This window comes from Vibrio sp. JZG120, from assembly GCF_053890955.1.
In genome coordinates this window covers 403,699-461,369 of sequence record NZ_JBSRRK010000001.1, presented here as the reverse complement: position 1 = coordinate 461,369, position 57,671 = coordinate 403,699, and the positions used below count along the sequence as shown (strand labels likewise).

Below are 57,671 nucleotides of genomic sequence, written 5' to 3'. Positions count from 1 at the left end.
ATTAAGCTGATAAGGCTTACAAGTACGATTTGGTCTGCGTATCCTACTTACTTAGCCATTTATTTTCAACGAGATAGAAAAATCGCCCGAAATCAAAAAACACCAAAAAAATGGTAATTTTTACTATCAAAACATGCGATTTAACCACAATAAAAGCCAGTAACATCACCCACTCTGTCAAAATGGTAAAATCTTACTATCTAAAAAAATTTAATTTATGGACTGAAGTTAACAAAAATCGTAATAACGTGAGCTTGAGGTAAGCGCTCGGAAAGTCAGAAGCTGATGATATGCCCTCCTCAGCAACAAACAACAAATTGACTGTTACTGAGGAAGTTTAAATAAAAAGGTGAGCGCATTACGCACTCACAAAAGTAACTGCTCTGAAGCTTGCTAGGATTAAATTTGCTTCATCGCGAGTTAAAGAGGCGAGGTATTACCCATCGACCTCATGCAGAACACTATACTCAGAGTATAGAAACGAGCGTAAATATATAATATTTAAAAAGATTTTCAACGCGACACATTCACCACAGCATCTACCGAGCGGCCATCACAATCACGTCATACACACCTAAAAGCAACATTGGCCTAGTTATTATAGATATTCAGCCTTGTATTAAGACGATTCATTAATTCGAGTAACTTATCAATAAAGGCAATTATTTTGATAAATATCACAAAAAGTCCCAAATAAATAAAGCGAGCTAAACGCTCGCTTTATTTATGCGGCATCTTTAAAGGTTCTGTTCTCGCCAAAATATCGGTTATAGACAGCTCCTAAAGAGGCCGTACTTGCGTAACGATCATAGTTAAATGTTGCTTGAGCCTCTTCAGCAGAGGCAGACAGCTTGTTGGTACCATTCACATAAATCGTCACCGCCCCGTCTTTCAGTCCTGAAAGATCTAAGTCAATTGTCCATGAGTCTGAAAATACGGTTGCCATGCCTGTAGCCTCTGTACCATCAGCGTCGACTGCTTTGATATCTATATACTCACCATCTTCAAACCGTTCACTGCTACCACTTACTGTCACGCTTTCCACTCCAGTAACATCGTTGATAGCATCTAGATGTATTGTTGGTGTGATTGGCAAGGAGTAAGTCGTGTTCTGGCTACCTGTATTCCCTGATAAGTCTTGGTAGTCACGAACCAGCAACGCCACATTGAGCTCTGACGTGCTTGGTACCACCACATCACCAGTCCAAACGCTTGGGTCCGCGGTTGCCACTAATGAAGTGATCGTCGTACCACCTAACTCCGCCACAGCACCTTGCAATGCTTTATCGAATTCCAGCATTACCGTCACGCTTTGGCCGATGGCTTGGTGCTCAGGCGTAAACGCCACGTTAGTCAGCGTTGGCAGAGACTGCGCGAGTGTAAAGCTCTGGCTTTCACTCACTTCAATGCCCGCTGAGTTCGTCCCCGTTACCATCACGGTGTAAGTGCCATTGGTTTGGTGACTCATATCAATTACGTCACTGGTCCAAGTGCCACCGGCTTGTACTGTCGCACTGCTACTTTTCAATACCGTCGCGCTGCCTTGAGCCTTCACTTCAAGACGCAGGGACTGTCCGTCAAAACGTGTTGACGTGCCTTCGAATTGTAGCGTGGCTGCATGCGTTTCATCCACACTGCCCACAGGCGTAATAGCTAAGGTCGGCGTGATCGGCATGGAGTAAGCCGCGTTCTGGCTACCTGTATTCCCTGATAAGTCTTGGTAGTCACGAACAAGCAACTCAACATTGAGATCTGACGTGCTTGGTACTACCACATCACCAGTCCAAACGCTTGGGTCCGCGGTTGCCACTAATGAAGTGATCGTCGTGCCACCTAACTCCGCTGCGGCGGATTGCAGATCTTTATCGAATTCCAGCGTTACCGTCACGCTTTGGCCGATGGCTTGATGCTCAGGCGTAAACGTCACGTTAGTCAGTGTTGGCAAGGATTGCGCGAGAGTAAAGCTCTGGCTTTCACTCACTTCAATACCCGCTGAGTTCGTCCCTGTCACAATCACAGTATAAGTACCGTTGGTTTGGTGACTCATATCAATCGCGTCACTGGTCCAAATGCCACCGGCTTGTACTGTTGCACTGCTGCTTTTCAATACCGTCGCGCTGCCTTGGGCTTTCACTTCAAGACGCAGGGACTGACCGTCAAAACGTGTCGACGTGCCTTCGAATTGTAGCGTGGCGGCATGCGTTTCATCCACATTGCCCACTGGCGTGATGGCTAAGGTCGGCGTGATCGGCATGGAGTAAGCCGTATTCTTGCTACCGGTATTCCCTGATAAGTCTTGGAAGTCACGAACAAGCAACGCCACATTGAGCTCTGACGTGCTTGGTACCACCACATCACCAGTCCAAACGCTTGGGTCCGCGGTTGCCACTAATGAAGTGATCGTCGTGCCACCTAACTCCGCTGCGGCGGATTGCAGATCTTTATCGAATTCCAACGTCACCGTCACGCTTTGGCCGATAGATTGGTGCTCAGGCGTAAACGTCACGTTAGTCAGCGTTGGCAGAGACTGCGCGAGTGTAAAGCTCTGGCTTTCACTCACTTCAATGCCCGCAGAGTTCGTCCCCGTCACCATCACAGTATAAGTACCGTTGGTTTGGTGACTCATATCAATCGCGTCACTGATCCAAGTGCCACCGGCTTGTACTGTCGCGCTGCTGCTTTTCAATACCGTCGCGCTGCCTTGGGCTTTCACTTCAAGACGCAAGGACTGACCGTCAAAACGTGTCGACGTACCTTCGAATTGTAGCGTGGCGGATTGCATTTCATTCACACTGCCCACCGGCGTAATAGCTAAGGTCGGCGTGATCGGCATGGAGTAAGCCGTGTTCTGGCTACCGGTATTTCCTGATAAGTCTTGGTAGTCACGAACAAGCAACGCCACATTGAGCTCTGACGTACTTGGTACCACCACATCACCAGTCCAAACGCTTGGATCCCCGGTTGCCACTAATGAGGTGATCGTGGTACCACCTAACTCCGCAGCGGCAGATTGCAAATCTTTATCGAATTCCAGCGTCACCGTCACGCTTTGGCCGATGGCTTGATGCTCAGGAGTAAAGGTCACGTTAGTCAAGGTTGGCAGAGATTGCGCCAATGTAAAGCTCTGGCTTTCACTCACTTCAATGCCAGCTGAGTTCGTCCCTGTCACAATCACGGTGTAAGTGCCGTTGGTTTGGTGACTCATGTCCATTGCGTCACTGGTCCAAGTGCCACCAGCTTGTACCGTTGCACTGCTGCTTTTCAATACCGTCGCACTGCCTTGGGCTTTCACTTCAAGACGCAGGGACTGTCCGTCAAAACGTGTTGACGTACCTTCGAATTGTAACGTGGCGGCTTGCATTTCATTCACACTGCCCACTGGAGTGATGGCTAAGGTCGGCGTGATCGGTAATTCGTGAGCGGTGTTATCCTCCCCTATGTTACCAGTCAAATCTTTAAACTGACTAACAACCAAGTCGACACTTAACAGCGTGGTGCTCGGAACTTGTACATCACCAACCCAGACCTTTTTATCTGCCGTTGCGGACAGAGAACTGACGCGATTGCCGCCAAGCGTAGCGGTCGCCTCTTGGATCTCTTTATCAAACTCAAGCGATACATTCACGCTTTGACCCACACTCTGATGCTCGGGGTTAAATGTCACATTGGTTAGTTTTGGTAAGGTTCCTTCAACCGCGATACTTAAGCTGCTTCCTTTTCCAGGAATTGTGTTGGTACTTTGATAGCTATTGTCTTCTACCTGAATAGTGATATTTTTATCTTGTTTTTCTGGGCTGACATAGTTAACCGTCCACGTAATATTGTCTGAAGTCGACCAAGTATCTTGTTTTAACGTTCCTGTTGCACCGCTATCACTAGCGACAAGATGGACATCTGAGATATCAAAGTTCGTAACTTCTTCTGTAAAGTTAAACGCAAGCGTAATCTCTTTGCCTCCAAAAAGAGGGGCGCTTGAGGCGGTAGAGATACTTAGCCCGGGAACGGTTGCCGCTTCCACATGCGCGTCAATAGAACTTTCACTCTTGTTATCAACCTTGTCTTTTGCTGCCACCGTGATCGTATGATCGCCTTTAGGTAACAAATAGCTTATGACATAAGGCCCCGCTTCGGTTGTCGGCTCAGTAATCGCTTGAGGAGCCACAGTGCTGCCACCACTCACCGCTTTTGACGTGACGAGGTTTAAATTTTTATCTGTAATGTATGCGCTAATTTCTAGCTGATACTTATCGTTTGTCGGTATCTTAGAGATTTGATTAGCACTTAAGCCAGAAATACTTGGAACGTCATAATCAACAATAGACTCGATAACTTGTCCATCATAACTTTTGCCTAGTAATTCAAAGCTTGTATTCTCTCTTCCAACTGAGTCCGTCACCGTCACCTTAAGGGTATATGACCCTTGATTATCGACGGCAAAGTTCATCATTCCATTACCACTAGATGAGATAACATCACCTGAGTAACGCAAGGAATCACCGAGGCTTGGAATAAGCTCCACAGAATATTGTGAAGCTTTCACTCTTTCTCCTTCCACCGTAGATAGCGTAAACGGCTGGCTCGCCTTGGTTAAAAACAGTTTCCCACCCTGCAAACTCGTAATTCCATCGAAATCAACCGTGACTTTAGGAACACTAATATCAATGACTTTTCTGATATCAGAATACAGTCCGACGCTATCTGTCGCTTTGATGTCTACTGTGATTGAACCACGCCCCTCTAACTGAGATTTCGGTAGTTCAAAGTACGTAGATGAACCATTCCCATCCTCTACTCTTTCTTCTTGATAACTCGGGTTTAAAACCGAGTAGTTTACTTTTGCGAGGCTGCTACCAGTGTCCGTTATGTCGAAACGAAAACGAACATTATCTGGATTTGTTGGCGATTCAGTTACGATAATCTCATCGCCAACACTTGGAGGTGTATTGTCAACTTTAATATCAACGGTCGCTTCACCGACTCTCGACCACACATCCGTTGCGGTAATAATTGTCCTGATCGTTTTTCCATCAGCATCGCTAGGAAGTTCACTCGTAAATGTTGAACACTTGTAGGTTGGGTCATCTGCACACACTTCCAATTGCGCAAACTTCTCCGGATTATCTTTATAGTTGTAGGATTCCGTTCCAAATCTGGCCATCACATTGTCTAGCCTAGAGTTTTCATACAACTTAATTCTGAATTTAGCGACAAGCTGCTGGCCATTAATGGTTGTGTTTCCGACCGGATCAGTAATTTCAACGACTACCGAACCTTTAGGTAATTCAAGCAGTAGATCATGCTCTGGCGTCAAGTTTCCTGCTAAGTCAGATACGTTTTTGATTTTGTATTCTTGAGTTGTACTCAGACCATCAATAATATCGGCGTAGGATTCAGAGTACGTACACTTGATATTTCCAACACCTTTGGCACAGGTCGTTGGTGTATAAGCTTTGTTGCCAAGATTACGAACCAACTTTGGATACTTATCTGAACTTTCAGTATTCACGCCTGATAAAGCATCATTGAAAGAGAGCTCAAATGTGAGCATCTTCTTCTTCAAAGCTTCATCAAACCAAACATCACTTCCTTTAAAACTGTATGAGTTACCATCAACGACTGTTGGTGCATCAATATCCACCATCGAAAAATTGAACTTGTTGATCGTTTCACGCCCATTTGTACCCAAGGTTTTAGTGATCAAAGTGACAGGTGCTTTCGTCATGTTTTGCCCAACATTGACACTACAACTGTAAGGTTCTTGCGATACGTTGATAACACCAGAAGTTGGTTGCTCATTAGTTGGTGGTGCATCTAGAGAGTTGTACTCTTCACGAACCCAACACTCTAACGTTTTGGCTTTGACCGCACTTAATGTAGTAAAGGTGACATCAAGAACACCATCAGATAAGTAGTTTTGGAAGTCCAGCGGACTTGCAACCGAGAGAACCATGCCTTCACGCTGTACGCTAAAGGTTTGATTTACTTTTCCAACCTTTCTGTCTTTTTCGTCAAGGTAACGAACTTTGTTGTAAACCTTTATATCAAGTTCATAGTTACCATCTTTGGCAATTTGTGTAGAAAGCAGCGTTGCCGTCCAAGTGCCATCTGCGGTTTCTGAGAACGTAAAGTTAGTCCCGTTTTGCTCTCCAGAAAATCTATACGTTGAGTCAATTCGATCAACGCCACTATCATCAACAATATCAAGCGTAAGTACGATATTTCCATCTTGATAGATGGTGTTGTTTGTAATTGGCGTTCCATCCGTGTAACTCATCGCTAGCGTTACCTGCGGGATGGAATTGTACACTTTAACGGTAAAATCTTGCTCACCACTGGTTAAGGTTGTGTTGCCACGAACATCAGACCCTTTTAAACGAATCTTGTGTGTACCTGTGCCTAAATCACCAAGGCTCACTTTGAGATCTTCATTGATTTTTTTACCTGGAGAGCCAGGTAATGGCTCCAGATCGCTAAACGTCCAATACTCTAAGCTTTCTCGGTTTACACCATTAATTGAAATATCACCGTTGGCATTTAGGTCTAACGCCGTTAGGTCAAAGACATAGTTTCCTAAGTAGTAGTCATTCGCATTGAAACCACTTAACCCTAATGTTGGCCCATCACGATCAAGAATAACCTTGTGCGTGTTAGAACTAGACTCAAAACCATAAATATCGGTTGCTTTTACATACAATGACGTTGTTTTTTCATCTTCAGAAATGTCTATTTTATCTGTGTCACTCTTGATAAGAGACATGACAAACTCTTTAGATGAATCCGTTGGCACAATTGTCTTAATTGGCGAATCTTTACCACTTTGATACAGCGAGACTTGCTCAAGGTCTGAATCGTCTATTACGGATTTAAATCGCACATTGAACTCACGCCCTATGACATAGTTCTCTTTAGACAATGTGTCTTCAACCCAAGGCGTATTTAGGATGATTTCGGGGCCTTTGTTATCGACTTGGAAGGTGAATTTCCCTGTTGTACTGACATTGGCAGGGTAAGCGTTGTCCGTCGCAGTGACGTAAAATTCATTCCATTCATCGTAATCAAATGCTTTTGAAACCAGTTGGACTTTGACGTCAGGCTGTTCACCAACTAGGTATGGTACGTCACACGCCTCTGTTAGAGGGTCACAGCTTTCTAATGTCAGAGCCTGACCAGATCCGCGGCGCAGATCTATTTTTACGTTATTGCCAGAGCTTAACGTCCCCCAATCAATGACAGGTGTCCATTGGTTATTACCACCTAAACGGCTTTGAACCTGCTCGCTTTTTACAATAGGAGCTTCAGAGTCGATACGAATATTGAATCTCGGAGCGGTGCTAGTTAACTCTGAAACGGAGTTACCTAAGTTGTCCTCTGCTGCGGCAACAACTAACCAATCACCATCACCCGGGTAAATCGTCGCGCCTTGATTTGAACAAAGCTCCCCCGTACATAATTTGACTTTAAAGGCGTCTTTCGAGTTATTCGAAAAGTCCTCTGGTGTGTATGTGACTTTTTCACCCGTTTGCTGGTAGAAAACAAGACCTCTTGAAGAAAGCTTGTCACCCACAACATCTTCAACCTTGAAGGTCAATTCATGGGTATTTTTGGCATTTAAATAAATACCGTCTTCTACAGGTTTACCATCGACATCATTAGGTGGGAGGTAACTCGTTTTAGGGAAATCATTATCAATAAATACTGTTTCTATAAACGGAGCTTTGCCATCGTAACCATACGCATTGCCATGTGGGTCCATAGCACTGGTTTCCACAGCAAACTCTACAATATCTTTTAGTTCACTAGACTGAGAGTTAAGGGTAAAGAGGTACTCTTTTCGATAAGCATTGCTGTTGCCAGGGTTCTCTACAATGTTAATGTCCAGCGGTATTTCAATGTTTGGCTCACTGGCTTGATACCACATCGTGCTAAACTTCGGACCATAAGCGTCGGTTTCTACAATACCAGAAGGATCGTCTAGGATAATTTTAGAAACAACTTCACCAGCAATATAAAGCCTATTGCCAACCATCGTCTCTCGACCGCTTTCAATCGTTAATTTTGGCTGTGGAGGCAAGATATCGATACTGCTACCCTCTGTATCAAAAATGTTCTTACCATTTAAGTTAGGATTAGCCATCGAAATATCATCAGCATAGAGCTGCGCGATATTGGTCTCAATACCGTATTTGCTCGCCATGATTTCGTAATACGATTGCGCTAAATCCTTTCGATAAGTATCGGAACCGAATTGATAAGAATCGAGCATAACCTGACGTCCACCAACACCAATACCATTCGCTTTTCCATCAAAGCTCAAATCATCGTAAATAGCGGAGGCAAAATCTAATGAGTTATTTCTCGGCATTCCTTGAGCAATACTATCGATGGCTTCGACAAGAAATCGGTGTAGATAATCGTTTGATGGCTTTTCTGGAATCGCTTTAGTAGCAAGCATTTCGTTCGTTGCATAAGGCACAACCGTTGGATCAAACCCAAAGAATGAATTGTTGTTCGTACCTGATAACGCGTAGCGCACCTCATCAAGAATTTGAATCGCACGCTCAGAAGTTTTCTCTCCGGCAGTGACTTGATCCCACTGGAAATCAAACAAGCTAGTCTGATATGTCGATAGTTCAGTAATATAGTAAGTCTGAGAGCCATTGAGCTTAAAGTACACACCAATATTGGCCTTGTTTAAATCAACCGTTACTTTTTTGGTTCCTGGATCTCTTTTCCATTGATAGTAGTATGGCTCGCTGCCCTCGATACCAATTAAACGAACACGCATGAAGTCATAATTCACAACATCAGTTGTGGTTTCACAACTCGCGACGTCAAGAGCCATTGATTGATCACTTTCCAATTGTTGGATAGTGGTACAACTCGCAAGTGAAGTGAATTCACCACTTGGGCTCAACCCTTCAAGTTGAGCTCGCGCACCAATAAATGGTGTCACCACTTTTATGGTTGGTAGGTCAAAGCTACTTCTAAAATATACTTCTCTTGGAGTGCTTTCGTTATCAGACTCATCGACGGTTTGAATGACTAACTTTTGACTACTGTTTTCTGATACCGATTTAAAGCTGTCACCCAAAATATCTCTTACAAACGGAATGTAATAGATGACATCCTCTACTCGCCCATTGCTATCTAACAGCGTTTCGTGCGGAATTTTTGCGATGTAATCGTCATCTGATGCAGTTGTATCAATAACTTGCTGAAGTGAGTAGTTGTTATCGTTGTTTTGGCTTACGTAGTACTTGACGACGAGCTTAAGCTTATTAGCGTTGGAGCCTAAAACCGTATCGGTATTTACGTCTGATACTTTCACACGAACATAAGGGATTTTATTCTCTTTCAATAAATTAGCGTTGAAGTTACTAAAATCTATCCCTTTTAATGAGTTCTGAATCCCTATACTCGCGTAAGCATAGTCAATCTTTAGGAAATCGCGGCTTGCTTGAACATTGTCGGGCGTGTACGTATCTTGAGAGTAGATACCATCGTAAGTGGTTCGTTCACCATCTAAACCGACATTTACGTACGTCATTGACGCACCTTCAGGATAAGTAATCGTTTGTGCTGGCGCTTGATCGTCACGACTTACTGCATGCTGAGCGGTGCCCGTATTACCTTTGCTATCCTTCGCTCGAACCTCAAAGACCGTAGTAGATAGGAATTCATCAGTTGGGTAAGCCTTGCTAAACTCACAAGCATTTCCAGACTCTACAGTGACAGGAGAACATGTGACGTCCTCATGTAAGCCATCTTTAAATGAAATACTGACCGAACTGATCTCTTGCGAGCTTTCTTTTACAACCCCTTTCAGAACATACTCTTTAAGTTGGTTATTAATTGCACTCGCCGATGTAATATCGATAACAGGCGCATCGTTATCCCACTCAAAATCGATATGAAGACCCGAATGGCTGCCTGGAATTAACTCATTACCCAGTACATCCGCTGTATATAAGACTAATCGTGCTGCTGTTACGTTTGAGAGCCCTGTGGCAGTGCTCATATCCACACTATCGATCTCTTTGGTATTAATGTTAACTTTAACGTTGGTTTCTCGAAGGCCAACTTCAAAATCATCAAATTCAACCGAACAGAATGTGCTTCCAAAATCTTGTATGTCGTTACATTGAAATTCACCAGACCAAGAGCCATTAACCTGATACTGAATAAAGGCGGATACGTCTTCTACGCCGATATCATCTACAATCTTTAGATCAACTTTATCGGTGCCAGCGAGCACATCACTGTCCGTACGAGTAACTATTGGCGCATCTGTATCGATATCCGTACCATCTCGCGGCGGAATGACGCCATCAGTACTGCCATATGTACCTAGGTCATTAAGCTTCTTACTAAAGTCGACATAGTCTGCGGCATCAGTACCAGAGATATTGACACTTGGATCGTTTACCACGATCAGAACATGCTGAGATAAATCACGTGTATAAATGTCGCTATTTATCTTTTTCTGTCCAAAGCTGAGGGGAGTCACTGCTCCTGAAGTCTGGCTCACTTCAAGACCATCAAGAACACCATCTGCAATAACATCCCGATATTGGATGTCAGCGAAATGCATTGAAGTGTAGACGTTATCGCTGTTGCCGTATTTTTTTATAAGATCGTAAGAGTAAGACGAGTATGCAGTTAATAAAGCGCCGTATTGATGCCCAGCACTAGCAAAACTGCTTTGCCCACCTTTGGTTATATCAATAGGTTTGGTCTCATTTACGTCAAACCCATACATGCTATTGATACTATCCAAAGCGGTTGAAAAGGCACTCTCATCTGTGGATCCTTGAGAAATTTTGTACTTTGCCAAGCCTGCTGCCAAGTTCGACAGCGGAGTAAGCATTAACTTTTGCTCACTCCCCTCTTTAAAGTTCACAACACCTTCAAATTTAAGTGTCTTCGCATTGCTCACTGATACCGTTTCATTCGTAAACGGGTCGGTATAACTCCCCTCTTTTGCAACAACAAAAAGAGGCATTGAAGACGATTCAAACTCTAGCAGATAGTTTCCGAACGCATCAGACGTCGTGTTAGCCAACTTCCGGCCTAAGTTTCCATTTTTGAACTCGAAAACCTCAATCTTTGCGCCATTTACAGGGGCGTCAAAAACCATACCGGAAATGCTTCCTTTGCTTCTAGCTGGAGGTGTGTTGTCTCCTCCATCACCACCACCACATGCACTCAATAAAAGAGATGTAAGCGTAAGACCTAATGTTAATTTCAGCGTATTTTTAGCGAACATAGTAATTTGGCAAAATATATTTTGCCGAGATTATATTATTGTAAAATATTTTCTCAACGTGACAATAACACCATTTAAAAAGCCAAAAACACCAGACCAACCGTCACTTTTACTAAATTATTAAATTAAAATCATCACCTATAATTATTCACTTAGTTAAAACAGAGGAATTAGCCATACTTTAATGCTAGGTTTTATTTAAAATATTATACTCTACGCACAACTGTCAGCCTTGATAAACCACCAAAACTAATGACTATTTTGATAATAAAAAGGAGTGTGCGAACTCCTACCGCAACCCTTCTCACCATTGCCTTACTCATTTTTATTGGCGTATCTCTTTCTCACCACATCCTCACTCCCATGGATAGACTGCCTACCGTTAAGCCTTTGGAGTTCAAGAGTGAGGGAGTTCAAACGCCTTTTGAGGTGGGTACTCTTAGACAAAAAATCACCATAGGTGTGGTTGAGTACTCGTTTGTCGCTTCATTGTTAAAATCAGGGATAAGTCAAAAAGAGATTAATTTGCTATTGGCCCTTATTAAAAGTAACTTTAATATTATTGATTCAGTTAAGAGAGATGACCATTTTATCTTAAGAACTAAGTTAAATAGTAGAAAAGAAACCTATATTAGTTCTTTTTACTATTTAGGTAGTAAAACCGATTTATTTATTATCAATGATGGGCAAGGTAACATATTTGATGAACATGGCGTGTCAATAAAAAATAAACTCCGATTTTCCGTTCCCTTTGATAAAAGCTACAGAGTAAGCTCTGGCTATGACTTAAAACGAACACACCCAGTAACTAATATAACAACTCCGCACTTAGGCACTGACTATGCAACACCAGTAGGCACACCGATTCGTAGTATTGCTGATGGTATCGTTTTAAAGTCTCGTTACAACCGTTTTGCGGGCAACTACATTAATATCCGCCACACAAATGGTGCGGTATCACGGTACCTACACTTATCTCAACGCCACGTCCACGTTGGCGAGAAGATCAGCCGAGGACAAGTGATAGGAAAAACGGGTAACACAGGAAGAACAACAGGGCCGCATTTACATCTTGAACTGCACATCAATGGCATTCCGGTTGATTACGAGCGATACATTCAAAAGCACCCAAACACTGACGTTAATATAGAAATGCTGATTGCAGCGAGAAAAGAAAAAGCTGAATTAACAGCGGAATGGCAACGGTATAGGCAGTCAAACCGGCAATAAAATACTTCGGTTCGATCTTTCTTCATTTATCTGAAGCGAGTCCTCGTAACCCTCTGAGCACTTCAAGACCTGTCGCCACTTTCCAAGTTCAGGACAAAAAAGAGCCGCTATATGCGGCTCTTAATGATGCAAATCTTTGTTTACAGACCCATGAGTTAATATTTTTGTGGGCACAACTGAATGTAGCAAACTTGCTGGCACGTAACACGCTTAGACTTCAGAAAAAGCTATCATCCTCCTGTAAGAGCTTTAATGGTTCAGCATCCAACTGCTGTTGATCGCCTCTCCCTGCTCATCCAGTTTATGAATAATATAGTCAATAAATACTTTTACTTTCGCAGGCACAAACTTACGACTTGGATAGTATATATAGACACCTTGACCATCGGTTCTTTGAGGTTCAGAAACCAACATCAGTTTACCTTGCCGTACTAAGTCTCGAGCAAGATATTGGGGCATCAGTGCAATCCCTGCTCCTAAACTCGCTAAAGAGGCCATCGCATAACCATTGTCTACTGTCACTTGATGTGTAGGACTAAATTCTACTAATTGCCCATCTAAAGGCATCGTCAAGGTAAGTAAGCGCCCCGATTGTTTATAGCGGTACATTATCCATTTGTGCTGGTTAAGCGCTTCAACACTCTGAGGCCGACCAAACTTCTTTATGTACTCCGGACTGGCAAACATACCCATATCAATAGGACATAATCGCCTCGCAATCAGGTTGCTGTCATTTAGTCTCCCGCTTCGAATAGCAACGTCCATCCCACTCTCCAATATACTGGTGTATTCATCAGAAAAGCTAAGATCCAGCTTCACTTCAGGGTAACGTTCGCAAAACTCTGGAATCAGCGGAGTTATATAGTTTTGCCCGAACGATAAAGGAAGGCTGACACGAAGTGTACCAAACGGAGATGCAATACTTTGATGAAGCTGCTCTTCACGACTTTTGAGCAAGTTGATCACTTCTCTTGCCGTATCAAGGTAGTTAAACCCCGCTTCAGTGAGCTGGAGTTGACGTGTAGTACGGTGAACTAACCGAACACCCAAATCCTGTTCTAGGCGAGCAATCGCTTTACTAACAGTAGAAGGCGACTGCCCTAATTGATTCGCAACTGCTGTAAAGTTCCCTAAGTCCACAACAGATACAAACAACTTTATTAATGACAGCTTATCCATAACGCTCACAATTAATGAAAAATAATCACATCTAATATGACAGAAAAAGTATTTTTGTGTCATGCAAACTTTTCTAGTATTTCGGAAAAGCATACCTAGCTATGGATATTTCTACTGACCTCAGAGACGACAAATAAAGCCAACACCATTAACTCTACACTCAGAATGCTCGGGCTTACGGCATTTTCTCCAACCTTTATTCCATTGCATCTCATTAAGTGCAATGAAACATACTGAACCTGCTCTAACACGGTAAGAGGTTTTAATGACAAGAATTCAACTTAAACGCGAAGTGATCTGTTTTGCTGGCGATTCTGGAGATGGTATCCAATTACTTGGAGAACGCTTTTCAGACAACTCGTCGAAACAAGGAAACGATGTCATGACGTTACCTGATTATCCAGCTGAGATACGGGCTCCGGCAGGAACCACATCTGGAGTATCGGCTTTTCAGATGCAATTTGCCTCAACAGAGATTTATACTCCTGGCGACGATTTTTCAGTCTTAATCGCTCTGAATGCCGCTGCATTAAAAACCAAAATCTCACAACTCGTTGAAGGCGGTTTGGTGCTTATTGATCTCGATGGTTTTAATAAAAAAAACCTTGAGCTTGCTGGCTATGAATCTAACCCATTGAGCGATGGTAGCCTCGCAGATTATCGAGTGATTAGTGACAGTTTTACGCGTTTAACCGTTCAATCTCTTTCTGAGTTAAACATTGCGCCTAAAATAGTGAAGCGAAGCAAAAACTTTTTTATGCTTGGTATTGTTTTATGGATTTACAGCCGTCCGCTAGAACCGACCATTGAATGGCTAAATAATAAATTCGCTGACAATTCGCAAGTGAGAGAGGCAAACACTTTAGCTATAAAGTCGGGATTTAATTATGCTGAAACAACCGAAATATTCAGCGACTGTTTTCAGGTTGCTCCCGTAGCAGATAAAGCTGGCTTGTATCGTACTGTTTCAGGGAACGAAGCATTATCGCTTGGGTTAATATGCGCAGCAGAAAAACTCCAACGCCAGCTATTTTTGGGCTCGTACCCCATAACACCCGCCTCAGATATTCTACACACGCTATCAACCTATCAACACTTTGGGGTCACGACATTCCAAGCAGAAGATGAGATTGCAGCTGCTTGCTCAGCTTTAGGTGCATCTTATGCTGGAGGTTTAGGAGTCACATCAACGTCTGGCCCTGGATTATGTTTGAAAGCAGAGACCATTAACCTTGCCGTAATGGCGGAGTTGCCAATGGTTGTTATCAACGTACAACGTGGAGGCCCCTCAACTGGCCTACCGACTAAAACAGAGCAATCAGACTTGCTTTTGTCTTTGTATGGTAGAAATGGGGATTCACCACTCCCAGTGTTGGCTCCTGCTTCTCCCGCAGACTGCTTTGACATGGCAATCGAGGCCTGTCGAATTGCTACTACATTTATGACGCCAGTGATCTTATTGAGTGACGGCTACTTAGCAAACGGCTCCGAATCTTGGCTCGTGCCCAACCCTGATGAGATTAAGCTAACTGCCGAGGCAACAAAAGCAAACATAAGCCCGTTTTATCCCTATGCCCGTGATGACGTGTATTACAGCAGAGAGTGGGTCACGCCTGGTACAAAAGAGAAAATGCACCGCATTGGAGGATTGGAAAAGCAAGCGATTACAGGCAACCCTTCTCATGATCCTGAAAACCACCAGCGCATGACTGATGAAAGAGCAAAAAAAATAAATAACATCTGCCATTTCATCCCTAAACAAACGCTAACAGGCAGTACTCAAGACTCACTGCTAGTGCTAAGTTGGGGAGGCACGCAAGGTTCTGTGTCGACCGCAATTGAGCATCTGAGAAAGCAAGGCGCATCGGTTGCTCACGCCCATATTAAGTATCTAAACCCGTTTCCAATCAATTTGGAAGAGATCATTAGCCAATTCAAACATGTGCTTGTTTTTGAGTTGAATAACCAACAACTCATCAAAGTGATTCGCTCACAATATGCCATTTCTGCACGCTCCGTAACCCAAGTTAAGGGGTTACCATTCAAAGTTCACGAGGTCATTGAGTCTATTAACCACCACCTGAAGGATATTAAAAATGACGACTAAGGTACTCAACCGCAAAGATTTCGCATCTGATGTTGAAGTCAAATGGTGTCGAGGCTGTGGTGATTTTAACGTATTAAAAACGATGCAATCCGTTCTAGCACGATTAGGTCGAACTAAAGAGAACACCGTATTCATCTCAGGGATTGGCTGCTCATCTCGTTTTCCTTATTATCTCGATACTTATGGATTTCATACGATTCACGGCCGTGCCCCTGCCATCGCTACTGGTGTAAAAGCGAGCAATCCAGAGTTAGATGTTTGGGTTGTAACTGGCGATGGTGACGCACTGAGTATTGGCGGTAATCACTTTATTCACGCGATTCGACGCAACCAAGACATTAAAATTTTGCTTTTTAATAATGCTGTCTATGGACTGACCAAAGGCCAATTTTCCCCGACAAGCGAACAGGGCTTCATTTCTAAGTCGAGTCCTGAAGGTTCTCCCGATCAAGCGCTTAAACCTCTGGCATTAGCAGCATCCGCAGGTGCTACGTTCATAGCACGAACATCAGACAATGATCCTACACACATGACGATGGTGTTAGAGGCAGCCGCCGCGCATTCGGGCACTGCTGTGGTTGAAATCCTGCAAAACTGCGTCATTTTTAACGATAAAGTGCACGAACCTTACAACGGCCCAGCTAATAGAAGCGAACACCTACTTTATCTCTCAGATAATGAACCGTTATTGTTTGGTAAAACACACTCAAAAGCGTTGATCAATAGAGGGTTTGGTTTCGAGATTGTCGAATCAGAGGCCCCGAACCTTTTGCTCCACTCCAGTCAATGCGAGGAGTCATACTATGCTTATGCGCTTGCTAACTTGAGCTATCCAGACTTTCCCGTACCCGTGGGCGTTTTTCGTTCAGTGACTCGACCTACTTTTGATCAGGTCATTCGACATCAAGAACACCAAGCAACTCTAAAATATGGTCAAGGCGACTTAACCGAATTGCTCAAACAAAACAGTTATGAGCGTCTCTGCTAACAATTGAAAGAGCCAGCTATTGAGGTAACCTTCCCTGCAAAGATGAAACTAAAAGGTTTCCGATTCTAGTTGGCGACTTGCTGAATGATGAGTTGATAAGGAAGTGTGGTGGTTGCAGAGATCCATCACACTAAAAAGAGGCTCTATAATGAGCCTCTTCTGTTTTTTAAAATAGTGACATCGTCACTCTTCTGAATGGTTTCTATCGTATTCAGCGCTTGCCTTTTTCAGCCCTTCTAAATCGTCTGAACATAACAACCTCTTCAGACTGTCGATTTTCTTATCAGGCCAATCATATATCCTAAGGGCGAGCAATTCGTCTATCGTCTCGCGAGAAAAGCGATATTTGACATGCTTAGCTGGTGAGCCTGCAACCATGCTGTAAGGCTCAACATCTTTCGTCACCACGCTGTTTGCCGCAACGATTGCTCCTTCTCCGATAGTCACACCCGGCATTATCATGGATCGCATACCGAGCCAGGCGCCATCGCCAATGTGAGTATCTCCTTTCCCGACGTACGCTTCTTCAATAAAGTCCATAAATGGGTACAAGGAGAACCAATCAGCTCTATGTGTGCTATTTCCCCCCATAACAATCACAACTTCCGCTGCAATACAGACAAAGTCACCTATATGTAACTTATCAATCTTCCATTTTGGTTCCCAATCTCGGCTGAACTCATCGCCTTGTAGATATCTTACAACGGACTCCTCAAAACCGGCGTCCCAACAATCACTGTAATAACTATGTTTACCTTTAATCGTTATATTTGGGTTCGTAACAACTTCATGTAGCAAAGTCACCTTAGACCAATGCTTAGTTTTCATGAATACTCCTATAAATACTATCGAATAAAACAATGCAGATAGTATGTATCTAAATAAGCTCTAATAATTACGTAGTGCCTATTACCACTAAAATTTACTTCACCACCGAGCTAATAATATTGTAAGCAGCCTCTACTCTTTCTGCATTAGGGTAGTTTTTATTCGCTAGAATCACTATGCCTATTTTTTCAGAGGGTACATACGCGACATATGCCCCAAAGCCACCTGTTGAGCCCGTTTTGTTATACCAAACGTCACGACCGAGAGTACCGGATTCACTTGCTTGAACCGGTTTAGCGTTGAGAATTACGTCGCTGGAGTTACCCTTCAATAATTGCGAAAGTGAAACGGGGTAATCATACCCTTCCCACCCTACGGCTTGCGTAAACGTGTCTGTATCAAAATACTTAGTATGAGTTCGCTCTAGCGCATTTTCTATACCAGTATTAAGTTGCGCTTGACCCATATTTGCTTCGATATATTGAAGCATATCTAAGCTTGTTGATTTAATACCATAGGCTTGTGCATCAAGAATACCTGGATTAACTCTAACGGGTTTTCCCTCAGAACTATAACCAAAAGCATAGTTGTTAAGCTTATCCTTTGGTACATCGACAAACGTATTAGTCATACCGAGCTTAGGCAGGATGAGAGTCTCCATCATTTCCGTATAGTCTGACTTCATACTCAAGGCACCGATGTAGCCAAATAGACCAATACTAGGGTTTGAGTACTTCCTCTTAGTACCGGCTTCGTACTCCGGTTTCCACGTTTTGTAGTACTGCATCATTTCAGCGTCGTTCGTTACTTCGCTAGGGAATTGCAATGGTAGACCACCTGCAGTGTAGGTTGCGACATGAACTAGCTTGGTATTACCCAGGACACTATTTTCTAATTCTGGAATATAATCTTTGACCTTGTCATCCATGTTCAACTTACCTTTTTCTTGGGCGTACCCAGTCAAAGTAGCGGCAAAAGTTTTACTGATAGAGCCGAGTTCAAAAATTGTGTCGTTAGTGACTAAACTCCCCTTACTTTCGTCAGCGAAACCGTAATTGTAAAAATAACGCTTACCATCAATCGTTACTGCAACAGCCAACCCCGGAATATCGTATTCGTTCATTAATCCTTTAGCACATTCATCAACTACGCTCTTTAATTGACTGCTAACCGTTGACTCCGTTTTCGCAAACGTGACGAAAGAAGTGAGCGATAAAATAGCCACCAAGGCATTGTTTAATTTCATTGAACCCTCAATTTTTAATTTTCACTTATAATTAATTTCTAGTTTATTCCAAGACTTTTAGCTTTTTATATAAAAGTAATCCTGACTTGAAGAACTCCAATCGTTAACCCCCGATGAATAACACTGTATCTTCAAATTTTTAGTGCGATATAAACAGGTTTAAACCTGATCACCGTTGATAGGTAGGCCGATTAGATACGAATGTAAGTAACATCCGTTTGCAAAATGGGGAAATAGTGTACTCAATTACGCTTTCTCCATATCACGATAACGGTATACTAGGTAGATATACCTAATGTATACAGATCCACATCCTCACAACGCTTTAGAACCACTTTTCAACGTCTACAGAGAAAACGATGCCATTTTCACTACACTTCGAAACTGGAAAAGTCACCAGCCAACAGCTTTATTCCGAGATATACCAAGGGATATTAGAAGGCAGATTACGATCAAATGAGAGATTACCGTCGACTCGCATGTTGTCAAAAAAGTTAGGCATAGCAAGAAACACTGTCATTTCGGTGTATGAGCGACTTCAGTTCGAGGGGTGGATAGTAAAAAAGGCAGGGTCTGGCACGTACGTAAGTAATGCTCTAGAGCAAACGGTGAATCAAGATAAGAGACCAATAAAACACTACCAACTAGGGGTGTTTGGCACTAACGCAGCGAAGAAGCCAGAGATCATCGCACCAAAGAATCTAGACTATGACTTCACTTTAGGCGTTCCTGATCATCAGAGAATAGCAAAGCATATTTGGCGACACTCAAGACTGAGTAGGCTCAATGCATTAACTCCAGAGTTTGCACATGGTGGTGATTTGCAAGGACTAGCTTGTTTACGAGAGTCTATCTGCGAGTATGTAAGACATTCGAGAGGCGTAATCTGTGACCCTGAAGATATCATCATTACGCAAGGGTGCCAGCAGGCAATAATGACGACTCTCCTTACATTGCTCTCTCCGGGGGACCTCGTGTCGACGGAAGATCCAGGATATCCTGTTTTTCGAAATCAAGCTCGATTACTTGGCGCGCAAATAGGCACCGTGCCGATGGACGACCAAGGCGTTGTCGTTGAATCAATCCCTTCTAATACCAAAATTATTTATACAACGCCTAGTCATCAGTTCCCTTTAGGCTTTAGCTACTCCGTCGAAAGAAAGTTAGAACTGTTGAGGTGGGCAGAAGTTAATAACGCAATCATTATCGAAGATGATTATGATGCGGAATATCACTATCTCAATACCAGTAAGCAAGCTCTCAAATCACAAGACAAAAATGACTGCGTCATTATGATAGGCAGTTTCTCTAAAATACTATTTCCCGGCATACGCATTGGCTATATGATTCCACCAAAGTCTTTAATGGAGCCAATTTCAAATATGTTATGGCACTTAGGAAGAAGTACATCTGTAGTGTCTCAAATCCTACTTGACGAATTCATGCGTGACGGTCATTTCTCTCACCATTTACTCAATATGAATAAAATCTATAGCGAAAGGTATCATAAACTCACTCAATTAATTGACAACATAGATTGCTTACAACGTATTCCAAACCAAGGTGGATTGCATATAGCAGCTGAAGTATCGGGATGCGCGACACAAATGATGAATAAACTTGCTTCATCAAATGTAGCGGTTTATCCATCATCGCATTTTTCTATCAACAATCATTCTAATGCCCTCTTATTTGGGTTTGGCATTATCCCTACCCCAAAAATAGAAAAAGCATTTGATATTATTCAATCAGTATTAGATTAAACCGAGATAGTAGCAAGTATCTCATCCTAAAGCAGATATAAAATTGCCCCTTCAAAAATGTCATAAACCTAAAAAGCAATAAACTTATGAAGAGGCAATATCAAACTATCGTCTTGATAGGTATCAATTTATCGTCGTGTTATCACCAGCAGAGTCAGAGCAACTGCGAGCTTGGAACGCTTTTCAACTCAATAAGGGTTCACTACGAATTGTGTCGCTCTAACCCGCTTGTTTTGCTTCAGCCCCAACACTATATTTCTTCGACTATAAACGTACTAGGTTCAAAGTAAAGCGACGTATCACGCATTAATCTCCAGTAATTTACCATACCGCTTCATGATCACTTGGGATACAAATTATCGAAAAATACCAAACCATAAATTAATACACTGATAACGGCTCAAAAAAATAACGAAGTTGTAGCGCAATTATATCAACATCATTTTCATGTAAAAAATAACGAGCGCCTTGGACACCGATCTCCCAATTATCTGAGAGGTTGTAGCCAACTTCTGCACCAATATATCCATCAAAACCATCCACTTCCGTCGTTATCTTGCTGCCTTGATACGTACTTTCAATATCGGTATCCCAGAACAAGCCCCCCAAACTCAGTTTTGCGGACCATGAATTGTATTGCCAGAACTTATAACCGATGTCGAAGCCTATGCCCTTAACAAGGAGTGGTGCTATAGATGCGACACTAACGTGATAGTCTTCTGGTGAAGTAGTAGCACTACGCAATGTTGCACTACCTTCACCCATATCAATATAACGGATAGTTCCTGACCATTGCTCAGAAAAAGCATATCCAAACCCGATAGAACGGTAGAGCCCGGTGTTGTCAGTAGAGATTACGTTATCACCTTTAACAGCATCACGCTCATCTGCATGGCTTGACCCCATTTGAACATCAACATACCAACCCGCTTGACTACTAAAACTAAACACAGCAATTAGTGCTAGAGCACTGTTTCTTCCATAACGTTTCATGGCTCCTAACAAAATCAAAAGCATCAACACCATGCCACCCAATGATCCTGCTGAAGTATTTTCAACCTTTACATCTCTTACCAACTTAACTGTCACTATAACTTTCCCTGTGTCTTGCAGGCCTTGGCTATCTTGAATGATATATGTCAACACATCATTGCCTTCAAACCCTGAGGTAGGGGTATAGGTCACGCTCTGATCTGCATTCATGACCACCTGCCCATACTGCGCTTGGACTGAAACCAACTTCAATGTGTCGTTATCCGGATCGGTATCGTTAGCAAGGACATAAACCGTGACAGGGGTACGATCATCGGTGGTAATATTATCGTCCACCGCATTCGGATTCTGACTGTTTACCACATTCACCGTCACCTTCGCCGATCCCGTTCCACCATTACCATCCGTTACGCTATAAGTGATCAAAGCCTCCCCGTAGTACTGTGGTTGAGTGACATAACTTAGTTTGTTATCAACCACACTAACACTACCAATATCTACAGAAGCGCGACTTACCTTCAGCCCATCACCATCAGCATCGGTATCATTGCTCAATACATCGAGCGTCACCGTACCATTGAGACTAACAAACGCATTGTCGTCAATCGCTTGAGGGAGTGCATTATTGTTTACACGAGCGGCAACGACGCCAGGGTCAACGACACTGCCATTAGCCAATCCGTCATCATCGTTCGGACCACCGTCTTCAATGGTAAGTTGTACACACCAGTCACCTTCAGTCAGACCCTGTGACCATGAACTGTGCCCTGGTGGCGGACAATAACCAGCCTCGCCAGCACTAGAAGAAACTGTGTTTTGAGCATCCTCAATAAAGTCTATCCACCCCTGTTCAGCGTTATACTTTCGGTACACTGCATTTGCTGGAACAGGTAAACGCTGAGGCAAAACTAATTGATAGCTTTGGCCGGGCAGCGGCAAATTAGTTGCTACAAAATCAAAGATTCCCCCGATGCTCTTCATGTTGATATCTTTAGGAAGCTCCTCATCTAGCAATAAAGCTCCTCCTGTTGTGTTAGTCAGAATGGTTATTCCTTTGCGTAAACAGACACCTGGCTGCCCCTCAATGAGGAAGCGATCTTTTTCTGACACAACCTGTTGAATTACGTTACAGTCAGAAATTGCGTCAAGATAGTCAGGAATGCCATCACCATCACTATCATTATGACCTTCTTGATCATCCGGGATTAAGTCGCCATCACTATCTTCACTTCCGAGCTCCGCCAATGTTTGTACCACTTCTAAATAGACATTCCGTGTCACTGATAATGGTGGAGTGCCATTGTCAGTAACTGTCAATTGCAAATTGTAAATCGCTGAACTCAGTAATTGCGGAGAGAAAGTCAATGTTTCGCTGTACATCTGCCCCGCAATCGCTTGGTTAAGTACATCGCTATCACTAGTCCATCTGAAACTGTGTATATCTGACATATTTGCATCATTAACACTGCTTGTGATTGTGACCGGTTCAACACCATTTTCAATTTGGCTCCGCTGCTCCCCCGCCTGAGATACACTTACCGAGACCTTCGGAGCCACATTCTCTTCAAAGATTGTCAAGGTGTAACGACGCTTACTACCTAGATTAAGGGTGCTGTCCAAATCAATCACTAAGGTTTCAACGCCTTCACTTTGTCCATCATTAAGTAGTTCGAACGAAAGTGTGCCTTCGGTACCACTAGTTATCACCACTTCGCCAGAGGTGAGTGTGTGGTCATCACTGTCTGTGCTTCCTGAAACCGTGTAAGGTACGACTACTGGGTAACTCGGCGAAGGGCCGTTAAGGTGTATCGTTACGCTATGGTTGGTGCCTTCCGTGGTTTGCGCATCTTTGGAGATACTTATCAGTGGATACACTGTTACCGTTTGGCTAGCCTCAGCGACGTTTCCATCAGAGTCTTGAGTACGCCAATAGACCGTATTAGTTCCAGGTCGGAAGAAGGTCGTGCTGTCGACCAATGAAACAGGTAATAGCTTGCCTGTGCTATCTCGGGCCACGGCAGAGCCTAATGCAACTTTAGTAAAGAGCGAACTTGCGTTCACTTCGATATCTGAAGGTGCGGTTATTGTTGGTGCGTCCAATTTCGCACTTTTAATTGTCACGATTGCTTTCGCGGTGGCCTTTCCACCATTACCATCTTTCACACTGTATTGCACTGTCACTGTACCAATTGAGGTCGTTACCAATTGGATTTGACTGCCCACAATTGTTGCCGTTCCAGATGTAGGTTTAACCCATTCCAGTTGTAATGTGTCTAGATCAATATCGCTGTCGTTGCTGAGTACATCCAATAAGTAGCTACCATCGTTACTCTCGGTAAAGACATAGGTATCATTAACTGCCATTGGTTCATCATTGACGTTGATTACCGTGATGCTAAACGCTGCTAGAGAAGCGCTTAGCTCACCGTCAGAGACACTAATAACAATATTATTGGTGCTGCCAACATGCTCATTTTCCGGCGTACCACTTAGCAACCCAGTTGCTCTATTAAAGGTTGCCCATGATGGTTTATTGCGGATTGAAAAGCTCAAGCTACTACTATCAACATCCGATGCCTGCAGCGCAAAGCGATACGTACTGCCTTCGTTGACAGTAAGAGCAGGAGTGCCACTCATCACTGGCGCGTCATTGACATTGTTAACCACAATACTGAATCTATTGAGCATTGTGGTCGTGAGACCATCAGAAACCGAGATAACAATGCCTTGATATTTGCCAACATCACCATTATCTGGTGTACCACTGAGCGTGCCTGTTGATGCATCAAAGCTAGCCCAAGATGGCTTGTTCACGATACTGAAAGTAAAGGCTTGGCTGTCAACATCTGACACTTGTGGCGTGAACAGATAGGCGCTGTCTTCATTCACTTGTGTTGCTGGTGAGCCAGAGATAACAGGTGCATCATTCACGTTATTCACAGTAATCGAAAACGCTGACAATGAGGAAGAAATAGTACCATCGGATACGCTAATCACGATATCTGGATAAGTACCCACATCACTGTTACTTGGCGTGCCAGAAAGTGCTCCTGTTGTCTTGTCAAATGTAGCCCAAGGTGGCTTGTTAGCTATCAAGTAGGTCAGAGTATCCGCTGGGTCATCGTCCAATGCCGCGGGCACAAACTGATACACACTATCTTCATCCACTTGCGTCGATGGGGTACCCGTAATCACTGGCGAGTCATTAACGTTATTCACCGTGATGGTCACTAACGCCACTCCAGAGGTAAGTTCTCCGTCACTTACGCTGTAAGTGAAACTGTCCTGACCAAAGAAGTTACTGTTACCCGTATAAACCGCGTGATTGCCTGTGACGGTAACATTACCGTTGACTGGCGATGTTACAATTTGATAGCTCAAAGATGAGCCTTCTGCATCGTTACCATTTAAAGTAATGGTCAGCGGTATCTCTTCCTCTCCCGTAGCACTGACATCGGTCGCAGTTGGTGTATCGTTGACTGCATTCACCGTCAAATCGACACGAACCTCTGTCGAGTCGAGATCACCGTCGTTGACCTTGAACAAGAAGAAGTCGGAGCCATTGAAGTTCGCTTCTGGTGTATAGCGCCAACCATTATTGGTCAACTGCTCTAGCACGCCATGACTGACTTGCTCAGTGATAAGATACTGCAGAGTGTCATCATCGTTATCAATATCTGAACCAACCAACGTGATCACCAAACTATTGTCTTCATCAAGCGTTTGTGACTGTGCTTGCGCCATTGGTGCGTCGTTGACCGGTGTTACCGTCATGGTCACTGTTGCGACGTTAGATACAGCACCTGCTAAGTCTGCCACCGTATAGGTGAAGCTGTCTTCACCGAAGTAGTTTTCATTGGGGTTGTAAACAATCGCTCCAGACGCCGTCACGTTCACACTGCCATATGCTGGCGTATCGACGACTGTGACACTAGTGAGTTCAAAACTGTCTCCAGCATCGGCATCACTATCATTGCCTAATACGTTGACTTCAAAGGAGCCTCCCTCCAGTAGTTGTGCACTGTTATCAACAGCAACGGGGGCATCATTCACTGGCGTAATATTGAGTGTGACGGTTGCTGGCACGGAGACTGCCTGACCACTATCGGTTAACGTGTAGGTAAAGCTATGTTGACCATTAACGTTCGCTGTTGGCACAATCTTTAAGGTCCCATCGGCATTGACACTGACCGTGGCAAAACTGTATCCCCCCTCTCCTTGACCAAGATCTTGTAAGGTAATACTACTCGCGGTGAATGACCCATCTTCAATATCACTGTCGTTACTTAAAACATCGAGTGTCGATGTGACATCTTCATCAAAGGTAAAACTGTCTGCCGCCGCCACTGGTGAGTCATTGACGGAACCGATATTGACGCTGACCGTGGCCGCAAGAGAAACGCCGCCTTCACTGTCTGCGATCGTGTAAGTAAAACTGTCGCTACCATTTTCATTCGCATTCGGCGTATATACAAAAGTGCCTGCAGTTTGATCAATGGCGACTTGTCCTTTTTGAGGCAAACTAACTAACGCTAAATCACCCGTTGGGATGCCATCTTCAACATCCTTCGCTTGACTACGCGCGGTGACTGCTGCGCTTGCGGTATCTTCGTCAGTGTTAATGGTCAGCGCTTTCGCGACTGGCGCATCATTTATAGCCATGATAGTGACGGTCACTGTCGCGTCTTGTGACTCCTGTAACAGGGCATCTTTCACAGTATAGGTAAAGCTATCCGTACCTGTCTCATTACTATTTGGCGTATAGGTAACAACGCCGTTGCTGATCGACACCTGACCTTTAATTGGTTGCGTTTTAACCGTTGCAGAAGAAGCGACCATGTCATCATTAATATCGGAATCGTTGGCTAACAGATCAAATTGTTTCGCCGTATCTTCCTCAGTCGAGAAGCTATCATCAACTGCCGTTGGCGCGACATCGTAGCGTTTAGTCACCGTATCCGTCACTGCATCAGATGCATTGCCTGCGGCATCGGTTACCACCACGCTTACTGTCAACGTCCCCTCTTGCAAACCAGTGACGTCAATGCCCGTTACTTGCATGGTCTCCGAGGAGATTGTTTGACTAGCGCCGTCAATGGTCGTGGCACCGTCAGTCACGCGATAAGTGAACATCGCGTTCACTTCAGCTGCTGCGAAGGTAAAGCTCATCGCCTGTTCGTTGGTTTTGTTAATGCTCTCCTGATCAATGCTGATGCTATGTCCAGTCGGGATCCCCGTATCCACTGAGATCAACAACTGAGTCGCTGCAGTATTGAGGTTGCCAGCTGCATCGCTAAATTGCTCTGCTGCAACATTAATAGTTGCATCCTCAGTGCTTTCTTCTGCAGGTGTAAAGGTAGCCGTGTAACTGGCGCCACTGCCCGCAAAGTTAGAAAGAGTTCCGCCAGCAACGGTCACATCGGCTTCGGAAAAATCAGTTGCGGCTTCACTCAAGGTAAACGTGAGTGTTGCCGTTTCACCCGCTTTCAGCGCAGAACTGGAGCTAGTGATACTGACGGTTGGAAGCACAGTATCGACGCTGATGGAAAGTGGTGTTGCTGCGCTATTGCTGTTACCAGAGGCATCGGTAAATGTGCCTGTGGCAACATCAATGGTGCCGCTCGCCACACTCTCTTCCGTTGGTGTAAAGGTCGCCGTGTAACTGCTACCGCTGCCCGCAAAGTTGGACAAACTGCCGCCAGTGACGGTGACATCTGACTCAGCAAAGTCACTTGATGACTCACTTAAGGTGAACGTGATACTCGCCGTTTCGCCAGAGATCAAATCGAGGTCTGAACTGCTCAAAGAAACAGTTGGCTGCACGTTATCTAACGTAAATGTTTTGCTAGCTGCACTGGAGGTGTTGCCTGCAGCATCGCTCTGGCTAGCCGCGACCGTCAGGGTGCCGTTGTTAAACGCACTTACATCAAGCTCACTGCCGCTCAACGTCCAGTTGCCTGAGTTGTCGGCCGTCACCGTACGACTGGCATAATTGCTGTAGTCCGTGATGGTCACGGTCACGCTATTGCCTGCTTCCGCGCCGGAGCCAGCAATCAGCACGTCGTTGTCTTCTGCCGCATTGACGATGCCATCAGTTTCAATCGGCGTGGTGATGGTCACAGCTGATGGTGCGGCGTTATCCAGGGTAATGCTCTGGGTGACGGCGGTGGAAGTATTACCTGCTATATCTGCTTGGGTTGCAGACACCGTCAGGGTGCCATTGTTAAACGCACTTACATCAAGCTCGCTGCCGCTCAACGTCCAGTTGCCTGAGTTGTCGGCCGTCACCGTACGACTGACAAAGCTGTTATTGTCCGTGATGGTCACGGTCACGCTGTTGCCTGCTTCCGCGCCGGAGCCAGCAATCAACACATCGTTATCTTCCACTGCATTGACAATACCATCGGTTTCAATCGGCGTGGTGATGGTCACTGCTGATGGGCCAGCATTGTCCAGGGTAATGCTCTGTGTGGCTGCGGTGGAGATATTACCTGCTATATCAGCTTGGGTTGCAGACACAGTCAGGGTACCATTGTTCAGGCCACTGATATCCAGCTCGCTGCCGCTCAACGTCCAGTTGCCTGAGTTGTCGGCCATCACCGTACGACTGACAGAGCTGTTATTGTCTGTGATAGTCACGGTCACGCTGTTGCCTGCTTCCGCGCCGGAGCCAGCGATCAACACATCGTTGTCTTCTGCAGCGTTGACGATACTGTCAGTCTCAATCGGCGTGGTAATGCTCACTGCGGATGGTGCTATTGTATCAATGGTGACACTTAACGCGTTGGATGCCGAGCTAACATTATCATCGCTATCAGACGCTTTAGCACTTATTGCATGTGTAATACCAGACGCCAACTCATTGGTTGTTATCTGCCAGTTTCCTCCAGTAGCAGTGCCTGTGCCAATAACCGTTGCACCTCCACCGACTTGATCACTGTATAAAGTAACGATCGATCCACTCTCAGAAATCCCACTAAACGTTGGAGTAGTGTCACTGGTAATATTATCAGTATTTAATGATCCGGTATCCGAACTAGCATCTAAATCGGGTGTAGATGGCGCATTTGGCGTGGTATCGACTGTAGTAAAGTTAAATGTGGCATCATCGCTGATCCCGGCAAAGCTATTATTTTCGGTGTCAGCCACGGCACTGGATTCAATATGAATGGCGTAAGTCCGGTTTCCTATCAGATCACTGGTTGGGTTTAAATAAACTTTATCGTTGGTAACACTGATTCGGCCAGCGCCTGGTGATGTTGTTGTGCCATCGCTTTCGGTGGCAACATTAAATACTTCAAAGTCGCGACTGTCTGTAACATTACGAATGGTAATATTGCCGTTCTTCAGCTCAATATTCTCATCAAAGGCAATCTCGATGTTGTTGCTAACAGAAACATTGGTTGCATCATCAGTGGGGGTTGAGCTCGCACTGACAAAAGTAGGCGCGGTTGAGTCTGAAACCGCAGCGTCATCAATCTTGATACTTTTGATAAGATAACGAGAGTCAGCACCCGGACTTCGGGTAAACGCCATAGTCACTGTATCAACGTCCTGCCATGCAGAATCAGTAAAGTCTGTACCACGGGTCAGGGTAAACAAATCCTGTAACCCTGAGTTTGCTTCACCACCTTTTGGCAAGGTGACAGTTTCGGTCACTGTTTGAGTATTATTAGAGAAGCCAGTTAACACAAGTTGATACGTTTTATCTGAGTCTCGGGCCGACCCCTGCATAAAGGTAATTTCGTCGAAACTGAAGTTAGTACTTGATCTCTCAAAAAAGCGGAAGCCACGATTGTTGAACTCATTAATCATGGTATTTGAGAAAAAAACACCAGCTACAAACCCGAGGTCATTTAGGCCAGTAAACGGAGTGCTATCAGTGCTATTGCCGGCATCTAATACCATAGACACAGCACCTGTATTGGTAAGAGTGACCGAGGGCATACCCCCAGTGACGCCTGTCTCCACCTCACTAAAATTGGAACCTGAACCATTAGAGTAGTTAATCGTTTGCTGTGCGGCCCAGACTTCACCGGAAAAAAACGCTGAGGACACCCATGCTGTTGTAATTGCGATCGCTACCTGACGACGTAATCTCATTTTCCTCTCCTGAAGATGACGGCCTTATCAACATAGCCGGGTTATCATAATCAACTTAAATGTTTAATTTTTTTATAGGAAAGGATTAGCGAAAGTTTCAGCCAATTCTTTCTTGGTTGATTAGCTGCGTGGTGGGTATACTCCCGCAGTGGCAATTAACCAATTAATCGGCAATACCGGGCTCAAAATATTAAGTGGCGCTGAACCGCCTGTTTCAGTCACAGTTACAGTACCTCCTTCCGAGCCACCACCAGACACACTTAAGCCTTCGATCTCAGTCAAATCTGGTTGCTGAAACGTCGGTTTATAGAACCCAGGGGTAGAGTTTTGCGCTATATACGAATTACTATCGGGTACCTGTGTATTTGCAGCATTGGTAGCAACCTGCATCCTGCCTGTTACAGGTGCAGAAGTGCCAAGAGGGGTAAAAATTGCCGTATGTAAGTGTGCTGGCATTTGGGTTATATCAATAGTTACCAGTTCAGTACCCAATCTTTCTCCCTGATGATAATCCATCCCCCCAGGTCGTGTGCCTACACCAACTGGACTGCGGCCACGCAAATCAGGTAAACCAAAGGTAGTTCGGGCGTCACCTCCGTATAGAGTGCTAACTAGAGAGAAGAGTGCTGGATTATCTTCAATTGCCTGCATTTGCCCCGAGCACATTGCCCAATTTCTAATTGCAAAATTGCCGCCAAATGCGGTTAGTGTCCCAAGATACGGTTCTGTAGCCATACTGTTCTTCCTTTTAACGTATACACTTAAGTTAAAACCAACCCATAACGTAATCTTTACTCGCAGGCTGAAGCGTGCTGAAGCAATGACATCCCAGCGTCCAGCCCAGATGTGGAAATGTACTGTCGGGTCAGTTCCTCTTGAGTGAGTTTAGCCAGAGAAAGAGATTGGCAAGCGTTGCCATACATGGTCTGAAAGGCTTGCACCAGTGTTTGGTGCTCAACTTTTGTCTCCTTCAATACGAGCTCAACTGCCGCAGCGAAACTCTCTTTCAGTTGCCGTTGGCGTTCAGCCGTGCTGAGTTGGTTTTGGAGCATAGCCTCAAGTTGAGTCCGTAATGAGTACTTAAGCAGCTCATCCATTTCGGGTTCAGCAAAACCAAACTGTTGAGTTTGTTGCTGCACTTCTTCAACACCGACCGTCTCACGAGATTGAGGACGTTGCTGGTAGAATTCTATAGGTGAGCCCTTTTGCATAATTCATGAACCTCAATTGCCGCTGTAGCAGTAGTTAATGATGTAAACAAGCCTGTACTTGAGAAAAACATACGCCATAAGCTCGGCGTTATAATATCTGATCTCACGGATCCAATTTCATAAACCGTACTGACAAAATTGGGCAGCAAAATTGAGATAAAAACAGTTCCAATTCTGGAAATTCAGAGAGTAGTAAATAGTTAGGGTAATAGGCCTTTCGATAGGATTCTTCTAAAGCAAGCGCTTGCCAATCCCCTCGATAACAAGATCGTTTGACATGTGGCAGCCACGCAGTCTCCTTGATAGAGGTAAGCGCGGCATTCAAGTGTGGTGTAATATGAAATCCTTTTAACAGGCAGAAAAAGCCAATATCCATTGTATAAAGCCAACTATTTATAATATTGAAATTAAAATTATTTTTATCGGCAGTTATTTAGAAAGCGCCGATGTTTAATTTATAGACTAGAAAAACTTAACTCGCCAGAATAGAAATAAAAAAAACACTAAAAATAAAATTGTCAATTTATATCTTTAAAATTAAAGAATTTAATTGTTAAAGTTTAATATAAACCAATATAAGTTTAAGGTGTGCAATCTTTTAAAAGATATACATTTAAAGATATTTCAAAAAACTTATTAAGAAAAACATGAATTCACAACAATAATTATCAAAATTATTAATAACAAAAACACCACTAATACAACAATGAATTGAGGTAGTTTGAAGATTAAAATGCCCATTTCATTTTCGTATATAACATTTTAACTACTAGTATTATATGTAGTGAAATAAGATAAATTTATTCACTCAACATATCCAATCGATTCAGGTTTACTGGGAAAAGCTATACGTTACAACGGAGTGAAATATGGCAAATAGGGATGGAAGAATTCCACTCAACGTATTACGACTCAAAGAACTGAGAAAGAAATTAGGACTGAGCCAAGAAAGACTGGCGGAAGAATGCTTTCAACAGGGTTTTGTCGTATCTATTGCTTCCATAAAGCGAGCAGAGTCTGGGGCGAATGTGCTGTATCGTACCGCATCCAATCTCGCGGAATACTTTTCTGTCCCCGTAGAGGACCTCTTAATAGATCGCGCCTCAGAACCATTACTTACAAATGTGTCTTCATCACCACCATATTTTTTTATTTTTGCAATCGAAGCAAAGTGTGATTTGACCGTAAAGACTCTGCAAACATTACTTTTCAGCCAAAACACTACACCCATAATACAAAACCGGACGTTTGTTCTTACTTGGTCTATACAGGAATCGGACGAATATGTTTTTGAACGAATTCGACAACTAGCCCTTCAATTACAGGTTGCTCTTTCGGCTTCGATTCGGTCTTTTATCAATGTGAAATACAAGCATCGAGTCACTGAGCTATCGGAACATCCGAATGCGATAACCCCAATCAATGAAATCCTAGTTAAAATCCCTTGGGGAGAAATAGCTGCTTGTCCTTGCTTTATCTCGTCCAATTGTGCCAGACCAATAAAACCGTTTCTAACAGGAGAGCCAGACTTCAACAACTGGCATCTTGTATCCTTACACCAAAGCCATACTGACTGTTTTGTAGGGCGTAAACTTGAACTAGAAACATTGAATAGCGGAATCAAGCGATGGCAAAAACAAGAAGCAGGCCAAACGTATTGTATTACTGGTACCGCAGGGATAGGAAAGACCAGCCTACTCAACCAGGTCATTGCGTCTTTGAATCGATCCTCGTGTTTAACCACAGAGATTCAAATCCTGAATCATGGTAGTGCTGATCTCTTGTCCCCTCAAAATATATTCACTCGGGCAATTTGTTCATTTACTCGTGAAGATACCGATGATTCTATTCGTCAGCAAACTGTCGAGTCATCAATTCCCTCTTCTTTCCACCTCTGCCTTTATTGGTTAATGGGGGTAGCACTCAACGAATCAGAAAAGCAGTTGCTGAACTTAATGGAGTTCCAAACGCTGAAACAAACGATAGAGCAATCTATCCCTTTCTTAATTCAACAACGGCAGACCAGCAAACCGCATTTGATAATTGTTGAAGATGTCCATTGGGCCGACGAGGTAATGTTGGCATTTCTTGAGACACTGCTACCTCATATTACAAACACCAATATTTTGCTCTTTCTGACGTTTAGGCAGCAAAAACGACTTAGTTCCAAACAATCTTGGTTTACCAACGTGAATCTAATCGAACTTAGGGAGTTATCATCTGAAGAGTCTTACGAGTTAGCTTGCTCAATCACATGCCAACAGAATAAACATATCAATGACTGTATAAAGCTTGCGAAAGGCCATCCTTTATACTTGCGCCAAACACTGCTTTGCTCTCAGTTTGATAAAGACGTTCCGGAGTCATTGGAGCATTTAGTTTCGATACAATTAGCTCAACTTCCAGCCCAAGATCGCCAAGCACTCTGTACTGCCTCTGTGTTGGGGCAGTGCTTTCAACTGGAGCAACTGCGTGAAATCACTCGAATTCCCGGCTACGTACCAGATAAGTTAGTCGACGCTGGCTTAGTAAAACTCAATGGCGATCAATACCTTTTCCATCATGATTTGATTTGCAATGCTGTTTTCCGTCAAATAGACAAGTCACAGTGTTCAAAAATACACATGGCCTGTGCAAAATGGTATGAGAACCGAGATCGATTCTTATATGCCGTCCATATTAATCATGCCAAGGTCGAAGGTGTATTTACTGTTCTTGAACAGACCGCCAAACATTACCTGAGTAATTATCAGTTTGAAAAAGCACTGACTCTTATTGAGTACGCTATTAAAGAGTCACCTAAAGAACAGATGGCGTATGCACTAAATATGAAAGGAAACTGCCTGTATTCGATGGGACGCATCAAAGAGAGTATTGAAGTTCTTGAGCAAGCGATTCATCACACAGAAAATGATGCTGAACGTGTTCAATACTATTTAGACCTCATTAGCCCCTATCGCTTAACCGACAACTTTGTACAAGCGATGTCGATTTTAGACCAAGCCCAAACCCTGTGTGAAAAGCTGACGTTAAATAAATCTTTGTGTGAAATTCATTCGATGAGAGGTAATATGCTGTTCCCTACTGGGCAGCTAGACGAATGTGAGAAAGAACATTTGCTTGCATTAGATTACAGTCAACGAGCAAACTGTTTTCGCGCGAAAGCGAAATCGCTTGGCGGCCTCGGTGATTGTGCCTACGCACAAGGGAAAATGGCCCGCTCATACGAGCACTTAACCGAGTGTTTGCAGCTGTGTGAAGAGCATCAGTTACTTTCGATTGAAACTGCCAATCGCTACATGCTGGCAACAGTGATGATCTATCAACTGCAATCTGACGAAGCACTAAAACAGGCTCAGCATGCCTCGAATCTTGCCTATCTCACGGCAAACCGCCGAGCAGAAATTGTTTCCAGGCTTACGGCAGCATGGATCTTTCTCGACCGTAATGTCTTGGTGCAAGCTGAAAACGAAATCTCGACCGCTCTGCAACTTTCAAAACAGCTTAATGCTCATCGATTTGTCGCTTTTCTTTTGGAGTCCAATGCAAGATTGCACTGGTATCAGGGAAAAGAGGAGAAAGCCCTTTCGGACATCGACACGGCTCTAGAGCTTGTTCATATCAATAAGCTACACAATTTTATTGGTCCTTGGCTCGTATCTACCAAGGCACTTATTTGTGGCGATGAATCAACGGCCCTCTCCGCTTTGCGCACTGGTGAGGCTTGGCTAGAATCTACCTGTGTTGGTCATAACTATTTACGCTTTTACCAACAAGGAATCCAAGTAGCGTGGCAGTATAAGCAGCCTACGCTACTTCGAAAATATCGCGATAAGCTTGCTAACTTCACCCGAGAAGATCCGCATCCATGGGGTGATTTTTATATTGAACAAGCGAATCTGATGCTTGCCTTACTCGACCAGTCCAGCTCCGTCTCTGAGTTGTTAAACTTCAATCAGGCCGCGCGTAAGCATCAACTGAACCAGGCTCAAATAAGTGTTGATGAGCTCGACCATTGGCTCTTCACATCTACTCAACCATGAAATATTCAATAAACGAAGAAAGTCGACTAATTGCACTGTCAAATAATCTTGTTTGCTCGATTTACCTCGTCAAACACAGATATTCGAAACCATCGAATATCTGTGTTTTGACACAGTGTCATCGCTGATTAGATTTATGCTGGCGCATGATCACTTTGCTCCACCTTAAAGTTTTCGATGCTAGGAACATGCTCAGGTAAAAGTAGAGTAACGCGTTGATTTGCTACTTCAACCCATTTACCTGAACTATTTTTATATCGATAGAATGCCACGCCTGACTTCCAATCATCATTAAGTAGGATGTTGAGCGTTACGTTGTGAAGATCTGCTCCTAGAGGAGCAATGCCTAGGTAAGGCTGGTAGCCCTGCAACGTCACCATGATATGACAATCACGCATCGTGCATTGATAGTTGAAACTGCCATTGAGATCAGACACCACATTTAACGGTGGGTTAATGGCCTGAAAGATATGTCCTTTACCCACTATTGATTTGTCTTCGCTGGCCACGAGTAGATTAACATCGAAGTTCACTCCTCCAGGTAAGCCGTTACCAATTTGATAATGAGCAGTAAAAATTGCTTGTGATTCTTTTGATTCCATTTTCACTGTGTTCTCCAACTGAATTTATTGTCGTCAGTGACCCATTCAATGTAGATAACACGTCATTCAAGTTCAGTATCACTTTAGGCTCAGATCTACTTGACTACATAAATTATCTACGGTCACGCAGATGCCGCTCGTTCTTTTCATCAACCAGATATTATTGCTCTCTCGCTGATGCTTTTGGCGATTTGTACAGAACAACTGATACCAAACTGATATGGCGAACATATGCGTGCGAGTTAATATTTAAACAACTATTCAATACATAAGCCAAATGGAAAAAATAATGGAACAAGAATGGATGCAGGGAACTAAAGAAAACCAAGTGGTAGAACAGCACCCTAACCCTCAAATACAACGCCTCGCTGTACTTAACGCGTACTCAATCTCAATCAATAATGCCAAACTGTTTATTCAGAAAATGGATAAATGCGGTTTTCCTAAAGAGCGACTACTGACACCTCTTGAAAACACGGTTTCACCGGTTCCCGGTTTGAACCAATATCAAGTCGAGTCACTCATCTTCAATACTCGCTATCAACACCAACCCTTTGTCATTGTCATGTGCGAAAGTACGCAAGAAGTTCAGCAAGCCTATCTAACAGCAACTCGATTCAATCTCCCGATTCGTGTTCGCTCAGGAGGGCATGATCACGCAGGTGAATGCAGTGGTGACAACGTCATTTTGATTGACGTGAGCAGAATTAAGACCTTCCAATTGTGTGAAAATATTGCCACCATTGGTGCTGGCTATCGCTTCTATCAACTGACACCAAAACTTGCAGAGCATGATCGAATGATTGCACATGGAACCTGTGCCACAGTTGGGTTGACTGGCTATATTCAAGGCGGAGGATGGGGCCCTTGGACGCGAAAATACGGCATGTGTTGTGAGCACCTAGTGAGTGCAACCGTGGTATTGGGTGATGGTACGATCACAGAAGTCTCAGCAGAGTCCAACCCTCACCTATTTTGGGCACTAAGAGGCGGCGGAGGCATGAGTTATGGCATTGTTACCGAGCTACGCGTAAAAACATTCCCTTTACCCAAAGAGATCCACCGCTTCGAGCTTCAGTGGAACCTCTATCCAAAAATCAACGGTATGCTTCAGCCAATACCAACGCACCCTACCATAGATGTGCTAAAAAATTGGGAGCAGGCTATAAAAAGCCTTGATACGCCTAAACTTCTTGGCACCAACTTGCAAATTGATGCTCTGCCTGAATCATCTAACCACTGTGATCTCGAAACCATCAGCCATCACTGCACCATGTATGGCTACTGGGAAGGAACAGAACAAGATCTTCACCAATTTATAGCCGTTCAATTTGGCGCCTGCTCCCCTGATTTAGTTCAAGTCTATGAAGCACATGGCACTGATTTTGACGGGAAGAAATACGATCACTCCCTGATGAGCACATGGGGGCGCGATTCTTTGTGTCAAAGCGGTTCTCCTTTCCCTCCAGATTATGACGCCCCAGCACCTCACAAAATCACTTCGCGATTGGTGTCAGAGCGAGGTCTTAAAGCAGAAGGCTATACTGCACTTTTGCAAAGCTTAACTTCGCCTTTGATAAAGCCAGAAAACCGCGATCAAGGGCTATTTAGTTACGTAACCTTAGGTGCGATCACTGGTGGCTTTTATCATCACTCAGACGACCTTGAAGACATATCTTTCCCCTACCGCCAGTGTCAATATACAGTCCAATACCAAACTTGGTGGAATGAAGAGATAAAGCAAAAACTAGAACTACAAAATAACCCAGTACTTGTTGATGTAAACAGAGCCATGGACTGGATTGATAAAGCCAGAGAAGCTGATATACCGGGAACCTATGGTGCCTTCATCAGCTTTAAAGATCCGGCAATTCCGACAAGCGTTTATTTTGATCGAAGCTACCGCGACTTAATCGGTATAAAAGAAAAATACGCTAAGGATAAGTTTAATCATCTTAGAACTAATAAGACCATCATTTAACATCAATATGCATCTTAAAAAGCATATATTTACAGGCCGTCATTTGGACGCTCTATCACGTATAGAAAGTTAAAAAAGAGGAAAAATTATGACAACTAAGGGGGCATTTTACGTTAAAAATAATTCCAGCGATAAAATCACCGGGTATGTGAGATTTAAAGACTCTCCGGAAATGGAGGTCCGTTTCGACTTGAATACTGGGGACAAGTCTTGTGCATACTATGCAAAAGACGAAAATAAAGGCCCCGTCGCTGTGGAAATCTTTAATGATAATTTAAAAATATCTCCACCACTTAGCGGTTCTTGTGAGAAAACTTTATAGCCGCTTACCCGATTCATCACTTCGCCCGAGACTGTTAAACAACTTCTCGGGCAGTTTCATTTCTCGGTATTTGGATTGAAGACTCTCCCTATTTTCAATCATAATCTGAAATTGTTAACTTTATGTTCTCACTTTATATCACCACTGCAAGATAATCGAATCAATAAAAATCACTTTTAAAACCAACTTTAAATCTAGAGTAACCAAGATTGAAAAAATAAATATATTATTGATCTCTAAGATCAAAGAGTTTGACTTAATACATCACTTTTTATTTTAACTCTATCAACTGATACTAAACTGCTACTGACGTTTTTTGATTGAATGCTTAACTTAATAGCATGTGCTTATCTCAATGGCTAAAACCATTATTAAAGCGCAATTCTTCTATATCCACGTAATCTCTAAGCATTTGATTCAGAGAGTTTCTTGGATATGCATCATTCAAAATAAACAACGGAAAGCGTGGCTATGTGTACAGATGTGAATATCAATTATGGTTGCAACAACCAAACCTTATCCGCTAGAACCATGGAGTTTGCAGTTAACCTTCAGACCGAGATTTGGTTTCGAGCCCAACAAACTTACCAAATTACGACCTTTACTTCCGACGGAAAAGCCGACCGTGTTTTCAATGGTCAGCCGCCAAAACGTCACAGTAAAGAATGTGAGTTTCGAGCAAATTGGCAGGGAGAGTTGAGCTTCATCCACTGCAACGCCATTACCCACCCTCTTTTAACAGCTGATGGCATTAATGAATCTGGCCTTTCTGTTGGGTCACTGTACTTGCCCATTCTCAATCAAAATGTATCGACCTCTCACATCCCTGATGATGCCTTTGCATTAGGCAGCGGCCTGTTTGGTACTTTTATCTTGTCTACGTTTAATACTGTGGACGAGATGGTGACGTACTTCACTACTCACCCCGTTTACGTGTTTAACTCGACTATTTCAACTGGTGAAACAGAGAGTGAAAACATGACGTTGGACCAGCATTTCGTGATTCACGATGCAAATAATGACAGTGCAATCATTGAGTTTCTTAACGGTAATATGCATATCTATCGAGCATTTAAAGAAAGCGATATGTTCAGCAAAGAGGAAAATCAGCAAGCACGCTATCAATGTACCGAATATGACTTTGATGATTATAAAGTGGTTGTGGACCACTCCTACGTAGGAGTAATGACTAACTGCCCAAATTACCATTGGCATGTCAATCACCTCTCATATTTTTCCAATTTGCGCAACTACAACCCAGAACCGAACAATGAAGTAACCATGCAACGTCATGTCCAAGTGCCTGGCCCACTTCAATCAATCAATGGCGCTGGCTTGATGGGCCTACCCGCCGACCCAACACCGCCGTCTCGATTTGTACAAACCTATGTAATTAAGCAGTTAAGCGAACAACCAACTAACTTCGACGAAGCCTTCTCACTCGGACAAAAGCTACTTAATCGCGTTGATATACCTTTGGGCATCATGGCGAATGAGCTTGAGACATCCGATAACCCTGAAGTCTTTTTTAGTGATATCACCCAATGGAGCGTTATTAGACATAACAGTCATCAGTCACCCGCGTTCTATCTGCGTACTTACGGAGACATGACTTGGCGAGTAGCCAATGTCAAAGACTATATTGGATTAAATAGAGACTGTCAGATTTCAAGCGTTTTACAGCTCATGCCAGTTACAACATCATTACCGTTTGAACAAGTCGAATCTCGACCAACTATTAAAATCGCTTAGAGTTAATTTTGAAGCGCAAACAAATGAGAAGTAGAAAGCCCCGCTTTCTAAGCGGGGCTTTTAAAAGACAAACTGCTAAATTCACTATTCTTAATTTATCTGGAACTAAACAAGATAATCGCTATAAATCTAATAAAAAAGCCAGAGTAAGAAATTAATCTCACTCTGGCTCATAGCTGCATATAGTATAGTTTTATCTGCTATAGATATAACGTATGGTTGCTTTTACACTTGTTACATTCAGTCGATTTACTCTTTACCGAACACGTTGTTCTCTTGTTCTTGAACGCGGATGAATGTAGTACGCTTGGTTAGCTCTTTAAGCTTTGCTGCACCCACGTATGTACAAGTTGAGCGAACGCCACCAAGGATGTCTTGAATAGTGCCGTGAACGCTGCCACGGTATGGCAATAACACTGTTTTGCCTTCGGCCGCACGGTAGCCAGCGACACCACCTGAGTGCTTCTCCATCGCGCTCTTAGAAGACATGCCGTAGAATTTCATGAACTTCTCGCCGTCTTTCTCGATCACTTCGCCGCCTGACTCTTCGTGGCCCGCTAACATGCCGCCTAGCATAACAAAGTCCGCACCGCCGCCGAATGCTTTGGATACATCACCTGCGCATGAGCAACCACCGTCACCGATGATCATGCCACCAAGGCCGTGCGCTGCATCGCCACACTCGATGATTGCAGAAAGCTGCGGGTAACCAACACCCGTTTTTACACGAGTTGTACAAACTGAGCCAGGGCCAATGCCTACTTTCACGATGTCTGCACCAGCGAGAATCAACTCTTCACACATATCACCAGTAACCACGTTACCCGCAGAAATCACCTTGTCTGGGAACTCTGCTCGCACGCGTTCAACATACTCGACTAAATGCTCTGAGTAACCATTTGCAATGTCGATACAGATGAAAATAAATTCATCTGAAAGCGCCATAATATCTTTGGTTTTTTGGAAGTCTGCGTCAGATGTTCCCGTAGACACCATTACGTTATTCAGGGTTGCTTTATCAGCTGATTTAGCAAACTCAGCCCAATCTTCTACCGTGTAATGTTTGTGAACAGCAGTCATTACACCATGCTCAGCTAGCGCTTTAGCCATTGCAAAGCTACCAACCGAATCCATGTTTGCTGCGATTACAGGCACACCAGACCATTGACGACCACTATGCTTGAATGTAAAATCGCGGGTTAAATTTACTTGAGAACGGCTCTTAAGGGTAGAACGTTTCGGGCGAAACAGTACATCTTTAAAACCTAACTTAAGTTCTTGTTCGATACGCATTGTGTAATTCCTTGATTCATATGTATATGTGTCATCTCAGAGTGCGTAGTGATTTCGTTGGCAGACGAGTTCACTGTTCTTCGGACACAAAAAAACCGGAGCGTTGGCAGACGCTCCGGTTTTCAGCATTATAGGCTGTGATTTATTTCCTACAAGTCTGATATTTGAATTTTTTTTGTGATACCATCTTGATAATCGCATATCAAAAACACTCCTCAAGTCGTTATTTTTTCTCATTATTTATAATTATCAACAACTTAAGAAAACCTTTAAGTTAACCTATTGCGCAAACCTTTGCGTCATACCTTTAAAATGAAAACGCACAACCTCTCAAATCTGCCTAAAACTCAATCACCTAATACTAAGATGTGCTGCTAATTCGGAAAAAGTACTCAAAAAATCGCCCACTTTTTCATAGTAATGGGCGAGATCTAACTACGTCCTATCGATTTGTTGAGTAATAGCGGTACGAAGTGTGCCTATAACATCACTTGCCAAAAGACCAACTTGACCATGCTGACTCACGTTTATATCCGCAGCATGACTGTGGAGTACCACACCTAAACGTGCCGCAACGGAAATGGGTAACCCTTTAGCTAGCAACGCACCAATAACACCAGATAGCACATCTCCCATTCCGCCCGTCGCCATTCCGGCATTACCCGCTAGGCAGACGTACATTCTCGTTCCATCGTAAATAAGCGTTCCCGCACCTTTTAAAACCACCACACCGCCATAACGCTCTTGCAGTTGTCTTGCAGCAGAATATCGGTCACTTTCTATTTGTTGAGTGGTCACATTTAATAGTCGAGCTGCCTCTCCAGGATGCGGCGTGATCACTCGCTGGTTGTCGCACACCAAAGTGCCATCACATCGTTGGCTTAGCATCGCTAGAATATTGAGCCCATCAGCATCAACAACTTTAGGTTTCTGTTCTTGAGCCAGATATTGATAGGCTTGATAAGCCCACTCATCATCACCAAAACCTGGACCAAACACCAATACTTCAGCCCAGCGAATGCGTTTGGTTAAGTCGTTCTCAGTATCCCTGAGTAAGTCGGCGGTGATGCTTTGGCTCATTACTTCTGGGCAGCCAATCTGTAGTGGGATAAGGCTACTCGGGTGAGTAATTGCGGCAGTTAAACCCGCTCCGGATCTAACCGCAGCGGAGGAACATAAGCGAATCGCTCCTGACATACCTTGGTTACCACCGACACAAAGTAGTTTGCCATTGTCACCTTTGTGTGCTGTCGGGTTTGGCTTGGGCATTAACCTTGAAACAACCTGATGATCAATACCTAGTGCACTTTCTACTTCGATAGAATCAAACTCAACATTTACACCCAACCCACAAAAGTGGAGTTCACCAACTCGATCTCTCGCTTGTCCGGTGCACAAGCCTTGCTTAACACCAATGAAGGTTACAGTATGCTCAGCATGAATGGCATCGCCTAAAATAGCACCTGTATTTGCACACAACCCGGAAGGAATATCGACTGCAATCACTGGGGTGTGAATTTGATTGATTTGCTCAATGTAGCGACGGTACTCCGAACGAACCTCACCACTTAAACCAGTGCCTAACATGGCATCAATGATCACATCGGCTTCTAGCAATGCGGTATTCCACTCATCCCAATCATTGTTAACACCATCGATGGACTGCCAATCTTGATATGCGCGTAAAGCATCACCTTTGAGCGCAGTCACATCACCAAGTTGGAAAACCTGTACATTGAGTTGCGCTTGTTTAGCAAGCGAGGCAAATACGTATCCGTCACCACCATTATTCCCTTTGCCACAAATGACTAAGATATTTTTTGATTTGGGATACAAGTGTAAAAAACGCTCATATACAGCCATACCTGCGCGTTGCATTAGGCTATACATAGAAACACCAGCCATTTGCGCTGCCAGCGTTTCACCGTTTTTTACTTGTTCTGAGGTGTAGAGTTTTAGGGCGAGATTAAAGTCCATCTTCACGTTCTGCGCATTAGGAAACACAATTATAAGTATACAAAAAAGCCAAGGCGAACCTTGGCTTTTGAGAAATTTTTTTATCGCTACTGACTCTGAGACATCAATGCTTCAGCCGTCGCGTCTTGTATAGATAAAAACAACGAATTAATTTTTCCAGTCGGTGTACGCATGGGGTTCAGCGTAACGTTCTGGTACATAAACTCCGCTTGCTGAGTGACAGGACGTACGTTACGGCAGCGGAACAAGTAAGGACGCTGGCGCCACGTAATAAAGCTGCGGCAACCTAAATCATACACGGGCTTTGTTTTTAACTTAAACCATTCCTGCGGGATTTCAGGGAAGATATCAAAGATAGAACGACCAATTGCATCATGAGATTGCAAACCACTGTGATGAGTCATAAACCCATTCCACACTTGCACATTATAATCTCGGTCAATGACGACGAGCCCCATGTCGACGTTTTGTACCATGTCTACCATCCAATGGAATTGTTCAAACTCTGCTGGCATATTCAACATTAGAACTCCTCCATTAGATATGACAGTTTGTTATCGAGCAGCGGCAAAGATTCATCGACGAACATAAACAATAAATCACAACGGATTGACGTTCCCTCAATGTTGTAGCTCACCTCGAATGTCATGGTGCGGCTGAATGCGCCCGTCGTAGACTCAATGATCGAATCAATTGATATATGCTGACCAAGAAGCACTGGAGGGCTTTGGAAGAATCGCACTTCAGATTGTTCGCCCAAGCCATTTAAGAATGACCCCACCAAGATATTGGAAATATCCATGAGCAGCTCAAGCTCTTCCAGTTCGTCGCTATCAGCTGGCACTTTCATCAACTTCTTGAGATCCGATACGCTCGAATCGCTCAAAATCACCAGCGCTTCACCCGCAATACCTTCGCCACAAAAGCCCTGACAAACGCCCGATACGTTATCATGCGACGCTAAGTCACGGAGTGCCATGTGTAGTTCGCTCACTTCGAAGATATTAACGTTCGGAAGCGGTAATTGCACAAACACATCAAAATGACGCGCCAATGCATCTGCGGCTCGACCAATAGAGACGTTCGCCACTTCCATATAAATATCGCGACGACGTAAAATCGGTAACTCAATAGAAACAGGCGTGATAATTTGAGGACGAGGCTCTGGCTCAACCAACTCTTTAAGCGCATTCTTGAGTTCATCTTTGGCGATCGGTTTTTGAATAAACGCTTTTGCACCCAGTGCGAACACGCGCTCTTTCGCTTTAGGTTGGATATCCCCCGACACCACAACCACCGGAGTTGTATTCCCTAACCGCTGCATGTTTTCTAGTGTTTCAAAGCCATCCATTTCTGGCATGGTCAAATCAAGAAACATCAATTTAAACTCGTTCTTTTCGAGTTCTTCTAGCGCATTTTTTCCGTGGATAGCAAACGTAATATCGGCATTCAATGTGGCTGGTAGTGATCTCGCCATCTGTTTGCGTGCTAACGCTGAATCATCACAGATGAGTACGGGAAAAGACATTCAATCACCTTTTTATATTCCACAATCTGCGCCGGAGTCTAACAGATTGTTACAGCATGTAATACGAGAAAACGGACGAGTTTTTATTTCTTTTTTTATTCAATAAGCATACGCAATATGAATGGATGAGTGAACAAAATGGCGAAAAAGCAAACATCCCATTCGCTGTTTAGTGACATGAAACAAACATGGATAAAACGCCTCCATTAAAAATAAGCACAAAGTTGCATTTTAAATTAAAAATCCGTTTTTACTCCCACTCTATCTGCTCAGTATGAGTACTGGGTAAATCGGTATCGCGTAGCAATAAAAAAGCACCCTTTCATAGGGTGCCTTGAATAATGTATTCATCAATAAAATGTCACGTCTATGGCACACCGTGACCTTTAGAAGCCACCCATACGCGATACCATTGCTCTCGAGTCAATTCGATATTCAGCGCATTTACTGCCGTTTGCACACGCTCAATCTTACCAGAGCCAATGATTGGAATTGGGTTAGATGGCAAACGACGTACCCAAGCGTAAATCACTTGGTCAATGCTAGTCGCCCCCACTTCTTCGCGAATCGCTTCTAATTCGTTGCGAACACGAACGGCTTGCTCACTGTCACCACTGAAGATTGAGCCACCACCGAGGCAAGACCAAGCCATTGGGCGCGTACGCAACATTTGCATTTGATCAAGCGTTCCATCGTGTGCAACTTCAAAATTAAGCGGGTTGATTTCCACTTGGTTAGTCACAAGAGGCTTACCCAAACGAGATTGCAACAATTCGAACTGACGTGGAGTAAAGTTAGACACACCAAAGTGCTTCACTTTACCCACTTTGTGTAGCTCTGAGAATGCTTCAGCCACTTCATCGGCATCCATTAACACGTCAGGGCGATGGATTAAAAGCACATCGATTTCGTCCACATTCAAACGCTCAAGCGAGTTATTCACCGATTGGTAGATGTGAGCGGAACTCGTATCGTAGTGATTGATCTTACGCTCTGGTGTTTTATCTCCACACAGGTTGATATCACACTTTGTGACGATTTGAACCTGCTCTCGCACGCTCTTATCGAGAGCAAGTGCTTCACCAAACAACTTCTCACACTCGTAATTACCGTATATGTCTGCGTGATCGACCGTGGTAATGCCTAACTCAATATGTTGCTTGAGGAATGACAAGCGCTCTTGAGCAGTCATGCCCCAATCAACTGCACGCCAATATCCTTGAACCAGTTCTGAGAACTCAGGTCCTTTTGGTGCAGTTACAACTTTTGCAACCATGGTTTTTCTCCTTCAATTGATCTGCATTCATCGTAGTCTTGTTTTCACATCGGCTCAACGGGTAAACTTTGGCAATTCGAACTGGAGTACGAAATATGTCTTTTGCCCAACGCCTAGCCACCTTGATCGGAGAAGAAAGCATCAGCGGATTTGCACGGCGCGTTGATGTGTCTGAAGCTTTAATACGCAAATATTTAAAAGGCAGTGAACCGAGCCTAACGAAAGCAAATCAAATTGCGATGCGAGCCAACTGCTCTCTTGAATGGTTAGCGACCGGATGTGGTTATTTATATCGCCGCGCTGAAGTCGTAGATATGGATGCGTACAAACTTGCATTTCAACACGTTATGAATCAGCCGTTGCCAGATGAGGCAGAAGAACAGCACCGTAAGCTCATTGCTGGCTATCAATACCTGCGCGCGCACAAAAAATCGGATGGATTTTTGGACGAGTCTGCGATGGCGACCTTCCTATCTCTCCATAAAGAATCTAAAAACGAGTCACTTTAACATCGATAATTTCGCCATCGCTGTGCAATTCCACATTTAAAGACGGTGATGGCGACGAAAACTCGTCCGGTTTTACCCAAAATAAGCTTCGAATCATTTCTTGCGGATAGCGGTTTATCAACAAGATAACTTCTTTATCGACGAGCTCAGAAGATTTCTTTTCCAGCGCTTCAAAGACGTCATAGTTCTCTTGTCCGATAGTTATACTACGTAAAACCAACCCGTCTTTTCTTAAATTGAGGATTAAGTCATTGAGACTTTGCCATTGATATTCGGTCAAAAAAGAGAACTGAGCACTGTCCTTTCCCAAAACAACTTCACCATACAGATGCTGCTGATAGTACGAAAAATCGTCCAAACAAAATGTGCTGAAATACGTTGAAGCATCTTGCTGCTGCACGTCACAGCGATACCAGCCTCCCCTTGTTTCTATACGCTCTTTTAAATTGGAGTACGGCATTGCAGACAACGTGTCCTGCCACCAACTCGGCGTCGAAAATGCTGGAAACGTTACCGAAAAACAACATAAAGAAAACAGGACTCGAGGATAAAAGCGCATGAATTACTCTGGTTGATTAACATCGACCCCAGACATTACCGACTAGTAGAAATTGTTCAAGATAAAAATAGTGGCAAGTAGTGCGGAAAGTTGTAGAGCAGAAATTAAGAAGGCGCACATTTGCGTGCGCCTCTACCTCGTTACTCAATCGTGAGTGTGCGAATCGGAGATGTCTATTGATGCATCCCGAACATAAAACGAGGACTTACCGTAGGGTTTGAATCCATCCAAATTGTGTGTAAAACCTCACATCCCTCCTTCTGAAGCAGTCATGTTGCTTTACACCTAAAGCATGGTTCATTTTGCTCAAAAAACAAGTTTTTTATCCCAAATTATGAGAGCAATAGCACAGTCTTGGTGAATGAATGACATCGCGACACTTCGAACACTCAATAGTGAAAAGCTAAATTGCATCTTTATTGATTAGGTCTAGACTCTGCGAAGCGTATACTTTCTCGCGTCCCTTCCACCAGCAACAGGAGAACTTGTTAATGACCAAACGAGAGAGAATTGTGAAATCTGTGTTAGCGCACGTACCGAAAGATGCGATTAACCAGTTTGTCTCTCGAGGGTCCACACCATTTTCTGTCCTGATTATGGCCGCAATCGTTGGCACACTAGCTGGTTTTGTCGGCACTTACTTCGAACTTGCGGTTCATTTTGTTTCTGAAACCCGTACCGAATGGCTAAGAAGCGAAATCGGTAGCGTACTTCCTCTTTGGCTTGCTGCGGTGCTGATCAGCGCGTTGCTTGCTTTTATTGGTTACTTTCTTGTTCACCGCTTTGCTCCGGAGGCTGCGGGATCAGGCATCCCAGAAATAGAAGGCGCGATGGACAACATTCGTCCAGTGCGTTGGTGGCGAGTTCTACCTGTTAAATTCTTCGGCGGCATGGGTGCACTTGGCTCCGGAATGGTACTTGGTCGCGAAGGTCCGACAGTTCAAATGGGCGGCGCAGTTGGTCGAATGGTGACCGATATTTTCCGTGTGAAAGATGACGATACTCGTCATTCCCTACTCGCTTCAGGTGCCGCTGGTGGTTTGGCTGCCGCCTTTAATGCCCCACTCGCAGGCATTATGTTCGTTGTAGAGGAAATGCGACCTCAGTTTCGCTATTCTCTGATCTCAATTCGCGCGGTGATCATCTCTGCTATTATGGCCAACATTGTGTTTCGCGCCATCAACGGGCAAGACGCTGTCATCACAATGCCGCAATATCACTCTCCAGAGCTTCAGTCCCTTTGGTTATTTTTATTGCTTGGCGCATTGTTTGGCGTATTCGGAGTGATCTTCAATAAATTGATTACCGTGGCACAAGACAGTTTTGTCGCAATTCACAAAAACGATCGTAAACGCTATTTAATCGTGGGTTCACTACTTGGTGGCATTTTTGGTCTGCTTCTCTTATACGTGCCACAGCTAACTGGCGGTGGCATCGGCCTTATTCCTGATATTACCAATGGCAACTACTCGGTATCCGTTTTAGTTCTGCTTTTCTTTGGTCGCGTCATCACGACGTTGCTATGCTTTGGCTCTGGTGCGCCGGGCGGTATCTTTGCACCGATGCTTGCTCTGGGGACCTTGTTTGGCTATGCATTCGGAGCGAGTGCTGATGTGTTGCTTCCTACGCTTGATATCGAACCTGGCGTATTTGCTATTGCGGGCATGGGGGCCCTGTTTGCTGCAACGGTACGCGCACCGATCACGGGCATTTTGTTGGTGATTGAAATGACCAATAACTACTACTTAATTCTACCACTTATCATTACTTGTTTAGGTGCCGTGATTATTGCTCAGTTGTTTGGCGGACAACCGATTTACAGCCAGTTGCTACATCGTACAATCAAAAACGATAAGTTACGTCAGCAGGATCTTCCTGAAAACCAATCGACATAATTCTCGCTTTGTTATTATTTCGCTCCAAACTATCGAAGGGTTTGGAGCGATAAACTCTACATTTTTACATCTTTTCCAAAATATTCGATACCAAACTCACAAAAACACCATTCTCTGATATTTCCTCACCACCTTTCATGAGTAAGCACTCTCTAAACTTGCTAGTATTCGCTACTCAAATAGAGCATTTCATCCAAATCATCACGTTTCGTTTCATTCAGGCAAAAATCAAATGGAGTAGATTTGAACTGGAGAAGACTTGTGCAGTTTTATAGCGTTCCGCCGTCTCAAGCCGCGTTAGCGCTAGGTATGATAGGTTTAGGACAAGCTTGGGCACTCTATGTCCCTGAAATTGGTGAACCAATACGCCCATTTTTAGCGTCACTCGGCGCGCTTTTACTCGCCCCTGTGCTGATAAAATATGCCACGAATCCACGATTATTTATGGTCGACATTCGTCACCCATTGAGCGGTAGCTTAATGGCCCCCATGAGTATGGCGTTACTGATCCTTGCAGATTATCTTGCTTCTGTAGCGCCAATCATTGCTTATCCACTCTGGTTTATGGCACTTTTGCTGCATTTTACTATGATGGTACTGTTTTTTAGCTTTCAGCTAATGAACTTCAAAATGTCGAATATTGTACCTAGCTGGTTTCTCTATCCAGTGGGACTGATCAGCAGCTCATTAGCAGGCTCCCAATTGGGTCACAACCTATTCTCTGAAACCTTAGCGATGATGTGCATTGGCATTTATTTCTTTATGTTACCGCTGGTGCTCTATCGTTTGGTGTTTTTCGGATCTCTACCGAGACGAGCCAGGCCGACCCTCGCAATTATGGCCGCACCGGTAAACTTGTCATTGGCGGCATACTTGGTGAACTTTCCCCTGCCCGATCCGATACTGACTGGCGCATTAGCAGGGATTGCTATCACCATGACGTTATTGATCTACCTGTGTTACTTCCGCTTACTTCGATTGAAGTTTCAACCTTCTATCGCGGCGGTAACCTTTCCTTCCGTGATCAGTGCCATTGCGATGCACCGCTTAACCTCCTTTTTTGCCGAATCGCATCCACATTGGCACTGGCTACACGATTTTGGCTTTTTAGAGCTCAGCATTGCGACTGTGTTGGTGGTTTGGGTATCGGCAGGTTACATCAAAATGTATTGGCCAGAAATCGTTAAGTCGCCCTCTAAACAAGCATAAAAAAACGGCCTCATCTGAGGCCGCTGTTTATCTCTATCAATAAGACATCAACCCGCAAACTTCGCCATGAAGTTCCCAATGTTAGTCAAACTCGATGCCGCCATTACGATAACAATCGCTGCTCCAGTTAGCGTTAAGTACATTGGGTGTTGGTAGTCACCGACAATATCTTTGCGTTTTGTCGCAACCAATACAGTGCCCAAAACGATAGGAAGAATAATGCTGTTCACTAGGCCCGCTAGCATCAAAAGAAGAATTGGCATGTCCATGGTTACCGTGCCTAGCGAGGTTAGGATAATGAAACCAACACACCACGCTTTCTCGTTTCGCGCGACAACTGGGAAAAGCGTCTTAATTAATGATATAGCCATGTAAGAGTTGCCAACCACAGACGTGATGGAAGCTACAAACAGTACTAAGCCAAAGATGAAGTAACCAAGCTGGCCAGCACCTTGACGGAAAGCATCCGCCGCAGGGTTAGCCGTATCCAGCGTTGCGCCTGTCGCGATAACGCCAAACACTGCCAAAAACAGTAGGATTCGAATAACCACCGCAATAGAGATACCAGCCCACGCTGTTGAGGTGATGGAAGGCACGTTCTCTTTGCCTTTCAAGCCGATGTCTACTAGGCGTTGTGCACCCGTGTAGTAACCGCCAACTGCACCGCCAACGATAGTCAACGTAGGCAGAAGCAAACTACCAACATCCATAGGCATCACCGCTGCACTTAGTGTCTCTCCCATCGGAGGTAAGCTCGTCATAGCCACGTATGCGATCAGAACAATCATGAACAAGCCAAGGTAGCGGGCCATTTGGTCCATTCGTTTGGAGGCGTTATGAACCATAAACAACAAACAGCCAACGACACCGGTAAACAGTGCGCCCCATGTTGTGTCCACGCCCGTTAGCACATTGATGCCTAACGCTGCGCCACTCACGTTGCCAAAGTTAAACGCCACTGCACCAAGCGCAAGGAGAATACCAACACCATAACCCATGCCGGGGGCCACTTTGTTCGCAATGTCTTGGATTCGCATGCCAGAAACGCCGACAATACGCCACAAGTTCATCACGATACCAAACGTGATAAAAATGGAAGCCAAAACTGGAAATGCCATGTCGACTTTGTAGATATTTGTGAAGACTGCGGTTTGAGTCAAAAAGCCGGGACCAACAGAGGTTGTCGCCATCAAAAAAGCGACACTGAGCATGGCTTTCTTTTGCCAACGGCTTTCTGTAACTGGAGCTGAAATAGAGGAGGTGCTGATAGTGCTTTGTGTAGTCATGCCGAGTCCCAAATTTGTTGTCTTTCTATTATTAGAAAATAGAAAGACAACTGACCGAGATCAGCTGAACTTAGAGAAATATCTCTTTTTAAAACAAACGATTACAAGTTGTAGCCGTTCATTGGGCGCATATATTAAGAGCAACGAATGTGACTGTCAATACACAATTGCATAATTACTATTTATTGCGGCTCACTTGACGATGATTTGGATATAAAAGATATAAAAAAGGATGGCAACTCGCCATCCTCTCTCAATTTTATTTGTCGATTTGATTAACGCAGGCCATGCAGAAATTCAGCACGGGTCGCTGGGTTGCTCTTAAAAATACCACCTAACGCTGTAGTCGTGGTTTCACTGGTGGCATCCATCACACCGCGTGATTTCACACAGTAATGCGTCGCGTCGATAGTCACCGCTACATCGTCAGACTCAAGCAATGTTTGCAAAGCAACAAGGATTTGCTGGGTCATACGCTCTTGAACTTGAGGGCGTTGCGCAAAGAAACGAACAATACGGTTGATCTTAGACAAGCCAATGATCTTACCGCGAGGAATATAAGCAACAGCGGCTTTTCCGTCGATTGTCACAAGATGGTGTTCGCACGTACTGGTCACAGTAATGTCTTTCACGCGAACCATTTCGCTCACGTTCATCTTGTTTTCGATAACTGTGATCTTGGGGAAGTTGGAGTAATCCAAACCAGAGAAAATCTCGTCCACGTACATTTTTGCAATGCGGTGTGGCGTTTCCTCTAAGCTATCATCCGTAAGGTCGAGCTGAAGCAGACCAAGAATCTCACGCATGTGGTATTCAATCTTTTCCTTCTTCTCTTCACGGCTAACGGCATTAGGGCGCATTGGTGTTTCTAACCCGCGTTGCTCTAGCGCTTCTTTCACTAACTTTGCTGACTCGCTAAGACCTGACATTCCACTTCCTCTTTTGTAACTACCACTCTCGGTGTGAAATACAATTGCCGTGTTTTCATCCCGTAGCGTTAAAGTCGCTCAGTCCGATGTTTATAACGCCAAGGCACATAACAAGAATACACTGAGCTATTTTCTCATGCTCCGTAGGAACTTTACCCCTTTCGGATGGGTGACAAGGATACTCGGATTTTTGAATAATTACACCCATATTTTATAGGTGGACATTCTTACTCGGTCCCCTTTTATGGTAGAGTTGCCACAAAACAAAAGAACATAGGATTATCTCAATGGGCTGCTGCGACGCACCTGGCTTGATGCCAATTGAAGAAGCGATGGATAAGATGCTATCGCGAATCAAACCTATCCAAACGACACTTTCTCTTCCTCTTGCTGACGCTCTGGGCTTTGTGCTGGCTGAAGACATTTTATCGCCAATTCACGTGCCCCCTTTCGACAATTCAGCAATGGACGGTTATGCCATTCGTATTCAAGACCTAGAAGTGTCTACTGTGTTGCCTCTGGCAGGTAAATCCTTCGCTGGTCAGCCTTTTGAAAGTGAATGGCCGGCAGGCACTTGTGTTCGAATCATGACTGGCGCGAAAATTCCGGAAGGCTGTGATGCCGTTATCATGCAAGAAAATACGGAAGTGACCGACGCTGGTATCCAGTTCAACCAAACGGATGTGAAGCCGCAAAATAACATCCGCCCTACGGGTGACGACATCAAGCAAGGCGATATTGTATTGGCAAAAGGCGCGCGCCTGACACCGCGCGATATTCCAATGATTGCCTCTCTTGGTGTCAGCCATGTCACCGTCGTGCGTAAGCCAAAGGTGGCATTTTTCTCCACAGGTGATGAACTTAAACCATTGGGTGAGCCACTCAAGGCGGGGCAAATCTACGACAGTAATCGTTACGGTATTAAGCCGCTGATTGAAAACTTTGGTTGTGAAGCGATTGATCTTGGCATTATCCCTGATTGCCCAGAAACATTAAAAGCAACGTTTGAAAAAGCACAAACGCTTGCGGATGTGGTTGTAACGTCTGGCGGTGTCAGCGTTGGTGAAGCAGATTACACCAAAGACATTCTTGAAGAACTTGGCGAAATCGGTTTCTGGAAACTGGCAATCAAGCCGGGTAAACCTTTCGCATTTGGCAAGTTAAGTACTGCTTGGTTCTGTGGGCTACCAGGTAACCCTGTATCTGCGGTGCTAACCATGTACGTACTTGTTCAACCAATGTTGGCTAAATTGGCTGGCCATACTGAATGGAAAGCACCTGAGTCTATCCCTGCTACGACAAAAACTGCATTTAAGAAAGCGCCAGGCCGCACGGACTACCAACGCGGTATCTATACTCTAGAAAACGGTAAATTTGTCGTTGAAACCACTGGCAACCAAAGTTCAGGAGCCTTTCGCTCAATGAGTTTGGCAAACTGCTTTGTTGTGTTGGAACGTGAGCGTGGCCGTGTGGAAGTTGGCGAAACGGTTCAAATCCAACTGTTTAACTCAACGTTATACTAGGAACGTACCGTGGATATTCTTTCCGATCAGGAGATGCTGCGCTATAACCGCCAGATCATTCTTCGTCAGTTCGATTTCGAAGGGCAAGAAGCGCTCAAACAAAGCTCGGTGCTTATTTTGGGTGCTGGCGGTTTAGGTTGCGCTTCTAGCCAATACCTTGCCACGGCTGGTGTTGGCAATATTACTTTTATCGATGACGATATTGTTGAACTCTCCAATTTACAACGCCAAGTATTGCACCACGACGCCGATATTGGCCGTAAAAAGGTTGACTCCGCGGCGGATGCGTTGCGGGAACTTAATCCTCATATCGAAGTAAACACCGTTGCTAAACGTCTCGATGATGCTCAACTTCAAGCTTTGATTGAACAACACACTGTGGTGGTCGATGCTTCAGATAACGTCGACACTCGCAATCAACTCAACCGACTCTGCTTTGCAACAAAAACACCGCTTATTTCTGGTGCAGCCATTCGTATGGAAGGCCAAGTGAGTGTGTTTACGTACGACGACCCAACTCAACCGTGCTATCAGTGTTTGAGCGCGCTATTCGGCAGCAGTGCATTAAGTTGCGTTGAAGCTGGCGTAATGGCGCCTGTTGTGGGTATTGTTGGCGCTGTACAAGCGATGGAAACCATCAAGGTGATTGCAAATTACGGCCAACCCAAAAAAGGGAAGATCCTCATTCTCGATGCGTTTAGCATGTCCTGGCGGGAAATGAATTTGATGAAAATGCCGACCTGCCCTGTTTGTGGCTAAGTAACGCTGTCAGCTTATCAATGAAGATTCTCAAAAAGCTCAACGTAACGTTGAGCTTTTTCTTATTCTGAGATTCATATTTCGAACCAAATAACTTACCGATATAAAATTCATTATAAACAGTAAGTTAAAAACTGGCACATTCCTTTCATTGCATATCATACAAACCAATGAGAGGGCGAATCATGAAAAGGACATCACTATTACTTGGATCTCTGTTCGCAAGCGCATACGTAAGCGCAGCGCCATTCGACACTTGTCCGAGCAAAGCATATTTATTCCAATCGACCCCAGTGCAAGTTTACGGCGTTAATCTGGTTACCGGATCAACCAAGTTACTGACCGACGATGTGGGCTTAGCATCTGGTATTAACGGCGTCGGTTTCAACTTCACTGATCGATACATCTATGGTTACGATACAACCAACTTGAAAATCGTACGTTTAGGCCAGGACTTTCAAGCAGAAACTCTCAACGTACAAGGGCTTCCTAGCCATACGTTTTTTGTCGGCGACGTGTACAACCACGTCTACTACTTGTATCGCAAAGGTAAAGGACTATTTTCCATTGATCTGTCGCCGTTAGATACGGACCCAAATGCTACCTTAACCCTGAATAAAATCACATCAAATGCAAGCGTGAGTTTAACCGACTTTGCGTTCCACCCTGGCGACGGGGCGCTCTATGGTATCGATAATGGGTCTGGCGTATTGTATAAATTCGATACAAAAACAGGCCAAGCAACCGCGATCGGCAATACAGGGGAAACGGGTACCTTTGGTGCAGGCTACTTTGATGTAAACGGAAACTACTACGTATCGCGTAATCAGGACGGCAAAATTTATCGCGTCGACTTATCAGAAAACAATGCAGCCAATATCGCTGCGGGCATTGTTCCTGCTGTAGAGTTTGTGTCTAACGGTCCAAGTTCCAGCCAAAATGACGGTGCCCGATGCGCGAACGCTCCTGTTATTGACGAAGACGAGCCAATTGACTTTGGTGACGCACCTGACACTTACGCTACCTTGCTTTCTTCTAACGGACCACGCCACGCTGTTGATGGTGTAACTTGGCTTGGCACAATTGCGCCAGATGGTGATGCCGATGGACAAGTGGCTCCGTCTGGAGATAACAAAGTTGGTACAGCAGATGAAGATGGCGTCGGCTTTGTTACCGCACTCGACCCAGGGTTAAGTTCACTAGTGAACGTAACTGCATCGACATCCGGCTACTTGTCAGCTTGGTTTGACTGGAACCGAGATGGTGACTTTGCTGACGAAGGTGAGCAAGTATTCACTGATGAGTTACTCTCTGCAGGCAGCAATACGCTTCCATTTGTCGTCTCTGAACTGGCAACCGCAGGTCCTAGCTGGAGCCGATTCCGCTTTAGCCAACAAACTGGTCTGAACTTCGATGGCGGATCAACATCAGGTGAAGTAGAAGATTACCCAATCACAATCACTGAAAACGGCGTATCCGTACAGCACTTCCCAAGTGCCGATTCCTACGCAACGGTCGCGTATGAAGACAACTGGCCTTACACCGCTGACTACGACATGAATGACGTTGTAATTAAGTTCCGTATGACTGAAACACGTATGGACGGCACGGTGGAAAATATCCAAATTAGCGGAGATCTGGCCGCCTATGGGGCTGGCTATAAAAATGGCTTTGCTATTCGTCTACCTGGCGTTTCGAAAGCAAGCATTGAAAACGGCTTAACAAAGCTAACGTTTAATGGCAAAGAACAACCGACCAACGGTCTAGAAGCTATATCAGAAGAAGCCATCTTCATTATCAGTGACGACCTCAGTCAGTATGCGCAAAGTCAATGTGCGTATTTTAGAACCCAAACGGGTTGTAATGATAACGTCGCGTTGTCTTTCACACTGACCATCTACTTTAAGGAAGGAGCCGACCGCTCAGCGCTACAGGCCATGCCTTATGACCCATTTATCTTTGCCACACCCAATACATATCACGGCGATGGTATCACCTTTCAACCAGGTAGAAAATGGGAAGTACATTTGCCAGACCAAGCACCAACTGAGCAGTTTGATGACGCAAACCTATATGGCGTGGGCGTAGACGCAAGTGACCCGACTCGAGGCGTGTACTTCAAAACAGCGAACAATCTTCCTTGGGCATTGCTTATCGTCGAAGAGTGGAATTGGCCGCTAGAGAAAGTTGACTTAGTAGACGCTTACCCAGAGTTTGCCACCTACGCCGAGTCTGGTGGGCGAGAAGGAGCAAACTGGCATACCCTACCTAAAGCAAACAAACGTTACATTCCATAGGAGAAGCATCATGAAAAACTTAATCACAATCATCATGGGATTAGCGTTAACAGCCTGCGGCGGTGGCGGTGGCGGCGGTGGAGACAAAAGCAACGATAGCGCTACTCCACCTCCAGCTCAAACTACCGTTATTGTTGAAGAGCCAAGCATGCAAAATTTAGACGTACCAGATGGGTTCGATTATGACCCAAGGTTAGAAAGCTCACTTGCGGTAGATATTAGTGGTTACTCTTTACAGCGCGCACATCTGAGCATTTATAAGGAGTACCGTGAAGATGCGTCTGGAACCTACCAAGCGAAATATTCGAGCAATATTGCTTCTGCTGCGCTGACGAGTGGGAAAGCTAAATTAGACTTCTCCACCTCGGACAGCCAAGATAACCTGTTAGTCGAAATTTGGTTCTACGATGGCTCAGAACCTCTTCAAAAAGTCGTCTCAACCGGAAATACGACATGGCGCATGTAAGATGCTCTATTGGTGAGCATTGATACTCGGGACTGGCGCAAGCCACAGGTTTTAAGACAAAATCGCATCGTTCTTTGAACATGCGATTTTTTTGTTGTAAAACAAAATGATTACTTGAAACAATAGCAATGGAGCGCAAATTGGATAATCCCAAAACCTATATGTTGGTCTTCAGCGGTTTCATTGCCCTACTTGTGCTCTTGTTGCTCATTAAGCAAACGGATGAAAACACGGTTTCAGCCACCGTCATTAGCAACACTTTAACTCAGTCCCTTGATGGTCAACGTCGGTACCTCACTATTAATTCACCTGAGATAGAGCAACAACGAGTGACGGTTCCAGTGTCCGCATCTTGTCCAGTGGGCTCTATTGCGTTGTTCCACCAAGCATCCCGCTCAAGTTTTGACTCATCCCTTTCATTCATTCGCTGTGAGTAAAGATACTGTGCGAACTTCCCAAATCAGAAGGATTTAACCATGCAAGCATTGATCGATGCCAAAGAACTTCATGCTTTATTAGACCAACCAAATGTAAAACTTCTAGACGCGAGT

Annotated in this window: 33 protein-coding genes (1 of these 33 running past the window's edge); 17 read left to right on the top strand and 16 right to left on the bottom strand. The window is 44.2% G+C overall.

The genetic code is table 11. The features are described 5' to 3' along the window. Positions 1–724 precede the first annotated feature (724 nt). Positions 725–11,137, bottom strand: coding sequence for a tandem large repeat (locus ACWPOD_RS02000; RefSeq protein ID WP_456231490.1), 10,413 nt, complete (start codon positions 11,135–11,137; stop codon positions 725–727). Positions 11,138–11,518: 381 nt separating this feature from the next. Here ACWPOD_RS02000 and ACWPOD_RS01995 point away from each other — a divergent pair, with 381 nt between their 5' ends. Beyond that, on the top strand, positions 11,519–12,496 hold the full coding sequence (locus ACWPOD_RS01995; protein ID WP_456231489.1) for a peptidoglycan DD-metalloendopeptidase family protein: 978 nt from the start codon (positions 11,519–11,521) through the stop codon (positions 12,494–12,496). A 249-nt stretch (positions 12,497–12,745) separates the two neighbouring features. On the opposite strand, the gene ACWPOD_RS01990 is transcribed toward ACWPOD_RS01995, so the two are convergent. After that, positions 12,746–13,675 carry a LysR family transcriptional regulator gene (locus ACWPOD_RS01990; protein ID WP_456231488.1) on the bottom strand — a complete coding sequence of 310 codons (930 nt, stop codon included), beginning with the start codon at positions 13,673–13,675 and terminating at the stop codon, positions 12,746–12,748. Positions 13,676–13,940: 265 nt separating this feature from the next. Here ACWPOD_RS01990 and ACWPOD_RS01985 point away from each other — a divergent pair, with 265 nt between their 5' ends. After that, positions 13,941–15,782 carry a 2-oxoacid:acceptor oxidoreductase subunit alpha gene (locus ACWPOD_RS01985; RefSeq protein ID WP_456231487.1) on the top strand — a complete coding sequence of 614 codons (1,842 nt, stop codon included), beginning with the start codon at positions 13,941–13,943 and terminating at the stop codon, positions 15,780–15,782. Next, positions 15,772–16,770, top strand: coding sequence for a 2-oxoacid:ferredoxin oxidoreductase subunit beta (locus ACWPOD_RS01980; protein ID WP_456231486.1), 999 nt, complete (start codon positions 15,772–15,774; stop codon positions 16,768–16,770). Before ACWPOD_RS01985 ends, ACWPOD_RS01980 begins: the two co-directional genes overlap by 11 nt. 183 nt (positions 16,771–16,953) lie before the next feature. Here ACWPOD_RS01980 and ACWPOD_RS01975 read toward each other — a convergent pair whose 3' ends face one another. Both ACWPOD_RS01975 and ampC read right to left on the bottom strand, forming a co-directional pair. Beyond that, complete coding sequence (locus ACWPOD_RS01975) at positions 16,954–17,598, bottom strand: CatB-related O-acetyltransferase (protein WP_047008178.1); 645 nt, start codon at positions 17,596–17,598, stop codon at positions 16,954–16,956. Positions 17,599–17,692: 94 nt separating this feature from the next. Further along, on the bottom strand, positions 17,693–18,844 hold the full coding sequence (gene ampC / locus ACWPOD_RS01970) for a class C beta-lactamase (protein WP_456231485.1): 1,152 nt from the start codon (positions 18,842–18,844) through the stop codon (positions 17,693–17,695). Between the two features lie 359 nt (positions 18,845–19,203). Here ampC and pdxR point away from each other — a divergent pair, with 359 nt between their 5' ends. Continuing rightward, on the top strand, positions 19,204–20,607 hold the full coding sequence (gene pdxR, locus ACWPOD_RS01965; protein ID WP_456231484.1) for a MocR-like pyridoxine biosynthesis transcription factor PdxR: 1,404 nt from the start codon (positions 19,204–19,206) through the stop codon (positions 20,605–20,607). Positions 20,608–20,988: 381 nt separating this feature from the next. On the opposite strand, the gene ACWPOD_RS01960 is transcribed toward pdxR, so the two are convergent. The 3 genes from ACWPOD_RS01960 to ACWPOD_RS01950 all read right to left on the bottom strand — a co-directional run bounded on the left by ACWPOD_RS01960 (position 20,989) and on the right by ACWPOD_RS01950 (position 30,914). Beyond that, entirely contained in the window at positions 20,989–29,703 is an 8,715-nt protein-coding gene (locus tag ACWPOD_RS01960; RefSeq protein ID WP_456231483.1) for an Ig-like domain-containing protein, read from the bottom strand. Positions 29,704–29,823: 120 nt separating this feature from the next. Then, positions 29,824–30,438: a phage tail protein gene (locus ACWPOD_RS01955; RefSeq protein WP_395221456.1), complete on the bottom strand. Its 615-nt coding sequence runs from the start codon at positions 30,436–30,438 to the stop codon at positions 29,824–29,826. A 56-nt stretch (positions 30,439–30,494) separates the two neighbouring features. Beyond that, complete coding sequence (locus tag ACWPOD_RS01950; protein WP_432606289.1) at positions 30,495–30,914, bottom strand: hypothetical protein; 420 nt, start codon at positions 30,912–30,914, stop codon at positions 30,495–30,497. Positions 30,915–32,275: 1,361 nt separating this feature from the next. On the opposite strand from ACWPOD_RS01950, the gene ACWPOD_RS01945 reads away from it, so the two are divergent. Beyond that, positions 32,276–34,957 (top strand): ATP-binding protein, encoded by a 2,682-nt coding sequence (locus ACWPOD_RS01945; RefSeq protein ID WP_456231482.1) that lies wholly within the window; start codon positions 32,276–32,278, stop codon positions 34,955–34,957. 134 nt (positions 34,958–35,091) lie between these two features. Here the strand turns inward: ACWPOD_RS01945 and ACWPOD_RS01940 are convergent, their stop codons facing one another. Continuing rightward, positions 35,092–35,559, bottom strand: coding sequence for a DUF1842 domain-containing protein (locus ACWPOD_RS01940; RefSeq protein WP_456231662.1), 468 nt, complete (start codon positions 35,557–35,559; stop codon positions 35,092–35,094). A gap of 289 nt (positions 35,560–35,848) precedes the next feature. On the opposite strand from ACWPOD_RS01940, the gene ACWPOD_RS01935 reads away from it, so the two are divergent. The 3 genes from ACWPOD_RS01935 (at position 35,849) to ACWPOD_RS01925 (ending at position 39,614) form a co-directional block, all read left to right on the top strand. Continuing rightward, complete coding sequence (locus ACWPOD_RS01935; protein WP_301658899.1) at positions 35,849–37,540, top strand: FAD-binding oxidoreductase; 1,692 nt, start codon at positions 35,849–35,851, stop codon at positions 37,538–37,540. Between the two features lie 88 nt (positions 37,541–37,628). Beyond that, positions 37,629–37,862 carry a hypothetical protein gene (locus ACWPOD_RS01930; protein WP_109168990.1) on the top strand — a complete coding sequence of 78 codons (234 nt, stop codon included), beginning with the start codon at positions 37,629–37,631 and terminating at the stop codon, positions 37,860–37,862. A 483-nt stretch (positions 37,863–38,345) separates the two neighbouring features. Then, positions 38,346–39,614 (top strand): linear amide C-N hydrolase, encoded by a 1,269-nt coding sequence (locus tag ACWPOD_RS01925; protein ID WP_456231481.1) that lies wholly within the window; start codon positions 38,346–38,348, stop codon positions 39,612–39,614. A 249-nt stretch (positions 39,615–39,863) separates the two neighbouring features. Here the strand turns inward: ACWPOD_RS01925 and ACWPOD_RS01920 are convergent, their stop codons facing one another. The 5 genes from ACWPOD_RS01920 to ACWPOD_RS01900 form a co-directional block, all read right to left on the bottom strand. Then, entirely contained in the window at positions 39,864–40,907 is a 1,044-nt protein-coding gene (locus tag ACWPOD_RS01920) for a GMP reductase (RefSeq protein WP_005396079.1), read from the bottom strand. Positions 40,908–41,342: 435 nt separating this feature from the next. Continuing rightward, positions 41,343–42,884 carry an NAD(P)H-hydrate dehydratase gene (locus ACWPOD_RS01915; RefSeq protein WP_456231480.1) on the bottom strand — a complete coding sequence of 514 codons (1,542 nt, stop codon included), beginning with the start codon at positions 42,882–42,884 and terminating at the stop codon, positions 41,343–41,345. Positions 42,885–42,970: 86 nt separating this feature from the next. Further along, positions 42,971–43,408: a PAS domain-containing protein gene (locus ACWPOD_RS01910; protein WP_005396081.1), complete on the bottom strand. Its 438-nt coding sequence runs from the start codon at positions 43,406–43,408 to the stop codon at positions 42,971–42,973. After that, positions 43,408–44,412: a response regulator gene (locus ACWPOD_RS01905; RefSeq protein WP_006741121.1), complete on the bottom strand. Its 1,005-nt coding sequence runs from the start codon at positions 44,410–44,412 to the stop codon at positions 43,408–43,410. The genes ACWPOD_RS01910 and ACWPOD_RS01905 overlap by 1 nt, the downstream gene beginning before the upstream one ends. A 367-nt stretch (positions 44,413–44,779) precedes the next feature. Further along, the gene (locus tag ACWPOD_RS01900; RefSeq protein WP_456231479.1) at positions 44,780–45,688 is read right to left on the bottom strand and encodes an aldo/keto reductase; all 909 of its coding nucleotides are present in this window, start codon (positions 45,686–45,688) and stop codon (positions 44,780–44,782) included. 95 nt (positions 45,689–45,783) lie between these two features. On the opposite strand from ACWPOD_RS01900, the gene ACWPOD_RS01895 reads away from it, so the two are divergent. Beyond that, a complete protein-coding gene (locus ACWPOD_RS01895; protein WP_005396084.1) occupies positions 45,784–46,197 on the top strand; it encodes a helix-turn-helix domain-containing protein in 414 nt (137 codons plus the stop codon). Here the strand turns inward: ACWPOD_RS01895 and ACWPOD_RS01890 are convergent. Continuing rightward, positions 46,178–46,756 (bottom strand): hypothetical protein, encoded by a 579-nt coding sequence (locus ACWPOD_RS01890; protein ID WP_456231478.1) that lies wholly within the window; start codon positions 46,754–46,756, stop codon positions 46,178–46,180. The two genes, ACWPOD_RS01895 and ACWPOD_RS01890, sit on opposite strands and share 20 nt — an antisense overlap. Before the next feature lie 491 nt (positions 46,757–47,247). Here ACWPOD_RS01890 and clcA point away from each other — a divergent pair, with 491 nt between their 5' ends. Further along, positions 47,248–48,651, top strand: a complete 1,404-nt coding sequence (gene clcA, locus ACWPOD_RS01885) for a H(+)/Cl(-) exchange transporter ClcA (protein WP_074190503.1) — start codon at positions 47,248–47,250, stop codon at positions 48,649–48,651. Between the two features lie 243 nt (positions 48,652–48,894). Continuing rightward, positions 48,895–49,860, top strand: coding sequence for a TDT family transporter (locus tag ACWPOD_RS01880; protein WP_119184670.1), 966 nt, complete (start codon positions 48,895–48,897; stop codon positions 49,858–49,860). A 47-nt stretch (positions 49,861–49,907) separates the two neighbouring features. Here the strand turns inward: ACWPOD_RS01880 and ACWPOD_RS01875 are convergent, their stop codons facing one another. Both ACWPOD_RS01875 and folE read right to left on the bottom strand, forming a co-directional pair. Beyond that, positions 49,908–51,146, bottom strand: a complete 1,239-nt coding sequence (locus tag ACWPOD_RS01875) for an NRAMP family divalent metal transporter (protein ID WP_456231477.1) — start codon at positions 51,144–51,146, stop codon at positions 49,908–49,910. 275 nt (positions 51,147–51,421) lie between these two features. Then, positions 51,422–52,075 carry a GTP cyclohydrolase I FolE gene (gene folE / locus ACWPOD_RS01870; RefSeq protein ID WP_006741127.1) on the bottom strand — a complete coding sequence of 218 codons (654 nt, stop codon included), beginning with the start codon at positions 52,073–52,075 and terminating at the stop codon, positions 51,422–51,424. A gap of 287 nt (positions 52,076–52,362) precedes the next feature. Here folE and moeA point away from each other — a divergent pair, with 287 nt between their 5' ends. The 6 genes from moeA to ACWPOD_RS01840 all read left to right on the top strand — a co-directional run. Further along, positions 52,363–53,598, top strand: coding sequence for a molybdopterin molybdotransferase MoeA (gene moeA, locus ACWPOD_RS01865; protein ID WP_167427345.1), 1,236 nt, complete (start codon positions 52,363–52,365; stop codon positions 53,596–53,598). Between the two features lie 9 nt (positions 53,599–53,607). Further along, complete coding sequence (moeB, locus tag ACWPOD_RS01860; protein WP_109168985.1) at positions 53,608–54,357, top strand: molybdopterin-synthase adenylyltransferase MoeB; 750 nt, start codon at positions 53,608–53,610, stop codon at positions 54,355–54,357. Positions 54,358–54,542: 185 nt separating this feature from the next. Further along, positions 54,543–56,654 carry an LruC domain-containing protein gene (locus ACWPOD_RS01855; protein ID WP_167427344.1) on the top strand — a complete coding sequence of 704 codons (2,112 nt, stop codon included), beginning with the start codon at positions 54,543–54,545 and terminating at the stop codon, positions 56,652–56,654. Between the two features lie 10 nt (positions 56,655–56,664). Further along, the gene (locus ACWPOD_RS01850) at positions 56,665–57,120 is read left to right on the top strand and encodes a hypothetical protein (RefSeq protein ID WP_047008137.1); all 456 of its coding nucleotides are present in this window, start codon (positions 56,665–56,667) and stop codon (positions 57,118–57,120) included. Between the two features lie 140 nt (positions 57,121–57,260). Beyond that, positions 57,261–57,557, top strand: a complete 297-nt coding sequence (locus ACWPOD_RS01845; RefSeq protein ID WP_005396101.1) for a hypothetical protein — start codon at positions 57,261–57,263, stop codon at positions 57,555–57,557. A 39-nt stretch (positions 57,558–57,596) separates the two neighbouring features. Then, positions 57,597–57,671, top strand: the 5' portion of a protein-coding gene (locus ACWPOD_RS01840; protein WP_257898000.1) for a sulfurtransferase. 756 nt of this gene lie beyond the right edge of the window; only the first 75 of its 831 coding nucleotides appear in the window; its start codon is at positions 57,597–57,599; its stop codon lies off the right edge, out of view.

Excerpts from the sequence above, each read along its gene's own strand:
- clcA (WP_074190503.1), top strand. The coding sequence starts at position 47,248 with ATGACCAAACGAGAGAGAATTGTGAAATCTGTGTTAGCGCACGTACCG.
- ACWPOD_RS01975 (WP_047008178.1), bottom strand. The coding sequence starts at position 17,598 with ATGAAAACTAAGCATTGGTCTAAGGTGACTTTGCTACATGAAGTTGTT.
- ACWPOD_RS01915 (WP_456231480.1), bottom strand. The coding sequence starts at position 42,884 with ATGGACTTTAATCTCGCCCTAAAACTCTACACCTCAGAACAAGTAAAA.
- ACWPOD_RS01850 (WP_047008137.1), top strand. The coding sequence starts at position 56,665 with ATGAAAAACTTAATCACAATCATCATGGGATTAGCGTTAACAGCCTGC.
- ACWPOD_RS01960 (WP_456231483.1), bottom strand. The coding sequence starts at position 29,703 with ATGAGATTACGTCGTCAGGTAGCGATCGCAATTACAACAGCATGGGTG.
- ACWPOD_RS01875 (WP_456231477.1), bottom strand. The coding sequence starts at position 51,146 with ATGACTACACAAAGCACTATCAGCACCTCCTCTATTTCAGCTCCAGTT.
- ampC (WP_456231485.1), bottom strand. The coding sequence starts at position 18,844 with ATGAAATTAAACAATGCCTTGGTGGCTATTTTATCGCTCACTTCTTTC.
- ACWPOD_RS01990 (WP_456231488.1), bottom strand. The coding sequence starts at position 13,675 with ATGGATAAGCTGTCATTAATAAAGTTGTTTGTATCTGTTGTGGACTTA.
- ACWPOD_RS01935 (WP_301658899.1), top strand. The coding sequence starts at position 35,849 with ATGGAACAAGAATGGATGCAGGGAACTAAAGAAAACCAAGTGGTAGAA.
- ACWPOD_RS01940 (WP_456231662.1), bottom strand. The coding sequence starts at position 35,559 with ATGGAATCAAAAGAATCACAAGCAATTTTTACTGCTCATTATCAAATT.
- ACWPOD_RS02000 (WP_456231490.1), bottom strand. The coding sequence starts at position 11,137 with ATGGTTTTTGACGCCCCTGTAAATGGCGCAAAGATTGAGGTTTTCGAG.
- ACWPOD_RS01995 (WP_456231489.1), top strand. The coding sequence starts at position 11,519 with ATGACTATTTTGATAATAAAAAGGAGTGTGCGAACTCCTACCGCAACC.
- ACWPOD_RS01905 (WP_006741121.1), bottom strand. The coding sequence starts at position 44,412 with ATGTCTTTTCCCGTACTCATCTGTGATGATTCAGCGTTAGCACGCAAA.
- ACWPOD_RS01920 (WP_005396079.1), bottom strand. The coding sequence starts at position 40,907 with ATGCGTATCGAACAAGAACTTAAGTTAGGTTTTAAAGATGTACTGTTT.
- ACWPOD_RS01980 (WP_456231486.1), top strand. The coding sequence starts at position 15,772 with ATGACGACTAAGGTACTCAACCGCAAAGATTTCGCATCTGATGTTGAA.
- ACWPOD_RS01955 (WP_395221456.1), bottom strand. The coding sequence starts at position 30,438 with ATGGCTACAGAACCGTATCTTGGGACACTAACCGCATTTGGCGGCAAT.
- ACWPOD_RS01985 (WP_456231487.1), top strand. The coding sequence starts at position 13,941 with ATGACAAGAATTCAACTTAAACGCGAAGTGATCTGTTTTGCTGGCGAT.
- ACWPOD_RS01930 (WP_109168990.1), top strand. The coding sequence starts at position 37,629 with ATGACAACTAAGGGGGCATTTTACGTTAAAAATAATTCCAGCGATAAA.
- pdxR (WP_456231484.1), top strand. The coding sequence starts at position 19,204 with ATGCCATTTTCACTACACTTCGAAACTGGAAAAGTCACCAGCCAACAG.
- ACWPOD_RS01895 (WP_005396084.1), top strand. The coding sequence starts at position 45,784 with ATGTCTTTTGCCCAACGCCTAGCCACCTTGATCGGAGAAGAAAGCATC.
- folE (WP_006741127.1), bottom strand. The coding sequence starts at position 52,075 with ATGTCAGGTCTTAGCGAGTCAGCAAAGTTAGTGAAAGAAGCGCTAGAG.
- ACWPOD_RS01900 (WP_456231479.1), bottom strand. The coding sequence starts at position 45,688 with ATGGTTGCAAAAGTTGTAACTGCACCAAAAGGACCTGAGTTCTCAGAA.
- ACWPOD_RS01855 (WP_167427344.1), top strand. The coding sequence starts at position 54,543 with ATGAAAAGGACATCACTATTACTTGGATCTCTGTTCGCAAGCGCATAC.
- ACWPOD_RS01910 (WP_005396081.1), bottom strand. The coding sequence starts at position 43,408 with ATGTTGAATATGCCAGCAGAGTTTGAACAATTCCATTGGATGGTAGAC.
- ACWPOD_RS01950 (WP_432606289.1), bottom strand. The coding sequence starts at position 30,914 with ATGCAAAAGGGCTCACCTATAGAATTCTACCAGCAACGTCCTCAATCT.
- ACWPOD_RS01890 (WP_456231478.1), bottom strand. The coding sequence starts at position 46,756 with ATGCGCTTTTATCCTCGAGTCCTGTTTTCTTTATGTTGTTTTTCGGTA.
- moeA (WP_167427345.1), top strand. The coding sequence starts at position 52,363 with ATGGGCTGCTGCGACGCACCTGGCTTGATGCCAATTGAAGAAGCGATG.